Here is a 57,671-nt window from a genome sequence, read left to right as displayed (position 1 = left end):
CGCAGATCACCGAAGCGATGCGCGATGTGAAGGCCTCGCAGGAGATCCGCCTCCGCGTTGTCGAGGTCTCCGTTGCGCGCGAACGCGGTCCCGCGTGCGAGCAGCAGGTAGCTCTGCGCCCAGACGTCGTCGTTCCTGCAGACTTGAGCGTGCAATGCCCGTTCGGCCGTCGAGATCGCCGCCGTGATCGAGCCCACCCAGGTCTGGATCTCGCTGATCAACGACAGGGCGAGCAGGTTGCTGGCCAGGTCACCGGTGGCCTCGAAGCACTCATTCGCAGCGACGGCCAAGCCGAGTGCCTGGATCAGACGACCCTGCAGGGAGAGTGTCACCGCCAGCACCAACCAGACCAGGCCAAGAAGATCGTCATCCCCGTTGACCAGTGCCCACCCCTGGGCTTCCCGCAACGAAGCCGGACCGGCTGCTGCCTGTCCAGCGGTGAGTGCCGCGGCCAGCACCAGTCCCAGTGCGCGATCACTGCCTGGTTCCGGATTCTGAGCCAGCACGTAGGACAGCCAACGGCTCCCCTCCACCACCTCGCTGTGAGAACTGAGCCAGTAGAAGTGCAGCGACACGGCGAGCCGAAGCCCATTCGCCCGCTGACTCTCTTCGCTCGAACAGAACTCCAGCGCGGCGAAGATGTTCGACCGCTCATCGCGCACTCTGGCGAGGGCGCCGGCCTGGTCGCGCCCCTGACGCCATCGACGCTCCTCATGACCTGCCAGTCGTGTGAAGTACTCGCAGTGCCGCATCGCCAGACGCCTGTACTCTCCCGACGCGCGCAGGTGATGCAGTCCGTATTCGCGAGAGGTCTCTGACAACCGGTAGTACCCATCCACAACGGACACAACGGACTTCTCAACGAGCCGCGCGAGCGTTGGTGCGATCTCGGCCCGGTCGAGGCCATCGCCGCCGCACACCACCTCAGCAGCGGCGAGATCGAAGGTGCCAACGAACACGGCAAGACGCTTCCACAGCAGTTTTTCGGCCGCGACGCACAACTCGTACGTCCACGTGACGCTGGCCAACAGCGACCGCTGCCTGATCGGCGCGAACTTGTTGTTCCCTTGCAACAGCAGGGAGAACCGATCGCGCATCCGATCCACGACGTCCTCGAGGGGCAGGATTCTCAGCCAGGCGGCGGCAAGCTCGATCGCCAGCGGTGATCCGTCCAGCGCCCGGCACAGCTGGACGACCTGTTTCCAGTTGTCCGCATTAACGACGAACCCTGGCGCTGAAGCCGCGGCGCGGTCGGCGAACAGCCGAACGGCTTCCAGGTCTGCAGCAGCGAAGAAGTCCACGACGGCGGGGACCGCGAACGGCTGGAGTACGAACGACTGCTCGCCGGGTAGCCGCAGCGGCCAACGGCTGGTGGTCAGCAACCGAACAGCGGGCGCCTCTTCCAGCACCGAGGCCACGAACCGAGCGCAGTCGGGCGCTAGGTGTTCACAGGAATCGAGGAGCAACAAAAGCTTCTTGTCGCTGAGGTACCCGAGCAGAGAAGAGGCCTTCGGCAGACCGAGTGCGGCTGCGACGGTGTCTGGAACGAGCGCACCGTCAACGACGGCGTCCAGCGGGACCGGCACGACCCCGTCGGGATAGCGGTCCGACATCTCCACGGCGGCACGCAGCGCCAGTCGAGTCTTTCCGACCGCCCACTCACCGGTGATCGTGACCAGGCTCGAAGAACTCATCATGGACCGCACCGAGTCCAGTTCGGACTGACGTCCCACGAAACTGGTCAATTCAGCGGGCGGCCACCCCGGTGGCCGGAAAGGGTGCTCGGTCACGTGGTTCAAGTTCCTGTCCTCGTCGGCGGCAGGGTGCCGACACGGAGCGGTTCGCCGCAGCCTGGAGCCTACGACCGAAATACTGTCCACGCCTTCTACCTCAACAGCGACTCACCCGAACGGACCAATACCGCTCAACGATTGCCAGGATCTTGGACCAGCCAGGCCACTATCTGGACCCGCGATGTCAGGCCGAGCTTCTTCAGAATGTTGTGCACATGCGTCGCCACCGTTCGGGGAGAAATCATCAGCGTCGAGGCGACATCCTTGTTCGTCGCGCCTTCCCCGATCAGTTTCGCGATTTCCAGTTCCCGAATGGTCAGCACAGAGGGGCGCGTGCTCCCCCCGCTGGGCTTCAGACCGCTCAGGACGAAGTCCACGGCCTGGTCGACGCTGGAACTGGCACTCAGGCCGGCGGAGAAGTGACCTCGCAGGTCCGCTCTGTCGACCATGCTCCTGGTTCGAGCGGTGCACTCGTGATGTGGTTCGAGCCACGTTCTGGAACCGAACATCACCCGGCAGCCGGAGAACCGCCACATGTTCTCCGCCACCCCCAGGAGCTGGCCCGCGGAACGTCCTTCTCCGGTCGCCGCGGCGATCCAGGCCAGCAGTTCGACGCTGAGGGCAAGTCCGACGACGTCACCGAACCGGTGCATGATCTGGATGCTCTCGACAGCATGGGCGACAGCCAGCTCGTACTTCCCGACTCGCCACTCGCACAACGCCAGCGCGTACAGAGCCGCACCACGCTGCAGGTTTTCGGTTCGCACCAACGACGTGCTCGCCAACTGGATCGCTTGGTCGGCATCTCCCATGAACAGGACGGTGATCGCCAGAACCGGAGTCGCGTCGACCGTCAGGGTGCCCGCCTGGGTCAGGTGGTCGAGTGCACGAGCAGGATGGTCGGCCAGCAACATCGTGGTACCCGCGAGATTCAACACGTCGGCCAGCACATCGTCGTCTCCTGCCCTGTGGGCTAGCCACACGGCCTCCTCGGCGAACTGCGTACCGGCGTGCCCGTCGCCGGTCCTACCGGCGGCCAGGGCACAGATTCCGGACACCAGGGCGCGGTCGCCCTCCGAGATTCCGGGTACGGCGGCGGCCCTGCCGGCCCACCTCCTTCCTTCCTCGGGGAATCCGCAGTTGAGCCAGAACCGCTCCAGCAGAATCGCGAGCCTGACTCCGGTGTTCGTCCGTTTCCGGTCTGCGAAGCCATGTTCCAACGCCGCCAGCACGTTCGCACGTTCTCGCTTCACAGCGGCGATGTCCGAGATCCTGCCCTTCCCCGACCAGGCGGTCTTGAACCGCTCGGCCACGCGCAGGAAGTGGTCGTGGTGTGCATCGCGCACCTCCTCCAGAACTCCGCTGGCGACGAGTTCCTGCTCTCCCAGCGCCCGCGTCACTTCGAGCATCCGATAACGCGCGATTCTCTGGTCGGAGTCCCTGGCGACCACGGACTTGTCCACCAGGCCTGCCACAGGTCCCAGGACCGCACCATCACTGTGGAGGCCGGAGATGCGCGCGATCTCCGTGGCCGCCTCCAGTGTGAACCCGTCACGGAACACGGACAGGTACTCGGCGAGTACGCGCTCTTCCGGGGTGCACAGCTCACGGCTCCAGTTCAGCGAGGCGGCAAGTGTGCGCTGCCTCAGCGGCCTTCCCGGCCCACCACTGAGCAGAGTGGCGCCGGAGAGCAGGCTCACGATCTCCTCCGCGGGAAGCACCCGGAACCACGTCGCGACGAACTCCAGTGCCAGCGGCAAACCGTCCAGCTTGCGGCAGATCTCGAGGATCGCCGAGCTGTTCTCCTGACTGAGCTCGAAATGCGGAACAGAGGCGGACACCCGGCGCAGGAGCAGGGTGACAGCGTCCTGTCCCTCGATCGCACGGACATCGGCGATCGTTGCCGGGATCGGCAACGGTTCCACCAGCATCAGGTGTTCACCCTCGACCCCCAGCGACTGCCGGCTGGTGGCGAGCACGAACACCCCCGGCGCGGCAAGCAGGATCTCGCGGAGCAGTGCCCCACAGGCATCGACAACGTGCTCACAAGTGTCGACGACGAGCAGCACGACCTTGGCCCGAAGATGATCAAGCACGGCGTCAGCGCTGGTTGGCACCCCCATCGCGGAGGCGACCTGCTCGATGACCGTCTCCAGATCATTCGACTCACCGAGCTCGACGCCGTACACCCCGTCGGAGAAGGTGCCGGCCAGTTGGACGGCGAGCTGGTGTGCCAGCCGAGTCTTGCCGACGCCGCCTGGCCCGACCAGGGTCAGCAACCGGCAGCGTCGGAGTAGTGCCTGTGCCTGTGCGAGCTCGGCTCGCCGCCCGACGAAGCTCGTGGTCTCCGCCCGGAGGCGCGGCGTGAGATCCGAGGACTGCACCTCGTGCCTCCGGTGGTCAGTCTTCGATCGTGGGCACTTGTTGCTGGTCGTCCGTCTCGCGTTGGACGGCCCAGGACGCGATCTGCGCGCGTGAACTGAATCCGAGCTTGCTGAGGATGTTCTCAACATGGACCTGGGCGGTGCGCTGCGCGATCAACAGGCGCGCTGCGATCGCCTTGTTCGTGGCACCCGCGGCGATCAACCGCGCGACTCGCAGCTCCTGCCCGGTCAACACGGACTCCGGCACGGCCTGACCGGACTGCGACGTCTGCTCGCCGAGCACATGACTTACGGCGACGTCCAGATCGTGGGCCAGATCGAACCCCTCCTTGAAGGCATCCCGGAACCCACGTTCGCTCAGGCTCTGGACAAGCGCGTCACGGCAAGCGCGGTTGGGCACGATCCACGTGTCGGAGTCGAGCATCGCCTTGCCACCGGTGAACGTCCAGATTCGCTCGCCCACACCGAGCAGGTTCGCGGCACGGACGGAGTCGCCACATGCCGTCGCGATCCACGCCAGCAGTTGCACGGCCACCGCGAGCCCGTTGAAGTCGCCGAAACGGTGTTTGAGCCGCACCGAGCTCTTCGCGTTCGCCGCCGCCTCCGACCAGTTCCCGAGCTGCCACTCGGCCAGCGCGAGCCCGTACAAGGCGTAACTGCGATGGCACTGTTCCCCCTTCTCCTCAGCCAGTCTGATCGCTTCCCTGGCCGACGCTGCGGCCTGCACGTGATTACCGGACAAACCGGATACCATCGCGCGTCCGGCATGGGTCAACACCGTGTAGGCGCCAATCTCCGGCGCCACGTCGAAGTAAGAGACCGCCTCTGCGTAGCAGGTGTCGGCCGCGATCGGGTCACGTTCGAAAACCGCGAGGACGAAGGCCCGAACCGCGAGTGCCAGGGCGATCTTGCCGGGTTCCCCGCTGGCACGGGCCATGGCCTCCACTTGTACGGACTCGTCGACGGTTCGTCGGTGGTCCCCCAGCCCGAGTGCCGTGTAGGCACTGAGCCACAAGACGTGGAAGCGCAGGTCGGGCCCGAGGTCCTCGACCTGCAGCACGCGGTCCACCCACCACCGCGCCTCACCGAACAGCCCGCAGTTCGTCCAGTAGTAGCCCAGTGACACCACGAGCTGGGCGCCGAGCACCGCTTGCCCCGGATCTTCGAAGCATTCCTGGAGCACGGACCGGAGGTTGGCGTGGTCGACTCTCGTGAGGCCTACGATTTCGACCTGGTCCGGACCGAACCACTCCGACGCCCAGCGTCGCGTCCGACCGAGGAGATGATCGCGGTGACGCATCCGAGCCGCTCGCTCCTCCGGCGGGGTCAGCTTGGCGATGCCGAACTCACGCAAGGTCTCGAGCATGCGGTAGCGGGCCGATCCGCGTACGTTGCGATCCCTGATCAGGATCGATTTGTCGACCAGGCCAGCTATCAATCCCAGCAATTCCTCCGGCGGCAGGTCATCGACCACGCCCACCTCCCTGGCGGCGGCCAGCGTGAATCCGCCGCGGCACACCGACAGCCGGCTCCACAGCGTCTGTTCGGCAGGTGAGCAGAGTTCGTAACTCCACTCGACCGCCGCGGACAACGACCGGTGGCGTGCAGGCTGTTCCTCAACCCGGCCGGTTCCCAGCAGGGCGAACCGGTCGCTGAGACGCGTCAGGATGTCCGAGAGTGGCATCTCCCGCACACGTGCGGCACAGAGCTCGATTGCCAGCGGTATTCCGTCGAGCCGCTGACAGATCCGCGTCACCGTGGCGACGCCGTCAGGGCTGAGGCCGAATCCGGCGACCGTTTCCCCGGCCCGCTGCTGGAAGAGGGCGACGGCGTCGGCACGGGCGACTGACCCACGTCCGTCCGTCGATTTGAACGTTGGAAGGGGCCCGATCTGCAGCAGGTGCTCCGCCGCCGCCTGCAGCACGTGCCGGCTGGTGGCCAGCACTCGAACGCCAGGTGCCGCGGCGAGAACGTCGCTGACGAGGGCTCCGGAGGCTTCCGTCAAGTGCTCACAGTTGTCGAGCACGAGCAGGAGTTCTTTGTCCCGCAGGAAATCGATGATCTGCGCGGGCGCGTCCTCTCCGACGTCGCGCAAACCCAGCTCGATGGCCAGTGCTTGAGGAAGGAGACGCGGATCGCCGACGGTGTCGACCCGCAGAAACCGCACACCGTCGGTGAACAAGCGGCTCACCTGCCGCGCCAATCGCAGCGCCAGCCGAGTCTTGCCGATACCCCCTGGCCCGATCAACGTCAACAACCGGCTGGACGCCAGCAGTGCCTTCGCCTCAGCCAGTTCGGCCCGGCGGCCGACAAAAGACGTCTCCTCAAGCGGCAGACCGGTCTTCAGGTCCATCGGCGCTCCGATCTCACTGCTGACATTGAAAAATGTGCTGCCAAATTCTGCCTGGTCTGACGGCCAGCCACACATCAGGCGATACCGGATGCGAAGTGTGCCGAGAATTCACGGTGTGTTGACGTCCAACGTCCTTCAGTCACATCTCCCGGGTCAGATCGTTGATCCTGGCGACCTGTGCGAGCGCCGAAGCATAGCCGCACGAGGCCACCGAAATGCCTCGATGCGACGCCGAAGTCACCCACCTCCGCAGTCCTTGTGGCAAAGCGCCATGACAACACCGCGGTCTCTGACCGCGACCGATGCTGACCAGTGCACCAGGTGAGACACGTTCCAGCCTCCTCTGCCCGTCCTTCCACCAACATGGAGCCGCCGCGACGACGCGGCGACCTCATGAAGGGCAACAAAGTGTGTCCGCGAGTGCAGGGGAGCTGGGCACATCTGGAACTCCGTGGTCCTGCGACTCTTTGTGTACCAGTCTCATCGCGCTCGCCCGCACTGAGCCCTTGGGCCTTGTTTTGTGGCCATCGGTGCAGTTGCGGAGAAGTTGCGTGATCGACGCCTCTTTCGTTGTGCATGCTATCGGCTGGGCGCAAGAACACATCTCATTCACCTGCGTCATGGGAGTCGCGAGTGGACACTCACCTGGGCAATTGAGCACTACCGCTGTTGCGCATCAGCTGCGGGCGCAACCGCCAGCCGGTCCGACCGCCTTGACTCTTGGCCGACAACCGGCACCGACACGTTCTCTGCGATCAGGCGACGTCTCCGAATCTGGCCGCGACGTCTGAGAGACGACCCTTTTGCTCGTCGGCGCACACCAATGCCGATGAGCCTGGCAGGAGCGCGGCACGTCCGCGCTCCTGCCATCGGCCGGAACGAACCGGCTTTCGCAGCACCTATCGACAAGTCCCCAAGAACGGAGAATTTCCTTGCAGGTCACGCTGAAGAACATCAAGATCAAGCGAGTGGCGGCAGCCGTAGCAGCTGTCGCCACCATGGCCACCGCCGGTGTGCTCTCGACCGCCGCGCCCGCGTCGGCGAGTACCGGCCCGGGATGGCTGACCGTCTGCTCGTACGGCAACTACGCCTCGTACGTCAAATTCCCTGAGCGTGGTGGATATTCGACGTATCTCGTCAACAAGGGTGACTGCCGAGACTTCCAGGTCGGCGGAAACACCACGATCGAGCCCATCGAGGTTCGTGGCGTTTACAACACGTCGGGGAACACGTTCTCCGTGCAGAAGGGCAGCTTCCGCGGTAGCAAGGGCGGAGTCGTCCAGACTTACGGCACCACCGCCGCCGGCAACCACTGGGCCATGGTTCCCTCCGTCTGATCTCAGGGTCCCACGGGGGTTCCCGGGCCGAGCATCACCGCCCCGGGAACCCCCTGCCTCCCTACCCAGCAGCTGGTATGGCTCCAGCCCGGAGCCATACCGGTTCCGGGCTGGCGTCCAGCTCCTTCGCGAGCACGGTCCGCATGCAGGTTGACGGGACTGCCGCAGGCAGGAATTTACGAATCCCTCAACCTCGTGAGCAGGTGTTCACACTCTTCAGCGTGACGACGAGCGATGACCCGTGCACAACTTCCTGCTGTGCCAGCAAGTTGTTTCCGACCTCGGCAAGGACCAGTGATGCGGTTCGGTGACGTCATCCGCAGCAGGACGCACGCCGTACCACCAGGACCAGACGCAATGCCGTGTAGTTAGGCCTGGGTCTGCTGCATGGATTGGTGACATCTTGACCTGCCCCATCGGAAGGGTTCCGGTCGTTGTGGCTAACTGGCGGCGGTGGTGGTGTCGTGGTCGGAGCGTAGTTCGTACTCGATCGGGGTGAGGTAGCCGAGGGCGGAGTGCCGTCGGCGGCGGTTGTGGAAGATTTCGATGTGGTCGAAGATCGCGTTGGCCAGCTCCACGCGGGTCTTCCATCGTTGATGGTTCAGTAGCTCGATCTGCATCGATGGCCAGAAGGATTCCATCATCGCGTTGTCGAGGCCGTCGCCGATTGTTCCGAAGGGATGGCAGCAGACCGGCTGAGCGGATCTTGTCGCCGAAGACCCAGGAGGTGAACTGGGTTCCGTGATCGGCGTGGACGATGCCGCCGGGTTCGGGGCGCCGGTTGCGGATGGCCATCTCGAGTGCGTTGACGACCCCGCGGAGCTGTGTGACCCGTGCTGGACCGGGAAGTCCGTGGATGCCGGCCTGGCTCATCAGTAGCCATACGGTTCGTTCGCAGACGGTGATGCCCATGCCCAGAGTGAGTTCGGCGCGCACCCGTCGATGGCCGTAGGTGCCGCGTGAGGCGACATGCACTTCGCGGATCACGCCGGTCAGCCAGCGGCGTCGGCGAGCCTGTCGATCACCGGGTAGAACCTTGTGGGCGAGGGCGATCCGTCCCCAGGAACGTCGCTGCCTGACGCACAATCAACAACTCGGTCCCGAGCTCTCGAATCCGTTGCCGAGCAGCACGTAGTTCGACGGACTCGCTGCTCGGGATGCCTGGAATCTCGCCCCGATCGATCCGATCCTGCTTGACCCACTTCGACAACGTCACCGGATGGATACCCAGGTCCACTGCGGTCTGCTTCTGCTCTCTACCGGCCCGAACCAGCGCGACGGCACGCGCTCGGAACTCGGCGGGGTACGCACGGGGCACAGTGCACAGCCTCTCGAACAGGCCGCCAGTTAGCCACCAACTCTGGAACCCATCCAGTAGGACAGGCCACACTGTCACCTATTCGTGCAGCAGACCCCAGCCAAGCAGACCCGCGAAACAGCAAGCCCTCGTCTCGGCATTCGCACACGAAGTTCGTTGCACTCGGCCACAAAGCCACAAAACCGCGCGTGCGCCACACCAGATTCTCGCTGACTCCATCACGGCAACCACCTGACCTGGATATTTCACCCAGAATATTCACGAGCAATCCAATGCAAATATAAATACAACACGAAACTCCCTACTTCCAGTCGTGTTCACTCCGCTGACCGGTCGCCGGAATTCGACAGTTCGACCATCACGCCGCATTACACCGACCGCCTTTCGAGGCAATCACACCTAGACCCGAAGACACATCGAATCCATTACTGCGCCATTCGCGACCACCGCGAGAGTTCACAACAGCACACGAATAATGTTCCGCCGAGTGTCGCATCAACTCGACGTCGACCATAGCCATAGGGCACTGCTATCAGCGAGCGTCGCCTACGGCCAGCCATTCGACCACTACGCCCCGAACGAGCTCGCCAACGCCCATTCGTTCATTCGTTCATTCTGCACCAATCGTCGACGAACGCATGGCTACCAGGGCCCGCACTACGACACCTTTGGACATGTCATCCCTGAGTCACTTGCCTGCGAGAATCTCCTTTGGTGAACTCGCCTTCAAGAACAAAGCCCCTCACAAGGCGTTGTTCACTCGGGACGTCGCACCATCAAGATCTGAGGAGGTGTCAACTTGGCAATGTATCCTTGGCCGCCCGACTGGCGCTGGTGGATGACCGCACAGCGTTGATCGCGGTTGATTCGGCGAGTGCGCTGGCGAGGCACTCGAAGGGCGCACAGCATGCCGCCTCGCTCAGCGCCCGATGTACGACACAATCAAGGCTGGTTGGTCACCCACACACCTGGACCAACTGGCCGTCAGTGAGGGCGTTGCCCAGGTCGGTCTCGGCAACGCCCTCACGTACACCCGATCGTTCTACTGCCGACCTCAAGCAGCGCAACACGTTTGAGAGTGGTGAGAAACGCATGCCAAGGCTCCAATCCGCCCGCAACTTGGAGCCGCCTCGAAGGTGTTTCCGAACCCTCCGCAACCTGCGCCGTCACTCCACAACGCACCTGTCGTGGAGGTGATCCCTCGGTGCCCTGGCACTTGAGATGTGCGCTGAAACGGCAGAGGGCCATGGAGCGCCGAACCGCGCAGCAGCACGACCACACCTGGTAGCCCCCAACTTTCGCGCCGCAACACAGGCCAACACATTGGCGGTGCAGGTGCTGTGCGACGCGATCGCCCAGCACCATTCCGATCCGGGAGTGATCACGCACTCCGACGGAGGCTCTCTGCACACCCTGCCAGACACGCGCACGGCAGACCGCAAGCGTGCAACCTTCGGGCAGGAGCCGTCTCACCTCGCCCGGTGCCCGCTTGCTGCAGGCCACGCGAGGGATAGCCCTCAGCTCTTCGCGATGGCGGATGAAAGATTCCACACAAGCTCTTCATAAAACACGAAGAGCAGCGACGACGGCGCAAGTGAAGATCATAGGTGCAGCCATTCGTGCCCGCCAGAACAACCTTCTACTGCGGTTCGGGGTTGCGTATGGCGACCGGCTTACGCTGCGGGCGCTGCTTGGTCGAACCCACTGCCGTTCAGGGAGTTCCCGATGAACAGGTACAAGGACAAGTCCGTAATCATCACAGGAGCGGCCGGCGCCATCGGCGTCGCTGTCGCGGCACGCTTGGGCTTCGAAGGAGCGAACCTGCTGCTCGTCGGCAGCGGCCGCACTCCGCTCACGACGGCCGCCTCTGCTGTGGAGAACGCCGGCGCGAAGTTCGCGACGATTGAGGCCGACGTAACCACGGCGGACGGTGTGCAGTCATACTTGGCCGCCGCCACCAGCACTTTCGGCCGCGTCGATGTTCTGATCAACCTCGTGGGCGTAGAAGGGCAGATCGCGCCGCTCACAGAGCAAGACGACGACGCCTTCGACCACGTGCTGCTGACCAACACCCGATCCGTCTACCTGGGCATCAAGCACGCGGCGCCAGTGATGATCGGACAGGGAGGCGGGGTGATCATCAACATGTCCTCGGCCGCCGGGGTCATGGGCATGCCGTTGTTCGGCCCGTACGTGGCGAGCAAGCACGCCGTCTTGGGTCTCACCAAGAGCGCCGCGGCGGAACTCGGCGCCTACAACGTGCGAGTGGCCGCCGTGATGCCCGGGCCGATCGAGTCCCCGATGGTCGAACGACTCGAGCGCGGCGTCGCCGCGGTACTCGGATCTGTCGAGGCAGTGCGCGCCACCTACACCTCGCTGGCCGCGAACAGGCGTTACGGCACAGTGGACGAGGTCGCCTCAGCCGTTGCGTACATCGCCAGCGACGAGGCTGCTCACATGCACGGCACCTACCTGCGGGTGGACGGCGGAATGTCGGCCCTGTCGGCCTGAGCGCAGTCGGCCGGCCGCTCAGTACAACGAAACAGCTGGTACCCAGCTCCACGGCATTGGCGACGGCACTCGCTGAGCAACTCAGCAGTCGTCGAATACGACAACGCCACCGATGCGGCCCTCACGACATCGGCCGACGGCACTGCCGCCAACAGTTCATCCCAGGTGAGGCACGGAAGGCAGGGACGTCGTTGACGCAGAATCGTCTCGACAACCGACGCACCACTCGGCAGCGAAAACAGAAGCGGTGTCCCGCAAGTCCATTCAGCGATCATCACGTCCGAGAGGTTCAGGCGGAACCATCAAATGCACCTTCTTGCGTGACACTGTGTTCTGCATCGTTCCACCACAACGCCTGTCCGATATTCCTTCGCGAGTGAGACCTGCAGGGCGCCGGCTGAACCGTTCCGGGACGGCAAAAACACATTCGGCTCGTGGCCGGTGGTGACGTGGAGTGGCCATCAGGGCAGAAGGACGCGGTGGCGAAGAAGGTCGAGCCCGGCCGCCTCCTTGCACGTGTCTCATGATCCTCTTCGCGAGGGTGACGACGTCTTCGGTGCGGCCGTTGTGGTGCGGCTGACAACGGCACCGTCCACAACGGACCAGCCGATCTCGACTATTGGCGCGAGCTTCCCCTCGGCGGCTCGGAGACTTCGCGCAGGGTCTGACAAGACCTGAAGGAAGTCTTCCGCGTCAGCACCGAAGAAGTACCCGACGACTTGAGATCTTGGGCGGTCGTTGTATCGAGATCCGAATCCAGTGATCCGGCGGCTGGCCGAGCAGCGCGGGGTACATGGCTAAGCACAGCGCGACTGCATCCGGCAGGACAAGGCCGACCGCGGCGAGCGCAACGACCGGCCTACGACCAGCGAGTCGAAAGATGTGCAGGCTTCGGTGGGAGAACGCGGAACTCAAGTGTGCCAACGCGATTCTCAAGGCCGCGCGCCCTTCTGCCGCGGAACTCGACCCGGCGACGGTCGCAGGGCAGTCACAGCTTCGTGCTGCTTCGGGGTCGAGCCCCCTCTTCCGGGTACTCGGTACCGCCTCCTCCGTCTACTGTGACTGGTCCCAGCGCCGGACAATCCGCTCACCGCACCAGAACGAGGATCCGGTCGCCGAGATCGTGGACATCCGGCATCCCGTGGGCGCATGCCATCCTCCGCGGCCACCGGATCCAGTTGTCGCGCAAGCGGGCCGAGCGGTTGATGCGCGGCCACGAGCTACAGGGCGCGTTCCTGTGCAAGAAGCGGCGAAGGTGTGTTCTGACTGGCCGCAGTCCGGGACGCCTCCTCCAAGCGGATCATCGGCAGGAGACCAGCCACGCGGCTCGACCTACACCTCGATCCGCTTCGCGCAAAGTCTGGCGGACAACGAAATCCTGCCGCCGATGACTTCGGGAGGCGACTCCTACAACAACGCGCTGATCGACAACTTCTTCTCGGCGCTGAGGCTCGAGCTCGCGTACCGCAACTCAAGCCATCCGTCGTCCCTGCGTCCCAATCGAGGCAGACAATCAACCCCCGATTCTCGGGGAGGACCTCGTGTCGCCGGTCGTGAAATGCAGCTTGATCCGGGCTGCAAGGCCCAACCCAGCGCATGCCTGGACCCGCCAGCCCGAAACCGTTGTAGTTGTAGCAATCCGGTGTCACAAAGGAAACAGTCGCGGCAGTCAGGCGGATCAGTTGTGGCAGACGTTCCTACGCCGATTCGACCTGGAACACACATGCGGTTCCTCAACGGCCCCTGGGCGGGACCAGGCCTCGCGTCTGCAACCCACACGCGACGGATCGGTGGATCTCGCTGATGATCGCCGTCTACGCCCAGCCCAGGTCGGGCCGCGTGCTCGTAGGTGCCAGCGCCGCCCCTGGAAACGCCCGCTCGGTTGTTCAGGACTCGGGTCCATCGAGGACTTCGTGCCGTCTGACCGGCGATCGAGCCGCCCGCTAACGTACCAAATCCTGTCGCCCCGGTCCTGGGCGCCCGACCGGTTACGAACCTGCCTCCAGCCCAACACCACGCCCGCAAGACCGCAAAACAGACATCAAAAGTTGAAGCTCAAGCTGAGACAGGAGCATCTGTTCTGACTTGGCGGGCGTGGATGCACGCATAACCTGCGAGAATGAAGATGCTGGGAGACATCGGTTACACGGCGAGCAGCACGCGCCCGAAGGGACTTCCCTCGTTGAGGTGACGCTGAGCTTCGGCTGCTTGCTCCAGAGCGAACACTCGGTCGACAAGCGGAGTGATCTCCTTGCGAACCAACAGGTTCAGCAGGTGCGCATTCGCGGCGTTGATCTGCTCCGCGGTGAACAGGGCAAAGCGGAACCCGTGAATGTGGGCGTTCTTCCAGATGAGGTCGGTGACATCGATGGTGCTGCGTGTGCCCGCGGTGTAGCCGATGCTGATCAGGGTGCCGTCCACGGCGAGTGCGGACAAGGCGTCACCGGTCAGCGGGCCTGCGACACCGTCGAGGACGACGTCCACGCCTTTGCCGTCAGTGAGTCGTCGGACGCCGTCGCTCAGCGATTCTGTGGACAGGTCGATCACTTCGAACCCTTCCGCTCGGCCACGTTCGGCCTTCGCCGCGCTGGTGGCGGTGGTGATCGCCTTCGCTGCGCCGAGCACGCGCGCGACGCCCACTCCGCCCTGCCCGACCGAACCGCCCACGCCGGGAGCTAGCACGGTCTGTCCACTCTGGAATCCCGCGAGCTCGGTGAGTGCGAGATAGGCCGTGAGATAGCCGGCTCCGGTGGCGAGAGCGGCCACGACGGTGTCGTCCACACCGTCCGGAATCGGCACGAGGTGCTGCGGATCGACAGCGACGTACTCTGCCCACGTCCCGTCGGCGCTGACGCCGTAACGGCCGCCGCTGAGCACCACGCGACTGTTCACGGGCAACGAACTCGCGCCGGGATCGACGAGGACGCCCACGCCCTGTCCGCCAGGCCTGATTGGTAGAGGCTTGACAGCTGCGGCGGGGAGCTTGCCCTGTCGGACCGTGTCGTCGAGCGGGGTCACTCCAGCCAGGGTGACACGGACGAGCGCATGGCCGGGTTCGGGCGTCGGGACTGGTACGTCAGCCGGCGTCAGCACGTCGTAACCGCCGAATCGGTCGTACTTGATCGCACGCATAGGAGTACCTCGCTTCAGGCGAAAGATCATCAATATTGCTTGCCGGCTCCACTGGACAGGCGACAACTCACACCTAGGACGGCTGCGCCGCCAGGATGCACCTGAACGAGCCTTGCGACATAAGTAAAACACTATGGATCATTTCACGCAAGGCGGCCCGTCCGTGGCGGCCGCCACAGGCGCACCTTGAAAACTGAACCCTCGACGTGCACAGGTGACGTTTAAAGGCGTGTGCTTCATGAAGCATGACAGAGTCAAGTGATGTACAGTCATGTCGTATGGGTGCAGTGATGCACCGTTCAGCACGACCCGATGGCCTCGGCGTGCAGAGCCGCTAGAGGAGACCAACGATGAGTGAGAGCGCAAGCATCGAGTTCGAAGCCGGCACGGTCGAAGTTCCCGCCGAAGGCGGTCAGACGCTCAGCGGCACGTTGTACCGGCCGTCATGTCCGGGACCACACCCGGCGATCACGCTGTCACCGGGATACGGCGGAGTGAAGGAGCACGCTGTATTGAACTTCGCCGCGGTTTTTGCTCGCGCCGGCTTTGTCACGTTGACCCATGACCACCGGGGATTCGGCGCCAGCGAAGGGGAGCCTCGGCACGACATTGACCCGTGGCGGCAGATCGAGGACTGGCGGAGGGTCATCTCGTACCTGGAGGCCCGCCCGGAGGTCGACCCCGCGCGGATCGGGATCTGGGGCACCAGCTACTCCGGCGGTCACGCCATTGTGCTGGGCGCTACCGACCGCCGGCTGCGGACAGTGGTGGCGCAGGTTCCGACCATCAGCGGCTACGCCGCGGCTCTTCGTCGCGTGCCACCGCAGAACATCGCGGCGCTCGAGGCAGTCCTCGAAGAGGACGAGCGTGCTCAGTTTCGTGGTGAGGGCCCCGGCTACCAAGCGCTGGTCAGCGCTGACCCGGCGGTGCCCGCCACGTTCCGAGATCCGGCCGCGATCGCGATGTACGAGCAGCTGATGCCCGACGGAGTTGTCTGGGAGAACAAGGTCACTGTCCGCTCCAGTCGCAACTCCAAGATGTACGAACCAGGCAGCTGGATCACCCGCGTGTCGCCGACCCCACTGCTGATGATCGTGAGCACCCACGACACCATTGCCTTGACTGATGCAGAGCTCGCGGCCTACGAGCGAGCGTTGGAACCGAAGCGGCTGGCGCTGTTGCCCGGTGGGCATTTCGATCCTTACGCTGGCCAATTCGAGCGCGCCAGCCGCGCCGCGCTCGACTGGTTCGAACAGCATCTGTCCAATCACAACAGGAGCACATCGGAATGACGTGGACGGCAACGGAACGCTACGAGCTGCAGCCAGCGCCGGATACTTTGGGCTTCGTGCACAACCTGCTCAACACTCGTTCTGCCGGGCGGCCTCGCAAACCTGACCTGCTCGCTGAATTGCAGCTAGCGCAGGAATGGCTTGATGATGCTCTGGAGGCGTGGTCGGCCCACACTGGCATGCGCCTTCCCCAGGTACAGCTCGACGAAACCGACCTAGAACCACTGCGCAACTTCCGCACGGATATCCACGTTGCGGTCATGCGCCACGCCGACGATGATGACACCGAGCCCGAGCAGACACCGTCAAACACCGCAGTCGTGCCATTGATTCACAGCTTCGCAGTTGCCGCCCAGTTGGACACAGACGGCAATGTGTCTCTAGCGCCCCGCGGAACCGGATGGCGGCAGATCGCGGCGCTCACTCTCATCGCGATCGAACACGGTCAAGGTGCCGGCACCTGGCACCGCCTCAAGGTGTGCCGAAATCCCCGCTGCCAAGGCGCGTTCTACGACCGTTCCCGCAACAACAGCGGGGTTTGGGACTCTGTCAAGCTGTGCGGCAACCAAGCCAACCTGCGGGCCTATCGCGCACGCAAACGTGCCGGCGACAGCAAATAAGTCAATTTGGAGATCACATGAACGCAATTCACAATGAACTGTCGTATGAGGTCTTCGTGTCTCCGGGCGTACCTCGGAGGACGGAATTGAGGCTTCCCGACGGCAGTGGGATCGTCTCGTCGCCGGTATCATCCACCCTGATCCGGGGCCGACACGACTCCGTGCTGGTTGACCCTTCGTGGACTGCTGAACAGACCAGACGGCTGGCAGACCGGATCGCCGCCTCAGGAACACGACTCACGGCGATTTATGTCACGCACGGCCATGGTGACCACTGGTTCGGCACGGCACAACTGCTCGAGCGTTTTCCGGGCGCGGCCGTCTATGCCACCGAGGGCACCATTCGACTCATGCACGCGCAAGTGAAGAACCGGCACGACACATGGGACAAACTCTTCCCTGGCCTGATCGATGATGTTCCCGTTCTCGCTCAACCCGCGCCGACATCGGGCATCGACCTCGAGGGTCACAAGTTGCTACCGATCGAAGTTGGTCACAGCGACACAGACGACACTACGGTCCTCCACGTCCCCAAGCTTGATCTGGTCGTAGCCGGAGACGTCGCTTACAACGGCGTTCACCAGATGCTGCTGGAAATCGGCAACACCGGGCTGCAGGAGTGGCTCGATGCGCTGGACGTCGTCGCCGGACTTGCCCCTAAAGCGGTCGTGGCCGGGCACAAGAACGTCGATCTACCTGATGATCCAGCTGTTGTGGAGCAAACCCGCCGCTACCTGCTCGACGTGCGCGAGCTGCTGGCTGCCAAACCCAGCCCACGCGTGTTCTTCGATGAAATGATTTCGCGGCACCCGGATCGCATCAATCCCGGTCCGCTCTGGTACAGCGCCGTCGCCTTGCTCGACTGAGCAGTCGTCCGAAACGCTTATCCGCAATATTCTCGGAGTCATTTCAGCGATGCGGTGACATCAAACGAGTCATCATCAGTCGCAGCTTCGCCGACAGCAAGGCAATCAGTTGGCCCTCGGCTGTCTGAAAGGTACCGGTCCTGTGCGGTTACGCCCTGGCTGCGAGCCCCAGCTGCTCAGGCGTTCGGGGTTGTCGCCGAGGGTGACGAGGAACGGCCCGGCGATACCCTCGCAGATATGAGCAGCGAGATCGGCGCGGCGCGGTTGTGACGACCTGCCAGCCATGCGATCGTGGTTCGTCAAAGACGCGGCCTGACTGGACAGTCCGTGGTGGACAAGACGTTCGTTCCCCAGCGCTGACGTCAGCCGCAGGATCTATCCACCATCTGACACATGATCACCAACGATGTCGACGACCACAACCTCGCCCCGCCGACCTCCGCGGGTCTGTCAAACACACGAACGGCTCTGGCTCGTAGTCGGTGGTGACGTGGAGTGGCTGTCAGGGTAGAAGGATGCGGTGGCGGAGAAGGTTGAATCCGGCGCGTCCGTGCATCTGTCTCATGATCCTCTTGGTGCGGGTGTTGGCGCCTTCGGTGCGGCCGTTGTGGTAGGGCAAGGTGACAGCACTGTCCACAGCGGACCGGTCGATCTCGAGACCGTTGGTGAGACTGCGTAGATGCGGCAGATCAGCGGTGCGGGCCTGCGCGATCCATTCGGTGAGCTTCACGTCGTTGCCCGCGGCCGGTTTCAGCAGGGCGGCGAAGCCGGATACCAGATTGGCGAGTGCGGTCATCTCCGGGCAGGACGCAGCGATCTTCTCCAGCAGAGCCGTGTCCTTTGGACGCAGGTTCTCAGGGTTAGTGAGCATGAGATGGCTTGCGTGACGGGCGGTCGTGACAGGGCGGTCCCCTTCGGCGCGGCCCTGGTTGAGGTAGCGGATCAACAGGTTGGCGCTGCCGGTGTAGCCCAGATCCCGGATTTCCGCGAGTAAGTGAGTAGCGGGAACTGCGGGATCGGCGGCGCGGCGGGCGCGCAGATGGTCGCGGTAAGGGTCGACCAGGGTCGTGCGGTAGGTCGGAGTGATGCGCAGAGCCTGGGGCTCGGGCATGCGGGCGTAGCGTTTGACCGTGCTCAAAGCCACGCCGAGGCGGCGGGAGCAGTCGAGCAGACCGACCCCGTGACCGAGTAGATCGTGGACCTTGTTCCAGCGTTCGCGGATGGTCTGCTCGTGAACGCCGCCTGGGCGGGGCGGGTTGACGGTGGCCCAGCATCCGGCGTGCGCGCGGACCTCGAGCAAAACCTTGTCACAGAGATTGCGCCACAGGTGCCATCGATCGCTGACCTGCACCGCGCCGGGCAGGGCCCGGCGGACAGCTTCGGCGTAAGTGGCCGAGCCGTCCCTGCACACGACCTCGACATCGGGGTGCTCGCGCAGCCACGACTCCAGGGTGGCCGCGTCGCGACCGGGCAGGACCGCGACACGTCGCCCGGTCTCGGCGTCGATGATGATCGTGGCGTAGCGCTGGCGGCGACGCAGGGCGAAGTCGTCCACGCCGATCACCCGCGGAATCGTCAACCGGGGCAGCGGCAGGCGCCGCAGACGGCGCAACGCGGTGCTGCGGGACATGGGCACAGCGAGCAAGCCGGCCAGGCGTGCCGCCGCCCGGCCACATAACTCTCGCGCCACATGGGAAATCAGTCGGACAAGCCGCACCGTGCGGCGCTGATGGCGTTCCAGCAGGCCGGGAATCTGTTCCCGGAACGTCTGCCGCGGGCAGTCCCGAGCCAGGCAGACCAGCCGCCGTACGCGCAGGCGGACGACGACCTGGCGGCCATCGACCGGCACGTCCTTCACCGTCCGCTGGTGATACCCATGCACCTTCGCCGTCGCAATCCCGCAGACCGGACACGGCACGGCCACATCCCGAGTGCGGGCCGCGAGCACCACCATGCCACTGCCCTCCGTCACGTCCTCGATGACCAACGCAGACAGTCCGGAGAACACAGTCCCCACAAGGGAATCGACAGACACCACAAGATCATGATCGCGAACAGCTACTTGCCGTCACCACCGACTACGAGCCAGAGCCGTTCGTGTGTTTGACAGACCCAGGCCGCTCGTGTTTGCCGTCCAGTGTGCCTGGATGGGCACTTCTTGTGACTCGGCGGTGCACTGTGTGGTGGGGCGGCTTGCCTGCCGCTATCCACTGCTCCAGTTTGTTGGGGGTGGTCGTCGCTTCGTCGAGGGCATCGGCGTGTGCCGGGTGGCGGGGTGTGGTTCGCGGCGCTGGTGAGCGTGTTGCGGGACGTGGGTGCCGGTCGGTGGTTTGTCCTGGTCGGTTTCTCGTTGTGTGACAGGGGGTGAGCGGTGGCTGTTCATGGCAACATGACGGTTCCTCCTGAGCTCAACTGGATTTTCATCATTCTTGCGGGTGGTGATTGGCCGCCGGGCATGGAGGGTGATGCCTGGCAGATTTATGAGGCGTTGCTCGAGATCGCGGATGATCTTGATGGTTCGGTCGGCAATCTCGCGGTGGCGTTGCGGGATGTAATGGGTCATGTCGATTCGACGGTGGGTCGTGCGTTCTGGCGTTATGGGGAGAAGCTGGCGCAGCTGCCGGCGGACTATGCGCTGGGTGCGCGTGAGCTGGCGGGGATGGCGAGGGATTTCTCGCTGAACGTCCAGGGCGCGAAGATCTCGACCATCATCATGATGATCTATACGGCGTTCGAGCTTTTGATGTTGTTGTACAACCCTTTCACGGCTCCGGCTGCTCCGGCTTTTGTCAAGGCGATGCAGGACTTCGTGTCGACGATTCTGAAGCATCTGCGGGCCTGGATGAAGCAGGCGGGCGACGTGATCGCGTCCGCCGCGGCAAGGCTTGCGGGCCGCAAGCTTGATGATGTCGTTGTGCCGAAGCTGGCCGATGATGTCGTGCATCAGGTGGGCGGCAAGACCGTGTCCGCCGTGGCCAAGTCTGCTGGTCTCGATCTTGATCGGCTTGCGAGGCTGACGCCCGCCGACGTTGTCGGTTCCATCGTTTATCACATGGGCAAGGAGGCGTTGGACGAGGGGTTCGAGGAGGTCGTGCAGGACGGGATCGTCCAGGTCTGGCAGAACATCGAGAGTGACAAGGCCTGGAACTGGCAGAGCACGGTCGATTCGTTCAAGTACGGGGCGGCGGCGGGTGCGTTCGCGGGTCTGCTGCGTGGTGGCGTGATGGTGTTCAGGCCGGGCTGGGCTGGTCACTGGGTGACCGCGGGCGGTATCGGGGGCGCCACGGAGGTGTTCGTCGGTGCGATCACGATTCCGGCTGGCGGCGATCCCGGCGATATCTGGAAGGGGATGGTCAACGGTGTCGTGACCGGCGCCGGTATGGCCGCGCTGCACAGCTGGAAGAACGACCCCAGGCTCGGGCAGGACGGGCCGGGCAAGCCCGGCCGGATCACTGTCGACACCGGTACCGGCAGCGGCAGCGCGGGCGGAGCCCCACCCGGATACGACGACAAACCCGGATACGGCGGTATGGCTGGAGATGGTGGCGGGGAGTTCGACGAGTGGCTGCCCGCCTATGCGGCGGGGAATGCCGGGCAGGGCACACCACCGCCGGCCTACACCGCGACGACCGGGCCCGCGGCTACCGGGGTTACCGGGCCTGCCGCGGTTATCGGGGGTGTGGGGGGCGGCACGCGGGCATTTCAGGGCCCGTCCTCGGCGAGCACCCCGGTCACGTCTGGTGCCCAGGCGCACAGTTCTTCGGGCACGCCGGGCAGTTCTTCGGGCATGCCGGGCACGCAGGGTTCGGCAGGTGAGCGTGACGAGCGCGCGGGGGTGTCTTCTTCCTCCTTCTCCTCCTCCGTTGTGGAGCCGGTGGTGTCTGCGCCTGTCGTGCCTGCGCCGGTGGTGTCTGCGTCTGGGCCGGTGGTGAGTGTGGCGGGGCCGTCGCTGCAGGGGCGGGACGTGTCGGCGGGTCTGGCCGGGGTGTCGCCGGTGTCGTCGGGTGTCGTTGCGGCTGGTCCGGTGAGCACTTCCGTGGCGGGTGCTCCGAGCACGGGTGGCGTGACCGGGTCGGGTCGGGTGTCATCTGGTCCGGTGTCGAGGGGGGATGTGGAGGCGGCTGGCGTGGTGCCGGTCGACAGGGTTGGTGTGGTGGGGCCTGGTGCTGGGCTGGCCGGTGGGTCCGGTGGGTCCGGTGGGTCCGGTGTGGGTGTGCTGGGTGGGAGTGCCGGTGGTCTGGAAGTGGCGTTCGAACGGGGGTCCGTCACCTCGGGCGGTGATGTCGCGGCCGGCGACGGTGCCGCCGGGTCCAGGGCCGCGGGCGTGGATGCGGGTGTTCTCGCGGATGGCGGGGACACGGATGTGACCGTGAAGCCGGGTGCTGGTTCGGGGCATGGTTTGCCGCCTGGCGCGCGGTCTGGTCGTCTTACCGGGCCGGTACGTGGTTCGTCTTCCCGGCGGGTGGGGCCGCTGTCGCCCGCCGAATTCCGTTACACGAAGTTGCGTGACAGGTCCGGCGCTCTGGTCGGTGTCAGTTTCCTCGCCGGTGATGAGTTTGATCGTGTCACGCAGTGGGTTTCTGCTTCTGAACGTACTCACTCCGTCTCGGTGGATATCGATTATCAGAAATACGCTGGGTTGCCGCCGGAAAAGCGTGTGTCGCACAGGCGGGAGAGCGTGGCGCCGTGGGAGTGGGGGCGCGACGGAAAATCGAAGACCTTCTTTGTCGACGCGCACGGTGACGGTTCGAGTGTCACCGTCACGAAGACTGACGGTTCTGCCGTTCGCTTGAGCGGCGGCGAGCTGGCGAGATTCGTGGTTTCCACGTTCAGGTTGACCGAAGATTTCTCGGTCACACTGATTTCGTGCAGTGCCGGAGCTCAGTCGGCCGGGGACGCGCTGGTGCGGGACTTCCTCCATGGCGCCGACCCGGTGAATGTGGTGCACGCTCCGACCGCGCCGGTCGTCCCGGTCGGCGATGCCTACGGCGACCTCCCGGAGCTGGCGGGAAAGATGACGATCTTCGAGGGAGGTTCCTGGGTCACCGCCAGTGCTCATAAGGAGGTGGTCGACGCGGTCCTCGCCGCGGTCGTCCCGGCCATGTCCGGAGATCGACGCAGAGAGTTCCCCGGTAGGTTCAGCGAGAAACGGAAAGATCACCTGCAGTCGAATGTGTTGAAAGTGGTCGCGCACCTGCAGGCGGGCATCCGGAGAGACGGGACGCTCGATCTGTCGAGTCTCGACAGAATTGAGCTCGATTCCCTTTCCGTTGCCGATGTGCGCGCGTACGTTGTGCCGGCCGCGCTGCGGATTCTGGCGAGTGGCCCGCCCGCCTCATCTGTCAGGCACGTCAAAACACGGATTTCGAGGAACACGGCGGGGACGGTGCTGGACCTGACCCCGCAATCTCGCCTCAGCTATAACGCATACGGGCAGGCTGAGGTCGAACAGTTCCAAGGGCGCGAATACACTTGGCGCGCGCATATGGTGCCCGGCGAAGGCGATCGCGACTCTCTGATCAAGAACATCGCGGTCTTGGCCGCACATGTCCGTCCTGACGGGAGGCGGCCATCCCGCGACTTCTCCGGGCTGTCGCACGACGAGTGGCTCGAAGGATTGGCATGGTCGACGAAACAGGCCGTCGATTTCCTGCTGGAGCGCATCGCCGTGAACGGCGGGGCGATCGATCTGATGGGCCTGAGCCGGATGATCGATACCCGCTTCCTGGGCGTCGAGGCTGATGTGCGCGAGTATGTCGTGCCGGCCGCGCTGCACTCCCTCGCCCTAACCACCGACAATGAATACGTCAATACGGTCGTCGATATTTACAAAGACGCCCAGTCCGGCAAGTGGAAGAGGGTCGAGCTGGACCGGAGAGCACGCGCCAGGTACGGCGTGACCGGAAACGGCAGATGGGACGACGAAGCAGGCGTGGTGCGCCGGCCCATGCGCCTGATACGAGTCGGCGAGTTCGAATCCAACCGATTCAGCAACGCCGACGCGGACTCGCAGGCGTTCCGGGTCACTATCGACCCCAAAATTTATGCACGTGATCACATTCCTTTCAGTGAAGAGAGCGAAAAACTCGATGAAGTGACCCTCGCCGTGGTTCGCATCGCGCTGGAACATCACTTCGACGACGTGTCGCTCCCGGTTTTCCAGGTGACCAGCTCCGCTCACGAAGCGATCGATAGATATCGCAGTTCCTGGCGGACAAAAAAATTCGTAGAAAACGGTCCTTTGAAGCGCGCGGTCGCCGCGGCCGAGGAGCTTCGCGCAAGATTTTGGTTCCCTGCCAGGAGAATTGCCGGGGAAGAAATAGGCGAGAAGCTGGACGGGAAATCCATCATTCTGGTTCCCCGTGAGGGCGGACAGCTGCCCGGTGACAGAGGGAAGCCGTACGTACGGATCGAGAAGCTGCCGGATCCGCTGATTCCGTCGTATCGCCCGTACCGCGGATTTGTCGGCCAGGCACCCGGTGCACGCGCTACGGCAGACGAGGTTCTCGAGCGGTATGGCGTGGCCGCGCTGCTGGCGGCGACCCCGATGGACGACACGTCCCGCGAGATGTATCTCACGCAGCTGCGGGCGGACTTCGAGCACACCCGGGACGCACACGGAGAAGACGCGGCCGAATCGATGGTCCAGAACGCCGCGAACCAGGTGAGACAGTCCTCGCAGACCCTCGGGACCGAGGCCACCGGCAATGAGCAGGCCTTCGCCGCTCACGGCCTGTCACGTTCCTCCGGTCACGAGTCGATGACCACCCCTTCCACTGGCGATGGCAGGACTGCCTACCCGGCCCGCGCGACAGCCGCAACTACGGCCTCCGCCACAACGGCGGGCAAACGCTCCGGCAGCGGCGAGAACCAAGGACCAGGCGGGTCCCGCTCAGGACAGAACAACACAGACACCGGACAACAGAACCCTGCCCGGAACCGAAAGCGGCCCAACCCCACCGACAACCCTGCCCAGCCACCCGCAAAAAAATCCCACACCTCCACCAGAATAACCGACGCCGAGTGGGCGAAAGTCTTGGAAAAAGCCAAAGAAAGGAACGAGCTACCCAACCTCATTAATGACAAGAGAGGCCTACCTCCTACTGGTTACACAGTCCTGGTGGGTGGTCGAAATGTCGCACTCGGATCGCGTCTAGGCAGGCTCAATCGCGGGGCGTTGAAGAACGTAGGTGGCAACGAGAGGCAGGCGCTGATCGATGCCGGGTATGGGTATCTGATCCCAGTTGAGCCTGGATTCTCTGGGGTGACGTTGTGGCAGGAGAGGGGGTTGGTGCGTGCGGGGTTGCGGTGGGTGGATGTTGCCGCTGATGGTGATTGTTTTATGCATGCTGTGATCCGTACCGCGGGTCTGGTCGACGAGCAGGGGCGTGCCTTGTCGGCGTCGTCGTTGCGGAGGCGGCTGGCGGATGCGTTGCGGGCGGATGCGTTGCGGGCGGATCTGCTGTTGCCGGCGGGGCACAGGCGGATCTGGGGTGAGGTTCTGGACAGTGATGTGGCGCAATTGGAGGTCGCGGGCCCGGCTGGTTCGGGGGGTGCCGGGTCTGGGGATGTGGACATGGCCGGTCTCGAGGACGCTGGTGCGGGTCCCACGGCGGCGCAGCGTGAGCGGTTCATTGCTCTGGTGCAGTCGGACGGTTTCTATGCCCACGACCTGGGTGATCACATTCCCTATATCGCAGCCCGGGCGCTCGGTGTGGTCATTCGTGTGCACAACCACGATGGCAGTGTCACCGAGCCGGTGCCGGCGGCCGAGGCCTCCAGCGCGGGCGTGATCGATCTGGTGTATCTCGGTGGTGCCAGGGGTGAGGGTGTGGATCACTGGCTGGCCACCGAGCCCGTGGGCGCGTCCGGCGGGCCGGACGGTCTCCTGCGTCGTGATGGGATGCGCCACGATGAGCACCCTGTTTATCTGCCGGAGCCGGTCGAGGTGAGCGGGAATGGGCTGTCGTCGGAGCAGGTTTTCCGGCTGAAGACGGTCGTGGGCCGACTGGTGGAGGGCCTGGATTTCGAGCGGGCCGGTCTCGAGCGGGCCGACTCCAGTGGGGAGGCCGACGCCTCCGGGGAGATCATCTCTGTTGACAACCGTTTGCTGGTGCGGGTCTCGGGCACCGAGTTCGGGGTGGGGGGCCAGGCACGTATCGTGCGTGACTGGCTCGTCGACGAACTCGCCAGACAGCTCCGTCCGCGTGCCGGTGCCCGGTCTGAGTGGATCGCGCAGGCCCTGGTCGGCGTCGAGATCGTCCATCATCCTGGTCAGGACGGTGGCGGGATCGAGGTGCTGGAACTGCTGACATCCTACTGGTTCAGCCGGACGTCGATGTCGGCTGATGTCGAGGTCGTGGCCGTGCCGGGTACGACCCGGAGCTGGGACGTGCTGCTGCCTGTAAACCAGGACTGGCACGACAGTGTCCTGACACCATGGCGGTCGCGGTTCACCGACATGATCGATACCGTGGCCACCCTGCTGACTCGGAAGGACAAACGAAAGGACCGGACAGTCACGGTGGAGGGCGCGGCGAGCACCCCGCACGCAGCGATCGTGGCCGCCGAACTCACCGAGTGGGCGAGAGAACAGGCGGATCAGCCGAAGCGCCTTCTGAATGTCCGTGTGGGCCCCCTTCCGGCACACACCCGGCCGGACAATGTCAGCGATCTGCAGTGGCGCCTGTACCGGGTACGGATCACCATCTCCACGCCCGCCACCAGCGGGCCCGCTGGTGCTCCCGTCCCGCGCCCTCATACCGGCGATGAAACCGACACGGCACCCACACCGGCAGTGACCAGCCGTCATGGCGAACACACACCACACCCCCCGCCGGGACCCATATTCGCCCATTCCCACACCGGACCACAGCTGACGTTCAACCACCAACCAGACCCCACCACCGACGACGAACACGAACACCAGCGCTGGCCCTCCCCACTGCCCGGCCAGGGCCCCGCCGAACCCAACCCGAACTCCACCGCCCCGAATACGCTGTGGCAGAACCACACCGGCCTCGACCACACCGGGCAGCACTTCACCGGCATGGACCTCACCGACATGGACCTGGCCTCTGGCTTCTTCCTGGATCCGGCGGTTATCTCTGGTGCGGGCCCTCACCCCCACGCTGTGCCTGTCGACCCACCCGTCCAGGACCTCGCCGCGTTCGCCTCCTCCCAGCACTACCCCCTCCAGGCTCTCGGTGACGACCTGACCAGAGGCGACCTGACCAGCGGCGGTAACGTCGATGGGGTCGAGACCGTCGTCGCGGATGCGGCCGCCGACGGGTTTACACCGACAACCCTGGCGCCAATGCTGGTGGATCTGCGGCGAGCACCGGGCGATCGGGTAGTCGATACCGGCGACATGCCACATCGTGTGGACGTTCAGGCCGTGCTGCTGGACCCGAACGGCACTGTCGCGGTCGACGCCCTGCCGATGACCCCGGAGCCCGCCTCGGAACTGGCCGGCGTCGCCCAGCCGAGCGGGTTCCGTTCGGACGGTGAGTGGCCGACTTCTGTCGCCCGGTCCGCTCCACCCGGCGCGCGCAGTTCGAGTGATCCACCGCCCGCCTACGGAGACACGGCGTCGACGAACGTGTCCCTTGTCCCGACCGGCGACCGCAGGGGATCCGCACAGGGACCCACCTACAGCCGTGAGCCGGAGCCCAACTACCGGCCGCTGCTCGACCGGCGCGGCGTGGTCATCGGCGTCAGCTTCATGACAGGCCAGGAACTGGCGCGCGCCCAGCAATGGGCGCGGTCCGAGGTCGCAGACCGGAACACCTCGCTGCTGGTCGATACCGACTACGGCTCGTTCGCCGCGATGTCACCGGCGGAACGCCAACGGCACATACGCGAAGTGAAGGGGCCATGGACCGGGGACACAGGTCGCCGGAAGACGTTCTTCGTGGACGTGCACGGTGACGGCTCCTTGGCCAGCGTCACCTACTCGGACGGATCCGTTCGGCGGCTGACCGGTAGGCAACTCGCGCGGCTGATACGCGACTTGAGGGTGTTCCGTGAATCGTGGACCTACAGCTCGGTCACGCTGATCTCCTGCGCGGTCAGCTCCACACCGGGCGACAACGCGCTGGCATTGGGCTTCTACGAGGGAATACTCAGCAGTGTCAGTCTGGTCGTGCACGCGCCCACAGGACCGATCGTCCCGGTCGGCAACACTTACACGATCGACGGGATGGGTCACAGAACTGCGATCTTCGACCGCGGCGTCTGGACGACCGTGGGCAACGCCCAGGTGCGGCTCGGCAAAGTCATGCGCCAGATGGGCGTCGACTCGTCTAGGCCGCTCTCGCATGATTTAGAGTTCGGCGGCGACGAGTGGATCGCCAGCGTAGCGTCGCATGCGGACAGGTGGGTCAAGTTCCTGGCGGATGGCGTCGAACGCGACGGCACTCTAGATCTGGTGGGCGTCACCAGCGCACTGCCCTTCAGTCCGAACGCGGCAGACTTTGTCTGGTTGGCTGCGTTGTACTCGCTGGCGGACAGCCCACTCGCCGCTCGCGTCACCAGAGTCATCGACGCCGAGCGGCGCAGAGGGGCCTGGTATGGCTTGAACCCGCCCAAAGACGCGCGTTCGCGATATGTCGTGACTGGCAAGGCGGAATGGGACCAGACTGCTGGGGTGCTGGTCAGACCCGCGCGCTTGGTGCCGGTAGCCGCGTACGAGCACCCCCGGACGTCAGGTACCGAAGTGGTGTCGGACCTGGTCCTGTTCGAGCACAAGAAGGGCGAGATCGACCTGAACTCGACGAGCCTCGAACCGTTCCGGCAGTTGGCCCGCAAGGTGGCCGAACTGGCGTTCGAGCACCACATCGACAACGTCAGTCTCCCGGTTCTCGACGTCGTGGGATACGGCCGGGGCAAGCTGCTCATGGCGGGCGCAGGCCGGGAGAAGGGGCTGGAGCGGGGCACGTTCGCTGCCAACTTCCTGCGGGATCAAGTGACCGCCCATCTACACCAGATCGGCGGGCAGAACCTGCTCAACGAGATTGAAGTGGGGCGCATTGTGCCGGTCCCGGCTGCGGGGGGGCACTTGACGGGACCGAAGAGCCACCCGTTCGTGCGGGCGACCCTCCGGCCGGACGGGAGAAAACTGAGCTCCGCGCCCACCCTCGCACAGGTGTCTTACCAGCCACCTCCTGGTGCGCGTTACAGCTCACGGGACCTGCTCGACCTGCACGGGGTAACCCAGTTGCTCGCAACCGTCGTCCCGAACCACGAGATGCGCAACAGGTATACCGAGAACCTGTTGACAGAGGTTCACCTCGAACAGCAGAAACCGGTCCCAGAACTGGCTGTGGAGCTGGTACGGCAGACCGGCGATGCACTGGAACTCCTCACGGCCCACGACCTGCCGCAGTCGCTGACCAGCCAGGAGCTGACCGATCTCGTCAGGGCAGTCCGCGACTTCCTCCGCCGCGGTCAGCCGGAGCAGGCGCACGAGCACGTTCGGGGTGTGGCCGCCACACACGCGCCGATATCGCGACGGCGATGAGGAAAGCGCCGCCAGCTGCTTGCGGATCGCCTCTGATGTCGCTCTGCGAGAAAGGGCCAGCGGCGCTCCGCGAACTGCCCCAGCCGGGATGTGCACCGTAGCTGCTGTTAGCAGCCGAAGAGGATCACTCCGTCAGGTGCTGCGATCGGCATCTGTGGTCGTGCTGCTTCGGGGGGTGAGCAGTGCGACGATGGTGACCGGTCCGCCGCGGTAGGGACATTCGCAGTGCGCGGCTGGCTGTGGCAGGGGTTCAGTGCGGACCGGCGCGGGCGGTGGTGGGGGACTGGTGAGGACTGGTGAAGCTGCGTGTGGGGTGCCAAAACACGGCCCGATAGGTCTGACCTGCGCATCAAGCAGCTGCAGGTTCGTACTCGTTGATCAAGCCGCCGCGTACTCGCCGACGACGAACGGACCGACAGTCTGGCTCTGCGATCGAGCGATCGGGTCGCGGTGGAGTGTGGCGCCTCGCCCGGTGCGGTCGTCGGTGGTTGTAGCGGGACACATAGCGGTTCAGCACTGACTTCAGGTGATGCTCGTTGACGATGAGCAGCCTGTCTGTGAGCTCTCGTCTGACGGTGCCGACGAACCGTTCCGCGTAGCAGTTGGCCCGCGGACAACGCGGCGGGATCTTCACGACGTCGATACCCGCGTCGGCGAGTACGGAATCGAACGACGCCGCGAATTGACCGGCCCTGTCACGAACCATGAATCGGAAGTCGTTGACCCGATCGTCCAGACTCAAAAGGAGGTTACGGGCTTGCTGGGTGCTCCAGCGGCCGTCAGGGTTCGTGGTAGTGCCAAGGATGCGGACATAGCGGGTGCCGACCTCCATCACGAAGAACACTGACCTGCCCTACTGGATGGGTTCCAGAGTTGGTGGCTAACCCGGATCTTTCGTGCGGGTGACGGCCCGGCTTGAGAGCGGGTCCGGTGGCTGTTAGGCGTCCTCCTTTCGGTGTTCGGGGTCGTCACAGTGGCCCGTTGTCGGCTGGGTGCCGTCGGGTTCCACGGCCCGATGGAGGTGGGTGCTTGTTCGCAGGGACAGGTTCTAGCTGGTCAGGCCAGTTGTGGCAGGTTGTGCAGGCGTCGGCAGGCGGTCTGGATCAGTTCGGCCCAGGGTGCGTGGCTGGCCAGTCGGAGGTGGACTTGCCGGGCGTGGCGAGCGATGCGTCCGGAGACGGAGAACAGGCGTAGCCGCACGCGTTTGGGTTCCCAGCGGCGGGCTTCGTGGCCGTTCAAGGCGAGCATCTGAGTCCAGGCGGTCAGATCAAGGGCGAGGGCGACGATGGCGACCCAGATCTGGTTGTGGGCGTAGCCGTGCAGGGGCAGGTTGGTCAGCCCGGTGGCCTTGGCGGCGCGGATGCGGTCCTCGGCGCGGGCCCGGCGGCGGTGGCGTAGTTCCAGATCGGCGAGCGGCCCGCGGGGCGTGTTGGTGGCGAACGCGGTCAGGCGCAGCCCGTCGGCGTCGGTGAATCGCAACTGCGCGCCAGGATGCGGGCGTTCCTTGCGCACGATCACCCGCATGCCTGTGGGCCACCCGGACATCTCCAGCACGCCGGTGGCCTCGGCGACCCACGCCCCGTCACGCGGGATGCGTTCGTCGTCATAGGCCGGGGTCCACGCCTGCGCGGGGATGCGGGCCAGGCGTTCGACAGCGTCATCGGGCAGATTGAACCCTAGCGAGTAGCCCAGTTTCCTTGCGTGCAGCCATTCCACGAATTCATGAGTGCCGCCGGCGGCGTCGGTGCGGACGAGTACCTTGCGGCCGACCCGTCCGCCCTTGGCAGTGAATGGCAACTGCCGCAACGCGTTGCGGGTCACCGCGATGTGATCGGCGGCGGTGTTCGACCCGGCGTTACCCGGCCGCAGCATGATGGACAGGGGTTCGCCGGTGCCCTGCGCGCCGTGGTCGGCGAACGAGCACAACGGATGGAAACCGAAGCCACGCTTGAACGTTGGCGCCGCGTTCTGCTTCTCGGAGTGCGCGGTGATCAGGGTGGCGTCCAGATCGATGATCAACAGTTTGTCCGCGTCGATGGCATGGTCCGGGGAGCGTTCGCCGGCCAGTGCCCATGCCGCAGCCCGTGCTCGCGCGCGGGCTGCGTTCAGAACGGCCACTGCCTTGTCCGCGTCCTTGGCAGGATGTCGATTAGCCGTGACACCGTCGGATCTGAGGCGACGAGCCCGAACAAGCCCGGTTCGGACCTCACGGTCGCGATATCGGCAAGGCAGTCACCGCCCAGAGCGACCGCGATCGCGAGGTCGCACAGGATCTTTCCTGGGTCGTGGATCGCGGTCGGCGCCCGCCAGCGCCCCAACGCTGACGATAACGCCTGGTCCAGCCCGACTTTCCCGCTGTCGTGACCAGCAACGCCGCACCCGTCTGCGACACCACTCCTGTTCCCGCGGTGTCGACGGTCAACGACGGATAGAACCCGGTAGGCTTGCTCACCAGAAAGGTGCTCCCGAACTCGCACGGACAAGGCCCTAGACAAGCCATATCCTTGCAGCTCAGAGCACCTTTCTCCATGAAGCAGCCACCCGCACGCCAATTCCCCGTGAAAGCAGCGGGCTAGCAGTCTTTCGTCGTGGCATCACAACCGAGGAAGTAGCGCGCGATGCGCGCCAGTACGACGAGGCTCTCAGTCGCCAAGGTGGAACGCTCTACTACAACGCGGACGCGGATGCTCCTGGACTGATAGAACTGACCGAGGAACAGGTAACGGCCGCCAGAGCGAGCCTGACAGCGGCACAGTCTCTGATCACCAGACTGCGGCGTGAGCCCATACAGCCCAACGTGGATCACAAGCGCCTTCGACTCAACGTTCATGCCTCAGTGGTGCAGCTTAGCGTGAGCAAGAGAATTGCAGTATGGTGCGACGATTCCGCTGCCCGCGTGGCAATACGCACCCTCGGCGTGCCCACGTTCTCAACCTTGGCAGTTCTTGAACATCTTCTAACGGAAGGCATTCTCAGCACAACCGACTTCAATACTGCACTCGATACCTTTATTCAGGAACGTATCGGCAACCCGAATCTGGAATTTTCGCAGATCGTCAAGATTGCTCGCCAGGAAGACTTGCAGGCAGCCAACGTCGCGTCGAGCCTAATGCAGCCCCAAGCCTGGGTTGACATCATCGACACAACGGCACTCACCAGCAACGTCCTGCGTACTTACCATCGAGAGAAGCCTGATCAGGTCGCTGCTTGGCTATATGCGGCAGCATTCGGCTCAGTGATGCACTGTCCCAATACTCGTGCCGCTATCGAGATTGGATCCTTGCTCCTCGCGGGAAACCTTCTGTCGCTCTGCGCCCGCGGCCGATCCGCTCGCGACATGGTCTCTGCAACACGGGCAGCCGTCAGAGCGGCTCTGCCGGTCGATAATCCAGCCAACATTTCCACTGATCCTCTTCCTGCGACGGCAAGGCACATGCGGACGTTGCTTCTCCGTGACGCCAATGTCAGTGCCGAGCGTGTTTTCCCGAGCATCCTCGATTGTTTCAGCGAGCTTGACGACCAAGATCTACGAACTGTGGCGGAAGCGCTCCTCGCCAAAGATGACTGATCCGCGACCGGCGGTCCGCCACGAACGTCCGCTCCGCGCCAGCCGTCGAGCCACCACCAGACGCTGAGCCACTGGATGGGCGCTCGGCCTGCAGAGCACGCTTCTAACGCCCTCGAAACTCGGCGGACCAGCCGTCGCTGTCCAGTGGTTGGCCAGGAAGACAAGAGCAGACCCAGGTTGCGCGTGGCGGCTCGGCTACAGACACCCCGTTCGCTGTCCGACCACGCCCTGCCCTTGACCGCGACATGCCAACGGATTGATCATGCTGCCAGGTCCGCATCGTTGCCCCGAGCTGACTTCTGAGGGCCTACAGACTCGGAGACACTGTTCTTCTGAAATTCTGCGCGAACGATCTTCACAAGTCGCCGCGCAGACGCGGACCCGATTCCCAGCTTCCCACGCAGTATCTCTGCGGAGATGGGCCTCTGATGAGCTGCTCGGTGAGCCGCATCCTCGTGTCGTGCGAGAACAAGAAGCTCTTCCTGCGAGCTATCACGACTGGCCGCCCGAGCAGGCGCCGCGGAGTTCACCAACTCCCCAAGTCGGCATGAATCAGATCCACGCTCGTCTGTCTCGTTGACCTCGCGATCACCAACGACCACCACAGGCGACGCGGTAGCACCGATCGCTTGCAAAAGGCCAGGACCGACCTCTGCCCAACCGATCAGGAGCAGCGGACCGACCGCGTCGAACGCGGCCTTGCCGTATTCGCCGGCGACGACTGGGTCCGCCACGTTCAGCGCCAACGTGACCGCACTCGCGAACATCAACAACCGACGCGCCGGGCGTAGCACTTCGAGCGAAGCCCCGTTGAGCGCGAGGTGTCGAATGCTCAGCAGGAGACCGAGGATCGAGAGATCCACCGCAGGCGCCACAAGCGGCGCTACCCAGACCGGCACTCCCAACCGAAGGCCCAGACTCAGCACGTTGCCGAACCCAAACAAGAAGGTCAGCCCCACGACCGAGGCCATGATCACCGTGACAGCGCGAACGACGAGGTCTCCTGCACCACGTTCCGCCTGGCCGTTCATCTGCCACCCCGCGGTTTGTCCACGATGATGCTGGTCTCAAGCACCAACTTGCCGGTCAGACGTCTGGGCAAAGAGGTGAGCAGGTCCGCGTGATGCCTTGCCAAGGAACCGAACCTGCGCACTGCTCGCGAACGCTCCCCGACGACTGGGAACGACGTCCGAAGCACCGAGGCTTCGAGACGGGCATGGCAAGCCACCTGAACCTCAGACATTTTCACCGATCCCCATGCGCAACTGGGTCTCTTGGGCCCGCTCAGCAGCGGCGCTTTCGCCGTAGTGACGTGGCATGTCCTCGGAAGTCCACCCGAGCAGCAGCATCAGGTCACCGGTGTCGCCACCCGCCCGCTTCCACTCGTGGGCGAAGTTGTGCCGCCACCGGTGCGCGTGCACGCCGGTCAGCCCTGCGGACAGACCTCGACGCTTGATCATGATCTTGATGCCGTTGGGCTTCAGCGGCCGGATGCCGCGATCGGCGAGCCACAGGTCAGGCAACTCGGCGCCCTTGTGCTTCGCGCGGGCACGGAGATACCGGCTGATCGCCCGTGCCGTCTTGGGACCGTACCGGACACGGCGGTCCTTGTTGCCCTTGCCGTGGTAGTGCACCGAGTCGGTGTCCTGGTTGAGGTCGTCGAGGCTGAGGTTGCCGACTTCGGACAGGCGGGCGCCGGTGTTGTAGTAGAGCCGGATGATCGCTTCGTCGCGGAGCTGGACGAAGTCCTTGCCCTTGCAGGTTCCGAGGACCTTCTTGGTGTCGTCGTCGCGGATGACGGCGATCAGCTTCTTCTGCGGTTTGGGCTGCTTCACTCGCTCCATCGGTGAGCGGTCGATGTCCTCGGCGTCCTCCATCAGCCACTTGAAGAACTGCTGGAGGCCCTTGTGCTTGTTCAGCGCTGTAGCACCCGACCGGGTCTCGATCATCCAAGCCTGGAAGAACTCGACGTGTGCCTTGGTCACCTCGCACGGGTCGTCCGCCGCGTCGTCGGCGTCCGGGTCGGGCGAGTACTCGGCGAGGTAGCGCGCGAGCTGCGCGGCGGCCAGGAGGTAGTTGTAGCGAGTGGTCTCTGGATGACTGGCGGAACGCAGGGTCCGGTCCCAATCACGCAGATAGCCCGTCCAGGTCTTGGAGAGACCGTTTGAGAGCTTGTTCAGGTCCAGAAGAGGCATTGTGAAAGCCCTCCGAGTAAAGGGGTCGATGAGCGGCGTGCTCGACCCGGCAGAACTCGGCAAGATCACAAAAAGAGGGTTCTCGCAGTATCTGACCTGCGAGAACCCTCTCGGCCGTCGGGACGACAGGATTTGAACCTGCGACCCCTTGACCCCCAGTCAAGTGCGCTACCAAACTGCGCCACGTCCCGGCCACACTCCCGGTTTCCCGGCGTGCATGACAAATCCTACAACACCGCGGACAGAGATCAAAAACGACCCCCGCAACAGGCCGCGAGCTGCGGAAATACGGCGGGGACCCGAAGTTCGGGTCCCCGCGTCCCTCGGTCCGACCGATCCCCCGATCCTCGACCGACATCCCGATCATGCGGTGGCGGCGTCTCGGGCGCCACCTCCTAAAGTCGAGTCTTGTCCGTCAACCTTCGGCTTACCGGGCGGTAGGACCGCGCTGACGCTGAAGCCGCCGTCTGCTCGGTATGAGGTGGTTAGGGTGCCGCCTGCCAGGCGGACTCGTTCGGACAGGCCGTGCAGGCCCGCGCCTCCGCCGTCGCCCAGGGGCGGTAGGTCGCCTGGGCCGTTGACCACTGAGACGCGGACTGGTGTGGCTCGGTCCACCGTTACCGTGACTGTGGCGCCGGGGGCGTGTTTTGTCACGTTGGTCAGGGATTCCTGGACTACTCGGAACAGGGCCCTGGAGACGGCTGGGGACAGTGGGGTGTCGCCTGTTTCCGACAGGGTGACTGAGACGCCGGCTACTCGGGCTCGCTCTATCAGTTCCTGCAGGGACGGGTAGGTGGTGTCCGAGTTCAGGAGGCCCAGGGCTGCTCGCATTTCGGACAGGGATTCCTTTGCCAGGGCTCGTAAGCGGAGGGCTGTTTCGCGTACGGCCGGGTCTGGGGCGGTGGCGGCCAGGGCGGCTGACTCGACGGCTATCAGGGTGGCGTGGTGGCCTACCGCGTCGTGGATCTCGCGGGCTATTCGGGCCCGTTCCGCGGCACGGGCTGAGGTCTCTTGGGCCTCTAGTTCGGCGGCGCGCGCTCTGCGGGTTTCGTAGAGCGACTGGGTTAGTTCCTTGCGGGTGGTGATCAGTGCGCCCAGGGCTGTGGGGGCTGCTGCCAGGCCGAAGGCGAACGCGGTGGCCAGCAGCAGGGGGCCTATGGGGATTGTCTGGGTCATCAGGACTGGGGCGATGGAGGCCACGGTCATGAGCAGGACCCAGAAGACCTGGACCGGGATCGACTTCTCCTTGCGGCCCAGGCGGTATTGGGCCACCAGTGCCGGGGCCCAGCCCAGGCCGCCTGCTACTGCTGGGACGCACAGGAGAGACGCGAGCCACGGCCAGCGCAGGCGCAGTGGCAGCAGCAGAGAGGCTGCCACAGCGGTCCACAGGGACCATTCGAACGGGCGGTCCTGGGTCATGAGGACCACTCCCGCGGTGACGGCCACCGTCAAAACTTCACGCAGGACCGGCTTCACCACACACCGACCTGGTGCGCGACGAGAGCCGCCTGCACCCGGTTCTCCACGCCCAGTTTCGTCAGGACGGTGGAGACGTAGCTCTTCACCGTCGCTTCGGACAGGCAGAGTTCCTCGGCGATCGAGTGGTTCGAACGGCCTGCCGCCACCAGTTCGAGGACCTGGCGTTCGCGGGCCGAGAGCGAGTCGAGCTGGCGGTTGGCTCGGAAGCCTCGCAGGCGCGGTAGCAGGCGGGCGGTGATGCGCGGGTCCAGGACTGCTCCGCCGGCCGCGAGGTCGACCACGGCTCGGACCAGGGCTTCCGGTTCGGCGTCCTTCAGCAGGAAGCCCTGGGCGCCGAGGTCCAGGGCGGTCGCCACGTAGTCGTCGAGGTCGAACGTGGTCAGCACGGCTATCGCGGGCGGGGTGGCCCAGGTGCGCAGGCGGCGGACCGCCTCCAGGCCGTCCACGCCCGGCATCTGGACGTCCACCAGCACCACGTCCGGCAGGTGCGCCAGGACGGCCTCCACCAGGGAAGCGCCGTCGGCTGCCTCGCCGACCACCTCGACCCGTCCGTCGGCCTCGAGGAGGACTTTCAGGCCCCGCCGCAGCAGGGCCTCGTCGTCGGCTAGGACTACGCGTACGGCCACAGACCCAACCAACCGCACCCCATGACAAAGGGCAACCAGATCGGCCGGGTCGTCACCCGGAGAAACTACTTCTTGGCGGCGCCGGCCTTCTTCTTCTCGCGCACGCGCACGGAGATGCGGACCGGGCTGCCCTCGAAGCCGAACTCCTCGCGGAGGCGGCGCTCGATGAACCGGCGGTACGACGCCTCCAGGAAGCCCGTCGTGAACAGCACGAACGTCGGCGGGCGGGTCGAGGCCTGCGTCGCGAACAGCACCTTGGGCTGCTTGCCGCTGCGCACGGGCGGCGGGGTGGCGGCGATCAGCTCGGTCAGCCACTGGTTCAGGCGGCCGGTCGGAACGCGGGTGTCCCACGAGTTCAACGCGGTGCGCAGCGCGGGGGCGAGCTTGTGCACGGCGCGGCCGGTCAGGGCCGAGATGTTGACCTTGTCCGCCCACGGCACGCGCACGAGACCGCGTTCGAGCTCGCGGACCATCTCGGTGCGGCGGTCCTCGTCGACGAGGTCCCACTTGTTGAACGCCAGCACGCACGCGCGGCCCGACTCGACGACCATCGTCAGAACACGCAGGTCCTGCTCCGCCAACGGCTCGTGCGCGTCCAGCAGCACGACCGCGACCTCGGCGGTCTCGATCGCGGACTTGGTGCGCAGCGAGGCGTAGTACTCGGCACCACCGGAGAACTTGACCCGCTTGCGCAGGCCGGCGGTGTCGACGAAACGCCAGATCTCGCCGTCGAGCTCGACCAGCGAGTCGACCGGGTCGACGGTGGTGCCCGCGACCGAGTCGACGACCGAGCGGTTCTCGCCCGTCAGGCGGTTGAGCAGGGACGACTTGCCGACGTTCGGCTTGCCGACCAGCGCCACGCGGCGGGGTCCGCCGTTGCCGGCGCCGAAGTCGTCGCGCGGGGTCTCCGGCAGCTTCGAGAGGATCACGTCGAGCATGTCGCCGGAACCGCGGCCGTGCAGGCCGGACACCGCGATGGGCTCGCCCAGGCCCAGCGACCACAGCGACGCGACGTCGGCCATCAGCCGGTCGTCGTCCACCTTGGACGCGCAGAGGATCACGGGCTTCTTGGACCGGCGCAGGACCTTCGCGACGGCCTCCTCGGTCTGCGTCGCGCCCACCGACGCGTCCACGACCAGCAGGATCACGTCCGCGGTCGCCATCGCGAGCTCGGCCTGCGCGGCCACGGAGGCCTGCAGCCCGACCGCGTCCGGCTCCCAGCCGCCCGTGTCGACCACGGTGAACTTGCGGCCGTTCCACAGCGCGTCGTACGCCACCCGGTCACGCGTCACGCCCGGCACGTCCTGCACCACGGCCTCTCGGCGGCCGATGATGCGGTTGACCAGTGTGGACTTGCCGACGTTCGGCCGTCCGACCACCGCGAGCACCGGCTGTGGCGGCGCGGCTTCCTCACCGTCAGAGCCGTCGAGGTCGCCGAAGGCTGACCAGTCGGCCTCGTCCTCCCAGGTGCCGTCCAGGTCCGTCATCGTCTTCCCTCACTCGTGCGAAGTCCATCAAGTTCGGCGACCAGTGTCGCCAGGCGATCACGCACCTGCTCGGTGGCAACGCCCAATGCAGCCCGTCCCTTCCCCTCGGGAAGGTGGAACGGCTCACCGATCAGCACGTCGACCTCGGGGCGCCAGCCCTTGGCCTGGTAGGTCCCGCGGCAGGCGATCGGCAGCACCATCGCGCCGGACGTCTTGGCCAGCCACGCGGCGCCGTTCTGCGCACTCGCCACGTCGCCCTCGCCGCGCGTGCCCTCGGGGAAGATCCCGATCACGCCGCCGGCCTTGAGCACGGACTGCGCGGTGACCAGTGCCGTGCGATCGGCCTCGCCCCGCTTGACGGGGATCTGACCGATCTTGCGCAACAGGTTGCCGACGACGCCCTTGAACATCTCCTGCTTGATCAGGAACGTCACGCGCCGGGGCAGCGCCCCGAACAGGATCGGCCCGTCAGACATCGAGCTGTGGTTGGCGACGACGACCACGCCGCCGCTCAAGGGTACGCGGTCGCGGCCGTGCACCCGAATCCGGAACTGCCAGGCGTAGGGAACCCGCCCGATCCAGCGTCCGAGGTCGAACAGCCAGGGCACCGTCCCCGCGGGAACGCTCACCCGGTCACCCGCAGCCCGCGGCGCTCCACGAGCTCCAGCAACGCCCGGATGGTGCCCGCGAGGTCGAGGTCGGTGTTGTCGAGCTCCACCGCGTCGCCGGCCGCCTTCAACGGCGACACGGCGCGCGACGAGTCGTACTTGTCGCGCCGCTGCACGTCGGCGAGCGCGGCGTCCACAGTGGACTGACGTCCGGCCGCGGTGTCCTGTTTGGTCCTGCGCGCGGCCCGCGCGTCCGCCGACGCCGTCAGGTAGACCTTCAACGGGGCGTCGGGCGACACGACCGTGCCGATGTCGCGCCCCTCGACGACGATCCCGCCGACGTGGTCGACGGCGTCCGCGATGATCGCGCGCTGCTGGGCCACGAGCAGTTCCCGCACGTGCCTGGTCGCGGAGACGGGTGACACCGCCAGCGACACCTCCGGCCCGCGGATCTCGGCCGACACGTCGTCGCCGTCGAGCGTGATGCCGGGTTTCTGGGGGTCCGTGCCGACGACGAGCACCGCGCCGTCCACGACCGCCGCGACCTTGACCTCGTCCGCCGGGTCGACGCCCGCGCGCAGCACCGCCAGCGCGATCGCCCGGTACATCGAGCCGGTGTCGAGGTAGCGCGCGTCCAGCGCCATCGCGACGCGCTTGGCCACGGTGGACTTGCCGGTGCCGGCCGGTCCGTCGAGAGCGACCACACCGCGCAACTGACCCTGGCCCACAGCAGCTCCCTCCGAGACACCCACGGCCCACATTGTGCCTGGTGCGGACGCTCACACCGGCACCGGGACGGTCCAGGTGCCGATCATCCGGAATCATGCCCCGGTGAACTTGCGCAGGTGGCGGCTCGCCGTCGTGGCGTTCGCCGTGTCGGTCATCGGTGTCCTGATCTGGCTGACCACTCGGGACGTGGGCGGCGAACTCGTTGGCGGGACAGGGGTGGTGCTCGCGATCGCGGGCCTGGTGGCCGGCTTGCTGAGCCTGCGGGCCACCACCGCGCGTGACCCGGACCAGGCTCTGGAGGACCTCGCCCGGCTCGTCGCCGCGCGGTGGGAACGGCCGCGCCAGGACCCGCTGGAGGCGCGCTGGGCGACGACCGGACGGCCGGTCGCCCCGAGTCCCGCGGAGATCATCGGCACGGGCGTGGTCGCGGGCAGGCCGATCCGGCTGAAGCTGCACGGCGGGGCGGACGACCTGGCGAAGGCTCTGCGCGAACTCCCGGCACACCAGCTCGTGGTGCTGGGCGAGCCGGGTTCCGGCAAGACGAGCGCCGCGATCCTGCTCACGCTCCGGATGCTCGCCCAGCGTGAACCCGGCGACCTGGTGCCGGTGCTGTTCCCGCTGGCGTCGTGGAATCCCCGCAGGCAGGACCTGAACGCGTGGATGGCGCGACGGATCTCGGCCGACCACCCGGTGTTCCGCCGGCGCGGGAAGCGCGTCGCACGGGAACTCGTCGACCGCGGCCTGGTCCTGCCCGTGCTGGACGGCCTGGACGAGGTCCTGCTGAAGGTCGACGCCGTGCGGAACATCGCGCGCGTGGCCAGGCCGATGGTGCTCACGTGCCGCGCCGACGACTACGAGGAGATCATCCGGGAGAGCGGCGTCCTGGTCGGCCGCGCCGCCGTGGTCGAACTGCTCTCAACCGGCGGGGTGAAGCTCCAAAGCCGACGCCATCAGCCTGAGCCGGCCGGCACGAGCCTCGGCGAGAGCGTGCGGCCCGATCCGGAACGTGGGCATGCGGACGTGCTCGCCGGTGGGCCGGTGGTGCCGCACCAGGTCGTTGGAGGTGAACCGGAACAAGATCCGCCACACCGACCGGACGAACTCCTCCACGCCGGGCTCGATCACCACCCCCAGTGAGCCCGCCGCCAGGGTGCCGTCCGCCAGCCTGCAGCGGCTCCACTGCACCGCTTTACCCGTCTCGACGCCCCACACCGCGCCGTCGCTGCGCACCTCGGTCGGCAGCTCGGGGTGCACCGCGACAGGCCACAGGAAGCCGGTGAACCGCACCTCGGTGATCGAACCGAGCACCGGCGGCGTGGCGGCGTCCGCCCACGGGCCGGAGTCGAGGACGCGGACGTCCGGGTGCGCGGCCGTGATCGCGGCCTGCAAAGCCGTCTCGTCCTCCGGCAGCAGCAACACCGGGGAGAGCTTCTTCTTCGCCACCGTCACCTCCGCGGAAACAGCGTTGGGGGCGCCGGGAACGGCGCCCCCAACAGCTGAGATCACTTTATCTTCGGGACGTTCATGACAGGCCCCTTGCCCCACAGCAGGAGGTCGATCCCGTTGCCCATCTCGCGCGGATTCGCCGTCACGCCGTCAGCGAGCGTGTCCACGGTCTGCACGAAGAACGGTGAGCCGTCCTCGAGTTCGAACTCCAGGTCCGCGTAGCGCACCTCGCCGTTCGGACCGGGAACGGCCCGCTCGGGCAGGCTGCCGCCCGCGACGTGCTTCCAGCCGGGGTTGACCTCCAGCATCTCGTCGCGGATGTCGTCGAGCTGCCCCTGCGTGGCCGGGCTTCCCTTGCGGCCGTGCGGGTTGCGCACGACCCGCGGGTCCTTGCCGCTCGCGCATTCGCACTTGGAGGAGTGCTTGGCGACGGACCCACCGCAGTTGTGCACCAGCAACGGGGTCGCGCCGGCCAGCGCGTAGTAGGTGTTGGTGCCGTTGACGGTCAGGTCGAACGTGCTTTGCGAGGCCGTGTAGGCACGCACGGCCGTGATCTGCACGAACGTTCCCGCGGCCGTCCTGAGCAGGTCGCCGGTGCGCAGTTCGCCGGCGTCCACCCAGCGTCCGGCCGTCACCGACCAGAACGGGTGGTTGTCCGTCGCCGTGATCGTGGCCGGCGAGCCGTCCTCCGCCTTCACCGTGACGTCCAGATAGGACTTGTCGTGGTCCGTGCGGATGGTGAAGAACACCTGCTGCGAAACGGACTTGCCGGACCGCGGCTCCGTGGCGACGACGGTGTCGCCCGGCTGGACCTCCTCGATCGGCTTGGTCGTGCCGTCGGCGAGCAGCACCCGCGTACCGGCCGGGAAGCTGTGCTTGGTCCCCGTCGCGCACGCCTCGGGTTTCTTCTTCGTCGCCGCTTTCGCTTTCGTCGCAGCGGCTTTGGCACGTTCCGCGGCTTGGGCGGCCGCCTTGCGCGCGGCCTCCTCCGCCGCGGCACGGGCGCGCGCCGCCTTCTCCGCGGCGGCCTTCGCGGCCGCGGCTGCCGCCGCCCGAGCCGCCTCGGCCGCCTTCTCCGCGCCCTGGATGATGGCGCGCGCCCACTTCAGCTCCTGGAAGAAGGTGACGACGGCCTTGCCCGCCTTGAAGATCGCCCCGATGATCTTCGGTGCCTTGAAGATCTTTCCCCACGGCAGCGCGCCGACGACCATCGACACGCACGCGCCCAGGTCGCCCTTGAGGCAGTTCATGATGTCGTTGATCCCCAGGAACTCCATGAGGATCTGGCCACCGGCCTCGAGGATGACGTCGAGCACGCTCTTGCTCTGCAGCTGCTGCGCCTTCGCGACGTCCTCGGGGCTCGGGCCGGTCGGCTCGGTGGCGCCGCTCTCCTGCGTCGAGCCGCCGCCACCGCCCGCGTCGACCACCGCGCCGGTCGGGTCGGTGAACGCCATCGGGTTGTTCTCGGCGTAGGCGTACGCCGAGATCGCGGGCCCCGGCTGCGGCATCGGGTCGGTCGAGGTGAACCGGCCGGTGTCCGGGTTGTAGTTGCGCGCCCGCAGGTAGTAGTTGCCCTCACCGGAGCTGGAGTCCTGGTACTGCCCGGTGTAGCGCAACGGGTTGGCGGGTGCGGCCTCGCCCGGCGTCAGGGTCGGGCCCTGACGCGGGTTGCCGAACGGGTCGTAGTCGTAGCCCGTGAGCGGTTTGCCGTCCGGCGACAGCATGTTCGCGGTGCCGCCGAGCCAGTCGTGGGTGTACGGGTGCACGCCCGCCGCGGGATCGAGCAACGCCAACGGCTCGTCGTCCGGTCCATAGGTGAACGCCCGCTTCTCCAGCTGGGCACCGGCCGCGTTCGTGGTGGTGTCCACCGCGATCTGCGGCAGGGTGCCGTTGACGTCCCACGACCAGCGCTTGGTCGTGTCGCCGCTGCTGCCGGCCAGCCGCAGACCCGTTGCGTCGTAGGAGAACGACGTCGTGGCGCCGGCCGCGTTGGTGGCCGTCGCGAGCGAGTTGTCCAGGTGGTAGGTGGCCTTCTCGCGCCCGGCCTTGGTCTGGTTGCCGTTGAGGTCGTAGTCGTAGTCGGTGAGGGTGGGGGAACCGCGGTCCGGCTGCACGACCTTCTTGGTGAGCTGGTTCGCGGAGTCGTAGTCGTAGTGCGTGACGTCGTCGCCCGCGGTGCCGGTCCGCTTCTGCCTGGTGCGGTTGCCGACCAGGTCGTACTCGTAGTCGATCCGGCCCGCCGCGGCGGTGTTCTTGCCGCAGTCGGCCGCCGCGTAGCAGGCGGACTTCACGCGGTCCACGTCGTCGTAGGCGTACGCGACCGACTCGGACACGCCACCGCGGGTGGTGACGACCTTGGTGGGGTTGCCGACCGGGTCGAGGTCGATCTGGTACTTCGACACCGGGTCCTGCACGTCGGGCCGCGGCGGGCTGCCGGGCACGCGTTCGGTGCCGACACCGGTGAGCCGTCCCGCGTCGTCGTAGACGCGGTTCTCCACCAGCCCGGTGGCGCCGGGCAGGGTCGTGCTGGTGCGCCTGCCGGCCACGTCGTAGCCGAACCGCCAGGTCGCGCCCGCCGCGGTCTGCTCGGTGATCCGGCTGTCCGCGTCGTACCCGGTGGTGACCCGCGTGCCGTCCGGGTACTCGCGGGAGGTGATGTTGCCGCGGGCGTCGTAGTCGTAGTTGAACGTCTCGGTGCGGTCGCCGGCCTCACGACGGACGACGCGTTTGATCTGGTCCTCGTCGTCGTAGGTGACCTCACGCACGCCGAGCGGGTCGCCGTAGGACGTGATGCGGTCCTTGGCGTCGTAGCCCCACGTGTAGACGGGGCCGCCGTTGCCCAACGCCCTGCGCTCACGCCGGCTGACGATGTCGTAGGTGTTGACGATCGTGCGCTTGGCGCGTTCCTCGGGTGAGAGGTGCTCGTGCGGCGACCGGGTCAGCATCGTGAGGAGGTTGGCCTCGGTGTCGTAGGTCGCCTCGACCCTGCGCCCCAACGGGTCCACGGTGCCGACCGGCCGCCCGGCGCGGTCGTACTCGAGCTTCGTCGTGCGGAAGTACGGATCCCGCACGGACTTCAGCAGGCCGTCCTCGTAGTAGTCGTAGACGGTGGCGTTGATGTCCGGTGCGTGCGGGAGGTACCTCGCGTCCGCCTGGTGGACGCTGTGGACCTGGTTGTCCTCCCGGTAGCGGTACCGGGTGACGTGGCCGTTCGCGTCGGTGACCGAGGTCGGCCGGTTGTTCGCGTCGAAACTCGTCGTGGTGGCCTGGTCGAGCGCGTTGATCACCTTGGCGCGGTTGCCCACCAGGTCGTGCTCGACGTGGGAGGTGAACCGCTCCTTGTCCGCGCCCGGCACGTTGCCGCGCGGTTCGGTGCTGGCCACGAGCAGGCCGTCGTCGCTGTACTCCCACGACGTCTTGCCGCCGGCAGCGTCGGTGCGGCTGGTCTTGTTGCCTGCCTCGTCGTAGGTGTACTTGACGGAGTTGCCGCCCGCGTCGGACTGCGAGGTCTGCCGTCCGTTGCGGTCGTAGGTCATCGTCGTGCCGCGGCCCAGCGTGTCCGTGGTGGACGACACCTGACCGGTGTTGGACCGCTGGAACGACGCCGTCTTGCCGAACTCGTCCACTGTGGACGTCGTGCGGTCGAGCGGGTCGACCTTGATGTCCTTGTGCACGACCTGGCCGCCCGGATACGGCCGGGACATGCGGACCAGGTTGTCGTTCGCGTCGTAGCGGTACGTGGTGGTGAAGTCGGCGGGGTTGGCCCCCGGCACGTTGCCGCGCGGCGACGTGGTCGACTGCATCAAACCCTTGGCGTTGTACTGGTACGACGTGACGAGATCTGGTCCGTCGCCGCCCATCTCGGTCCGCACGGCCGCGCGCCTGCCCGCGTTGGTGTAGACGACCCTGGTCGTCCTGCGGGGATCGATCACGGCGTCGAGGCGCCCGTTGTCGAGGTAGCGGTTCCTGACCTCCAGCCCCTCGGGGTTGATCGTCGACCGCACCCGGCCGACCTCGTCGTAGAACGTGCGCGACGAGTGGTCCTTGCCCGGCTCCTGGACCTCCGCGGTCCGGTCCTGCTCGTCGTAGCCGAACTTCGTGGTGAACTGCCAGCGGTTCGCGCCGGCGACCGTGCCGCGCGGATCGGTCTCCGTGACGCGGCGGCCGGTCTTGTCGTAGCCGAGTTCGGAACGCCTGCCCTCCGGCGAGACGACGGCCGCGAGCAGGCCCGCGTTCGGTTGCCCGTTCGCGACGTACTCGTACCGCGTCACCTTGCCGCGCTGGTCGGTCTGGCTGACGCGCAGGCCGCGCTCGTCATAGGCGTAGTTGATCGAGTGGTTCTCCGCGTCCGTGCTGCGGGTCAGCTCGTCGAACTCGTTGTAGGTGTTCTTCCAGACGTTGCCGTTGGCGTCGGTGAACTCGATCGGGTTGTTGCGCGCGTCGTACTTGGTCTTCTCGTCGAACTTCATCTCCGCCGGCGCGCGCCGGGTCACCGGGTTGCCGTTGAGGTCGTACAACGACTCGTGCTGGTTGTGGTTGCCGCTGACGATCAACGCGCGGTTGAGCGACTTGTCGTAGCGGTGGTTGTCGGTGTCACCGGCGCCGCGGCGGGTGTAGAGCAGCACGTTTCCGCGATAGCCGTCACGGACGATCACGCCGTCCGCGTCCGTGGTGGTGGCTTCCTGGGTCTCGCCGTTCCACGCGAACGTCGTGGCGTTGCCCAGCGCGTCGGACTGCTTGGTGACCCGGCCGTCGCCGCCGTACTCGTTGCGGATCAGCACGATCCGCTTGTGGTCCTGCGGACTCTGCACCTCGGTCAGGCGGTTGTCGGTGCCGTAGCGGTACTTCCACTTGAAGCCGCGCGCGTCCTTGTAGACGGCCAGGCGGCCGGCGTCGTCGTACTCGTAGGACACCTTGCGGTGATCGGGAAGCGTGATCGAGCGGATGCGCTCGTTCTCCACCCGCACCTTGACCACGCGGCCCGACGGGTCAGTGATCTCGACGCCCTCACCGGTGTACGCGAGCCGCGTCGCGACGCCGCGCGCCGTGCGGACGGCGACCAGCTTGCCCTGGCCGTCGAACTCGTAGGTGAGCTGCCCCAGCGTCACGAGCTCCCAGCCCGACGCCGTCCTGCGCAACGACGACCGCACACCCGGCGGGCGTTGGAAACCACCGCCGTCGGCGTTGCGGAAGAGCACCTGCGCGCCGTCGTCGGCGAGCACCACGGCGCCCTGATCCGTTGGCGTGACGCGCATGCCGTACGACCAGGCCCACCCGGTGCCGAACAGACCGGGCACGGTCAGGCTCGACGAGTACACCCGGCTCGACGAGAACGGAACGCCGAACGACGACATCGACAGATCGGTCTCGATCCGCGTGTACGCGCCGATCGCCGTGCTGACGCCGTCACCGCGGAACGCGGGCCGTGCCCCGGTGTTGCTCAGCGCCGTGCCGCACCCGCACCCGGACACCTGCTCGACCGGCAGCGGATCCGGCAGCTCGGTCGTGCGCGGCCGGCTGGCCGGGCTCGGTGCCGACACCAGCTCCTCACCGGAGTCCAGCACGGCCGCGATCGTGACGAAGTAGTCCTTCTCGCGGTCGAGCACCCAGCCGTCAGCGGCGCCGAACGACCGGCAGAACTGCCGCACCGCTCCACACCGGACGGTCAGCTCGGAGCGCGGCAACGTGGTCGAGGCCTGCTCGGTCGCACTCCCGGTCTCAAAAACCCTGACCCGCCAGGACTGCCACGGCCGCGGGTCGTCCTCGACGTCGAAGTAGGCCACCAGCGAGGTGTCGCCGAGCGCGAAACCCGACCGCAGCTCGACGTTCGCGAACACCTCGTCGGCCTCGGCCCTGACCTGCGCGAGCCGCTGTTCGTCCACTGTGGACGGCTGTCCACCGGCTTTGACGCCCAGCGGCACGACCGGTGGCCACTTGTCCGGCGGCACGGCCTCGTCGGGCCGCGCCTCCGCGGGTACCGGCCGGTCCACCGGCCCCGCACCCGCCGTGACCCCCGGCGCGGCTCCTGCCGCCTGCGCGTACGTCACCGCCTGCAGCAGGCTCGCGCCCAGCACGACGACGCAGCTCAAAGCGATCAAACGCGGGCGTCTGCCCGCGACAAGACTCCCCACAGCTCCCCCTGCCCCCAAGGTGTCCACTGGTTCGCCTCAACGCGGTCACGTAGTCCCCAGGTGACCCAGAACAATGCGCGAGACGAACAGTTGCGTGGTTTCGCCACCATTCCTAGCGGTCCTCAAACCCAGGCACCACAGCCATTCGGGCGAGTTGCACAATTCTAGGTTGCATGGGATTTCCGGCGTGCCAAGAAATCACAAAAGGCTTGCCACCGAGGTATCGATCGGTGGAATCCGCAACAGGCGCGAGCTTCCGTGACCGATCTCGTGTGCGCACAACCGATCACATGGAGGGCTCAGTGACCACCCTGGAACAGCACAGCGCCGTCGAGGCGTTGCTGCACCGCACGCTCGCCACGCACAAGTCGATGTTCCTCGCCACGGCGGGTTCCGACGGCTCGTGGGTGAGCGGCGTCTACTTCGCCGAGGACGGGCCGCACACGCTCGTGCTCGTGCTGGAGGAGCGCGGCCGGACGCTCAAGGCGATCAAGGAGAACCCCGAGGTCGCGCTGGTCGTGTCGACCGGGTCGCCGATGGAGCCGTTCCTGCAGGCCCGCGGCACCGCCGTGGTGGTCGACGGCGCCGAGGACGAGGCCGTGCGGCAGCGGCTCGTGACGAAGGTGCCCGAGGTGGCGCCGTTCCTGGCCACGCCGATCCGCACGGTCAAGGTGTCCGTGCCGTCGTGGCGCGTGACGGACATCCCCAACGGGTGGCTGCCCGGCAAGGACTTCAGCGCCTGACGTCGCCCGCGCCCCGCTCGTCCGGGCGGGGCGCCGCGAGCCGCTCGAACTCCTCCTCGGAGATCGGCAGCGTGCGCGACCAGGGCGACCCGTTGACCGGTTGCCAGCCGTCCGGGGTCCACCGCTCGTACTCCAGTTCGTACGGGTTCGGCAGCCGCCTGACCAGAACGGGGACGTCGCCGAAGTGGTAGACGTCGGCGCTTTCGCGGAGGACCGCCTGGTAGTCGTGAGGCCGGCCGCGGAACCTGCGCGACCTCTCCAGCAGCACGGCGGCGTAGCGGCTCCCGCGGAACTGGCTCCGGCTGAACTCCGCCACCCACCAGGACGGCTCCAGCCGCCCGAGCACGTCGGTGGGCCGCCAGCCGAGGTCGTCGGTGGTCTCGTCGACCGATCCGGTGCGGCGCACGAGCTCACGACGGTAGAACCCGTCCTCCACGGTGAATCCGAACCAGACGTCGAAGTACCTCGCCTCAGCTGTCTCCCTCGCCACGCTGATGCGTTCGACGTCCTCGCGGCCCACCGGCAGCACGTGCTTGCCCCGCGGCTCCTCCCCCGGCACCCACTTCCCCTCGTGCAGGAACATCTCCCACTTCCCGCTACCACTGGCGGGACACCGGATCAGGGCGTGCGCGCGGTCGACGTCCACGACGTCGCCCAGGCTCTCGAACTCCGCGAAGTAGTAGTGGCCGTTCACCGGTTCGGCTCGCCGCCGAGCCGCCAGAAGTTCGGAGACGCCGCTCCACTCGAAGGACGCCGGCGACGGCTTCCCGGGCTCGGCGTCAATGCGGCGCGTGAGGTGCTCCACCTCGGCAGCGGTCGCCTCGCGGTAGTCGTCGTAGGAGTCCCGGTCCTTCGCCCTGGACAGACCGCTGCTCGACTCCCACCTGCCGTTGCCCAGGTACCGCTCCTCGACGTGGGCGCTGATGGTGCGGTAGAGCCCTTTGGCGTTGCCAGCATCGGACATTCCGCGCCCGTCCTCGAACAACGCGTAGTAGCGGTACTCGGCAAGATAAGGCTGGAACACGCGATCACCCCCCAGTGATCATTTGATGATACCGGGCAAGAACGCCGTCCGAGTTGCACACTGGGCCCTCCGGCCTGGAGGCGCCCGATGACGCAGCTGCCCCAGCTCGACGCCCCGCTGTTCCTCACCGACGGCGGCGCCGAGACCACCCTGATCTTCGACGACGGCATCGACCTGCCCGACTTCGCCGCGTTCCCGTTGCTCGACGACGCGGACGGCCACGCGGCGCTCACCCGCTACTTCGAGCGCTACGCCGGCATCGCCGAACGCGACGGCGCGGGCATCGTCCTGGAGACCGCCACGTGGCGCGCCAATCCCGACTGGGCCGCACGACTCGGCTACGACGACGAACAGCTCGCGACGGTCAACCGCAAGGCCGTGGACCTGCTTCTCGACGTGCGGCAGCGGTTCGCGATCCCGGTCGTCATCAGCGGCTGCGTCGGGCCGCGTGGCGACGCCTACCGGCCTGAGTCGATCATGACCAGGGAGGAGGCGCGCGACTACCACTCGCCCCAGATCAGGACGTTCGCCGGCACGCCTGCCGACCTCGTCACCGCCATGACGCTGACGAACGTCCCCGAGGCCACCGGAATCGTCGACGCCGCACGGGAAGCGAACGTGCCCGTGGTCATCTCGTTCACCGTCGAAACGGACGGCAGGCTGCCCAGCGGGGACGCGCTGGGCGACGCGATCGAGGCCGTCGACCGCGACACGAACGGCTACCCGGCCTACTACATGGTCAACTGCGCGCATCCCACGCACATCGCGCCCGCGCTCGACCCCGGTGCGGAATGGACGAAACGCCTGAGAGGCATCAGGGCCAACGCGTCGAAGCAAAGCCACGCCGAACTCGACGAGGCGGAAGTCCTCGACCGGGGCGATCCCGAAGAACTCGCGGACGACTACCGGAAACTCAGAGCGCTCTTCCCCGGGCTGACCGTGCTGGGCGGCTGCTGCGGCACCGACCACCGGCACATCGACGCGATCAGCAGAAAGCTCAGTGGTTGAGGTCGGTCCGCAACGCCGCCGCCCCGCGCAGGTAGACGTGTTTGACCGACGACCGCGGCAGATCGGTCTCGACGTGCGCCAGCAACCGGATCACGCGAGGCATCGAACCGGGCACCGCGATCTCCGTCGCGGACAGCAGTGGTACGTCCGAGAGCCCCGCCAGGCGCGCGGCGTAGGCGGGGAACTCCGACACGAGATCCGGAGTGGCGGTCAGCACCACGCTGATCAGGTCGTCGGCCGTCAACGCGTTGCACGACAACACCTCCCGCACCAGCTCGGCCGTCGCCTCCAGCAGCAGGTCGCGCGAGTCCGCGTCGATCTGCGTGGCTCCCCTGATCGCTCGTACCGCCATGCGACCGACCCTACAGCGTCCTCAGTGGACGTCAGTGGTCCAGGACGATGTTGGGGAATCGCAGGGTCAGGCCGAGCAGGTTCACGACGTAGGCGCCCCATCCACCGCCGAGCAGCACCAGCCGCCGCTGCCCGAGCAGGCCCGCGGTCTCGATCAGCACGTGCAGGCCGCTCGACCCGATGAACGTCAGGCCGCTGAAGTCGATCACGACGTCTCCTGCGCCGTCCCCGAACGAGCAGGCGAGAGCCAACTCGGAGCGCAGCAGGTCGCTCGTGTTCAGATCGACCTCGCCGGTGAGCGTCACCACCGCGCCGTGGCGACGTACCTCCAACAGGGCTGAGTCGGGTTCCATCGTGGGTGCCTCACGGATCAGGAGACAGCAGATCGCGCACCGCCGCGAGCACACGCAGCGGGTGCGTTGGTTTCGGCAAATAAGCATCGGCGACGTGAGCGGCCGGCTCGATCGCCGAAACGGCCACCACCGGCACACCGGACGTTCGTGCCGCCGCCGCGAACCTGGTCCCCTCCCCATGAGACGTCAGCAGGTCCACGATCGCCAGTGCCGGTGGACTCTGAAGAGCCTCCCGCGCGGCAGGGACTGTCGTCACGAGCGTGACGTCGTACCCCTCCGCGTGCAGGAACGCGGCGAGCGACTGACCGGAGAACCGGTCGCCGTCCAGAAGCAGCACGCGCGGGTGTCCCGGAGGCGCGGGCAGGTCCGGGACACCCGCACGCGACCAGACCCGCACGAGCGCTCGCACGACCGTGCCGGGCCAGGTCGGTTTGCCGGGCCGCACCTGCACCTCGTCGGCGATGCCGAACAGCAGGCGCAGACCCAGCGGCCGGGCGGCGGTGCCGGCCTCGAGGTCGAACACGCCGTCGTCCTCGATGGTCAGCAGCACGGCGTGATCGCGCGGCTCCCACGTCACCCCGACGACGGACGCCCCCGCGCGCCGCACCGCGTTGTCCGCCGCCTCGGCCACCGCGAGCAGCACGTCCCGCGCGTCGTCGCCGTGCAGCCCGGACTCACCGGCAAGACCCCGCACGAAGGCCCGGATCTCCGGCAACGACCCTGGTGTCGCCGGAAACCAGCGGGTCCGCGCGCTCATCACGCGGCGTGCGACGGGACCGCCAGCAACGGCGTGATCAGCTCCCGCAACGTGGTCGCACGGCGTCTGCCCGCTTCGGCGTGCAACGGATCGAGCTTCTTGCGCGTGCGGGCGGACATCATGTCCCCGGTCTGCACCACGGCCAGCGCCGCCGTCACCGCCGCCTCGTCCGCGTCCCCTTCCAGGAGGTGGTTGAGCGACAACGCGATCAGCGCGAACGTGCGGCTGCGCGCCATGTCGTCCCGATACCCCGTCACGGCCTGCCGCAACGACTTGATGGCCGGCCGCGCGAACCCGCGGTCGACGGTGCTCGCGAGAGACGTGTAGACGGCACCGGTGATGCCCGCGAGGTCGTGCACGTCGAAGAACGCCGCCCACGGCGCGGCACGGTCCACGTCCGCCCGCGCGAACTCGTCGTGCGCACGCCCCAGCAACGCCAGCGCGGCCACCCGATCTCCCATCTCGGCGTGGCACCAGGCCTGGTTCGCGGCCAGGATCGCGTTCGTGTGGTGGTTGTTCGCGACGATCCCCGCGAGCCGGAACATGCCGAGCGCTTCGGCGGGTCCACCGTGGTGCAGGTGGACCCGCCCCATCCGATAGCGGATGTTCGCCACCAGGTCCTCGTCCTGGGCGAAGTCGAGGGCGAGGAGGAAGTGGCGGTGCGCGGACCCTCCCAGTCCGGCGTCGAAGGCGGTCCACCCGGCGAGCGCGTGCAGTTCCGCGATGGCGCTGCGGAAGTCCCGGCGAACGGCGGCACTGGCCGAGTGCGCGAAAGCCTTGTCACACCAGGACAACATCGCCTGCACCTGCGTACGGCACGCCCCACCCCCGTAGCGGTAGTCGACCGCGCGCAACGCCGACGTCATCGCCCTCAGATGCCTGACGTGCACGTGCCCGATCTTGGCGTGGGGCGGCGGCAACGAGGGTTCGGCGTCGTCATGCATTGGACGATTTTCAACGCGTGTTTGATCGGGGACCAGGGTCGAACGAACCCGCCGGGCAGGGCCCTACGGTGACAGGTCGGCCAGCAGAAGTCCGCTCCGCGGCTTCGGGGTGAAATAGGTGCTCTTGCGCGGCATCTTGGTGCCCGCCAGCACCTCCCGCAACGGCACGGGCGCGATCAGCAGCACCGCCTCGGCCTCCACGGACGGATCCACGACGGCCCGCACGCACGGACTCTCCGGATCGAGCCCGAGCGCCTCGCCCAGCAGCACCGACTCGACGACCGCGTGGTCGATCCCTCGCCCCGCGGGCAGTTCGACCCGCAGCACCTCGTCCGCGCACCGCACCACGACGACACCCGGTTCCGGAGCGACGACGTACGGCAACGACGTCACCGTCAGCCCGACCCGTTCCCACGCCGTCACGAGATCGGCCGTGCCGAACCCGGTGCCGACGATCGCGCGGTGGATCGGCCCGACCCGCAGCCCCGGCCCGGACGTGACGAGCGCCAGCAACCCGGCCAGCCCCGCCTCCCGCGCCGCCGCGACCCGGTGGTTGCCGTCCGCGACGAGCAACGGATGCGCGCCCGCCGCCTCGAGGAACCGCTCCTGCAACTCCCCCGGCCCGACCAGCCACACCCAGTGCCGCCGCCCGCCCGAGTCCACGAGCGACACGGCCGGATCGCCGGTCATGCCGAGCACCAGGTCCGTCAGTCCGTCGTGCGGGGTGATCGGGATGAGCATGGCCGCGCTCGTCGCGATGCCCAGCGACGCCAGCACCTGAGCGCGTTCGGCGACCACGTTCGGATAGACGTCCTCGGTGTGCGCGATCCCGTCCGGGTCGACCAGGCACAGCAGACCGCACGCCGTCCCGTCCGGTCCGTCCACCCGGTACGGCGCGACGACGTCGGTGACCTCGGTGTACGCCCGCCGGATCAGCGCCGCGAGCTCGGCGCGGGCGTGCGGCAGGGCGTCGAGCAGCCCGGTGCCCGACGCCAGGGCGGCCGGCGTGCGATGGGGGTGCTGGACGGCCAGCAACGTGCCGTGCGGGGCTCTCGCGAGCGCCCCGATCACCTGGCCGGGTTCGGCGAACTCGTCGACGTCGGGACCGGGCACGCGCTCACGCACCACCCAGCCGCGACGCACGGGACGTACACGCAGCGTCATCCTCACCTCCTGGGACATCGACGTATCATGATCTGTGTGAACGTAGAGATCACGCCCCTGCCGGGCATCGGGACGCGCCAGGACTTCATGATCCGCGCCGGACGCCGAGTCGGCGTGATCACCTACCGGGACGGCCGGTTCGAGCTGATCCTGTCCAAGGCGTCGGATCCCGACTCCTGCGCCGCCTCGATACCCCTTTCGCCGGAAGAGGCGAACACGCTCGCGGGCCTGCTCGGCGCGCCGCAGCTCGTCGCCCACCTGCGCGAGGAGACCCGCGACATCGCGGGCATCACGACCCGTCAGCTGCCGGTGACCGCCTTCGCGAACCGCTCGCTGGGCGAGACCGCTCTGCGCACGAGGACCGGTGCGTCCATCGTGGCCGTCGTGCGCTCGGGCAACGCGCATCCGTCGCCCGGCCCCGACTTCCTCTTCGAAAACGGTGACCTCGCGGTCGTCGTCGGCACCGCGGAGGGCCTCGACGCCGCCGCTGAGATCCTCCACGGCGGTTAAGCACAGTGCCCGAGACAACAATGGCCATGATCCAGCTCGGCGCGGTGTTCTTCGGCCTCGGTCTGCTGGGTCGGGTCGCGCGGCGTGCCGGAATCTCCCCCATCCCGCTGTACCTGATCGGCGGGCTCGCGTTCGGCCAGGGCGGGTTCGTCCCGTTACACGGCATCGAGGAGTTCACGCACATCGCCAGCGAGATCGGCGTGGTGCTGCTGCTCCTGCTGCTCGGCCTGGAGTACTCGGCGTCCGAGCTCACCACCGGGCTGAAGAAGTCCTGGATGGCCGGCGTGCTCGACCTGGTGCTGAACTCGGCGCCGGGCGCGATCGCGGCGATCCTGCTCGGCTGGGGCACGGTCGGGGCGCTGGCGATGGCGGGCGTCACGTACATCTCGTCGTCGGGCATCGTCGCGAAGGTGCTCGGCGACCTCGGCCGGTTGGGCAACCGCGAGACACCGGTCGTGCTGTCCGTGCTCGTGTTCGAGGACCTCGCGATGGCCGTGTACCTGCCGGTGCTCACCGCCGTGCTGGCGGGCGTGAGCTTCCTCGGCGGACTCACCTCGGTCGGCATCTCGCTGTTCGCGATCACCGTGGTCCTGGTGGTGGCGTTGAAGTACGGCCGGTTCATCTCGGCCATTGTGGACAGTCCGGACCACGAGGTGTTCCTGCTCAAGCTGCTCGGCTCGGCCCTGCTCGTCGCGGGCATCGCCTCGCAGCTGCAGGTCTCCGCGGCGGTCGGCGCGTTCCTGCTCGGCATCGCGATCTCGGGGTCGACCGCCGAGAACGCGACGCGCCTGCTGGAGCCGCTGCGCGACCTGTTCGCCGCGATGTTCTTCGTCGTGTTCGGACTGAACACCGACCCGCGCTCGATTCCCCCCGTTCTGGGCATCGCCATCGCTCTCGCCGCCGTCACGACCGCGACGAAGGTGTTCACCGGCTGGTGGGCGGCGCGCAGGCAGGGCATCGGCAAGATGGGCCGCATGCGTGCGGGCGTGGCACTGGTGGCGCGCGGCGAGTTCTCCATCGTCATCGCCGGGCTGGCCGTGGCCTCGGGCCAGGTCGCCGACGAGCTGGCAGCCCTGGCCACCGCGTACGTGCTGCTGATGGCCATCCTCGGGCCCATCGCGGCGAAGTACGTTGAGCCAATCGGTGAATTCTTTCAGCGCAGACGGCAAATGGCCTGAAACAACTGCCCCGATGTGACGACTCTCTAGTGAGGGCTAGACGGAGAGTAGGGGCGAATCGTCATGACCGAACCCGCGGAAGTGGAGACCACCGGCCGGTTCCTGGTGCTGTTGCAGGAAGACGCCGTCGAAGAAGGCCTGGCCGAGCTCGGCGAGTTCGCCGGGTTCAACCCGAACACCGGTGAGATCGGCTCGGACACGCTGCAGGTGTTCCCGGAGCTCGGCGTCGCCGTGGTGTCCGGTGACCCGAACCTGCTGGGCCAGCTGAACGGGGCCGTCGACGGTCCGGGCGCGGTGCTGGTCGTCGAACCGGAGCGCGTCGTGCACGCGTTCGCCGCACCGGCGGAGGAAGAGCCGGAGGCCGCGGCCGACGAGTCAGTGCTGACCTGGGGGCTGCAGGCGGTCGGCGCGGACGTCAGCACGGCCACCGGCAAGGGCGTCAAGATCGCCGTCCTGGACACCGGCTTCGAGCAGAACCACCCGGACTTCGCGGGCCGCACCATCACCACGAAGTCGTTCATCACCGGCGAGGACGTGCAGGACGGCCACGGCCACGGCACGCACTGCATCGGCACGTCCTCGGGCCCGCGCAAGCCGGCCACCCTGCCCGGCTACGGCATCGCCTACGAGGCGGAGATCTTCGCGGGCAAGGTCCTGTCGAACGCCGGCTCCGGCAGCGACGGCGGCATCCTCGCGGGCATCGACTGGGCGATCACGAACGGCTGCGCCGTCATCTCGATGTCCCTGGGCGCCGACGTCCCGGCGGGCACGCCGTACTCGCAGATCTACGAGACCGTGGCCCAGCGCGCGATGGCCAAGGGCACGCTGATCATCGCCGCGGCGGGCAACGCCTCGACCCGCCCGGCCCGCATCGCGCCGGTGGGCCACCCCGCACGCTGCCCCAGCATCATCGCCGTGGCCGCGATCGACGTGAACCGGGCGATCGCGTCGTTCTCGTCAGGCTCGGCGGACAGGATCGGCCAGATCGACGTCTGCGCCCCCGGCGTGGACGTCTACTCGTCGTTCAAGCTCCCGCAGAAGTACTCCCGCCTGCGCGGCACCTCGATGGCGACCCCGCACGTGGCAGGCGTGGCAGTCCTGATCGCGGAACGAACCGGCGCCCGAGGCTTCGAACTGTGGGCCCGCCTGGCCGGCACCGCACTACGCCTCCCCCTGCCGTCCACCGACATCGGCACCGGACTCGTCCAGGCGCCATGACCGCTTCGGTGGACCAGGTGATGGTCTCCGTGAAGGACGGCAGCCTCCCGCAGGTCCTCGACGACCTGCGGGAGGCGGGCCTGGTGGTCGACACGGTCCTGGAAGCCCTGGGCGTGGTCACCGGCACCGCCGAGGTCAGAGCCATCCCAGCGCTGCAGGCGGTACCGGGAGTCATCGACGTAGAACGACAGTGGCGCGTGCAGCTCCCGCCGTACTGACTAGGCTCTGCACCGACCCCACACACGACTGATCGAACAAGTGTTCTATGCTGTGCGCGGGGTCACGTCGTTGCGCAGAGAGGAAACCTGATCGTGTCGGACACGCTCACCGAGGTGCAGGCAGTCGAGGAGACCGTCGTGGAGGAGACTCCGGCGCCGGCGGCCCCCGCGGCCGAGAAGGCCGAGGCTCCGAAGCCCGTGGAGGCTCCGAAGACCGAGGCTCCGAAGCCCGTGGAGGCTCCGAAGACCGAGGCTCCCAAGGCAGAGGCCCCCAAGGCCGAGAAGCCGAAGGCAGGCCGCCCGAAGAGCACGGCGAAGAAGACCCGGACCGTAGAGCTCACGCTCACGGTGACGGGCACCGCCGAGGGCGAATGGCAGGCAGACCTGGTCCACGGCACGCAGCGCGTCGTGTCGGGCCTGGTGATCCCGGCCATCTCCGTCGCGAAGGCGGCCAAGGAACTGCACGAGGACATCGCAGAAGGCATCGAGTCGGTGCTGGAAGCGGCCCGCGACCAGCACCGCACCCGCATGGAGGAGCTGGAAGCCGAACTGGCCAGGGTGAAGGCCCAGCTGGCGGAGCTCTCCGACTAGTTCCAGCAAGACACGAAAGGGCGGCCCGCACAACGCGAGCCGCCCTTTCGCATACACACAGACGACACAACACATGACCAAACGCGAAGCCGAAGGCGAGCCGTCCTTACCAAGCGGGCTGGGCGGTGGGGTCCCGTCACGAGTCGCGCCATAGCTCTTGCTGCATCAGAGAGGTCAGGTCAAGTCGACACGCTTTTCGTCGACTTGACCTGACCT

The 57,671-nt window shown here is 66.6% G+C and carries 35 protein-coding genes, 1 tRNA gene and 2 pseudogenes (1 of these 38 only partly in view); 15 read left to right on the top strand and 23 right to left on the bottom strand.

Annotated features, from left to right (window positions below; all coding sequences use genetic code 11):
• The 3 genes from ACH413_RS33120 to ACH413_RS33110 all read right to left on the bottom strand — a co-directional run.
• Positions 1-1,301, bottom strand: the 5' portion of a protein-coding gene (locus ACH413_RS33120; protein WP_360047433.1) for a LuxR C-terminal-related transcriptional regulator. It extends 499 nt beyond the left edge of the window; the window shows 1,301 of its 1,800 coding nt (coding positions 1-1,301); its start codon is at positions 1,299-1,301; its stop codon lies off the left edge, out of view.
• Between the two features lie 623 nt (positions 1,302-1,924).
• Complete coding sequence (locus tag ACH413_RS33115) at positions 1,925-4,177, bottom strand: LuxR C-terminal-related transcriptional regulator (RefSeq protein WP_360047434.1); 2,253 nt, start codon at positions 4,175-4,177, stop codon at positions 1,925-1,927.
• Between the two features lie 16 nt (positions 4,178-4,193).
• Entirely contained in the window at positions 4,194-6,605 is a 2,412-nt protein-coding gene (locus tag ACH413_RS33110; RefSeq protein ID WP_360047435.1) for a LuxR C-terminal-related transcriptional regulator, read from the bottom strand.
• A gap of 857 nt (positions 6,606-7,462) precedes the next feature.
• On the opposite strand from ACH413_RS33110, the gene ACH413_RS33105 reads away from it, so the two are divergent.
• On the top strand, positions 7,463-7,867 hold the full coding sequence (locus ACH413_RS33105; RefSeq protein ID WP_360047436.1) for a hypothetical protein: 405 nt from the start codon (positions 7,463-7,465) through the stop codon (positions 7,865-7,867).
• 440 nt (positions 7,868-8,307) lie between these two features.
• Here the strand turns inward: ACH413_RS33105 and ACH413_RS33100 are convergent.
• Positions 8,308-9,185: pseudogene (locus ACH413_RS33100) on the bottom strand (IS3 family transposase).
• A gap of 1,725 nt (positions 9,186-10,910) precedes the next feature.
• On the opposite strand from ACH413_RS33100, the gene ACH413_RS33095 reads away from it, so the two are divergent.
• Entirely contained in the window at positions 10,911-11,696 is a 786-nt protein-coding gene (locus ACH413_RS33095) for an SDR family NAD(P)-dependent oxidoreductase (RefSeq protein ID WP_360047437.1), read from the top strand.
• A gap of 2,142 nt (positions 11,697-13,838) precedes the next feature.
• On the opposite strand, the gene ACH413_RS33090 is transcribed toward ACH413_RS33095, so the two are convergent.
• A complete protein-coding gene (locus tag ACH413_RS33090; protein WP_396425393.1) occupies positions 13,839-14,828 on the bottom strand; it encodes a zinc-binding alcohol dehydrogenase family protein in 990 nt (329 codons plus the stop codon).
• A 350-nt stretch (positions 14,829-15,178) separates the two neighbouring features.
• Between ACH413_RS33090 and ACH413_RS33085 the strand changes: the two genes are divergently transcribed.
• Genes ACH413_RS33085 through ACH413_RS33075 form a run of 3 tightly spaced genes read left to right on the top strand, consistent with a single transcriptional unit; the run spans position 15,179 to position 17,606 of the window.
• Complete coding sequence (locus tag ACH413_RS33085; protein ID WP_360047439.1) at positions 15,179-16,120, top strand: alpha/beta hydrolase; 942 nt, start codon at positions 15,179-15,181, stop codon at positions 16,118-16,120.
• The gene (locus tag ACH413_RS33080; protein ID WP_360047440.1) at positions 16,117-16,740 is read left to right on the top strand and encodes a CGNR zinc finger domain-containing protein; all 624 of its coding nucleotides are present in this window, start codon (positions 16,117-16,119) and stop codon (positions 16,738-16,740) included. The genes ACH413_RS33085 and ACH413_RS33080 overlap by 4 nt, the downstream gene beginning before the upstream one ends.
• Before the next feature lie 17 nt (positions 16,741-16,757).
• Positions 16,758-17,606 carry an MBL fold metallo-hydrolase gene (locus ACH413_RS33075; protein ID WP_360047441.1) on the top strand — a complete coding sequence of 283 codons (849 nt, stop codon included), beginning with the start codon at positions 16,758-16,760 and terminating at the stop codon, positions 17,604-17,606.
• 502 nt (positions 17,607-18,108) lie between these two features.
• Here the strand turns inward: ACH413_RS33075 and ACH413_RS33070 are convergent.
• Positions 18,109-19,614 (bottom strand): ISL3 family transposase, encoded by a 1,506-nt coding sequence (locus ACH413_RS33070; RefSeq protein ID WP_360047466.1) that lies wholly within the window; start codon positions 19,612-19,614, stop codon positions 18,109-18,111.
• A gap of 363 nt (positions 19,615-19,977) precedes the next feature.
• On the opposite strand from ACH413_RS33070, the gene ACH413_RS33065 reads away from it, so the two are divergent.
• Positions 19,978-29,127 (top strand): hypothetical protein, encoded by a 9,150-nt coding sequence (locus tag ACH413_RS33065; RefSeq protein ID WP_360047442.1) that lies wholly within the window; start codon positions 19,978-19,980, stop codon positions 29,125-29,127.
• Positions 29,128-29,476: 349 nt separating this feature from the next.
• On the opposite strand, the gene ACH413_RS33060 is transcribed toward ACH413_RS33065, so the two are convergent.
• Positions 29,477-29,971 (bottom strand): integrase core domain-containing protein, encoded by a 495-nt coding sequence (locus ACH413_RS33060; protein ID WP_360047443.1) that lies wholly within the window; start codon positions 29,969-29,971, stop codon positions 29,477-29,479.
• 212 nt (positions 29,972-30,183) lie between these two features.
• Positions 30,184-31,579, bottom strand: a pseudogene (locus ACH413_RS33055) (IS1380 family transposase).
• Between the two features lie 399 nt (positions 31,580-31,978).
• Between ACH413_RS33055 and ACH413_RS33050 the strand changes: the two are divergent.
• Entirely contained in the window at positions 31,979-32,695 is a 717-nt protein-coding gene (locus ACH413_RS33050) for a hypothetical protein (protein ID WP_360047444.1), read from the top strand.
• Between the two features lie 260 nt (positions 32,696-32,955).
• Here ACH413_RS33050 and ACH413_RS33045 read toward each other — a convergent pair whose 3' ends face one another.
• The 8 genes from ACH413_RS33045 to cmk form a co-directional block, all read right to left on the bottom strand.
• On the bottom strand, positions 32,956-33,726 hold the full coding sequence (locus ACH413_RS33045) for a hypothetical protein (protein ID WP_360047445.1): 771 nt from the start codon (positions 33,724-33,726) through the stop codon (positions 32,956-32,958).
• 204 nt (positions 33,727-33,930) lie between these two features.
• The gene (locus ACH413_RS33040) at positions 33,931-34,890 is read right to left on the bottom strand and encodes a tyrosine-type recombinase/integrase (protein WP_360047446.1); all 960 of its coding nucleotides are present in this window, start codon (positions 34,888-34,890) and stop codon (positions 33,931-33,933) included.
• Positions 34,891-35,007: 117 nt separating this feature from the next.
• Positions 35,008-35,081, bottom strand: a tRNA-Pro gene (locus ACH413_RS33035).
• Positions 35,082-35,253: 172 nt separating this feature from the next.
• Entirely contained in the window at positions 35,254-36,366 is a 1,113-nt protein-coding gene (locus ACH413_RS33030; RefSeq protein ID WP_396425392.1) for a sensor histidine kinase, read from the bottom strand.
• Positions 36,363-36,995, bottom strand: coding sequence for a response regulator transcription factor (locus ACH413_RS33025; RefSeq protein ID WP_360047448.1), 633 nt, complete (start codon positions 36,993-36,995; stop codon positions 36,363-36,365). The genes ACH413_RS33030 and ACH413_RS33025 overlap by 4 nt, the downstream gene beginning before the upstream one ends.
• 65 nt (positions 36,996-37,060) lie before the next feature.
• Positions 37,061-38,482, bottom strand: coding sequence for a ribosome biogenesis GTPase Der (gene der / locus ACH413_RS33020; protein WP_360047449.1), 1,422 nt, complete (start codon positions 38,480-38,482; stop codon positions 37,061-37,063).
• Positions 38,479-39,111 (bottom strand): lysophospholipid acyltransferase family protein, encoded by a 633-nt coding sequence (locus ACH413_RS33015; protein ID WP_360047450.1) that lies wholly within the window; start codon positions 39,109-39,111, stop codon positions 38,479-38,481. The genes der and ACH413_RS33015 overlap by 4 nt, the downstream gene beginning before the upstream one ends.
• A complete protein-coding gene (gene cmk, locus ACH413_RS33010; RefSeq protein WP_360047467.1) occupies positions 39,108-39,794 on the bottom strand; it encodes a (d)CMP kinase in 687 nt (228 codons plus the stop codon). The genes ACH413_RS33015 and cmk overlap by 4 nt, the downstream gene beginning before the upstream one ends.
• A gap of 127 nt (positions 39,795-39,921) precedes the next feature.
• On the opposite strand from cmk, the gene ACH413_RS33005 reads away from it, so the two are divergent.
• Positions 39,922-40,956, top strand: coding sequence for a hypothetical protein (locus tag ACH413_RS33005; protein ID WP_360047451.1), 1,035 nt, complete (start codon positions 39,922-39,924; stop codon positions 40,954-40,956).
• 365 nt (positions 40,957-41,321) lie between these two features.
• Here ACH413_RS33005 and ACH413_RS33000 read toward each other — a convergent pair whose 3' ends face one another.
• On the bottom strand, positions 41,322-47,396 hold the full coding sequence (locus tag ACH413_RS33000) for an RHS repeat-associated core domain-containing protein (RefSeq protein ID WP_360047452.1): 6,075 nt from the start codon (positions 47,394-47,396) through the stop codon (positions 41,322-41,324).
• Positions 47,397-47,698: 302 nt separating this feature from the next.
• On the opposite strand from ACH413_RS33000, the gene ACH413_RS32995 reads away from it, so the two are divergent.
• Positions 47,699-48,139: a pyridoxamine 5'-phosphate oxidase family protein gene (locus ACH413_RS32995; RefSeq protein ID WP_360047453.1), complete on the top strand. Its 441-nt coding sequence runs from the start codon at positions 47,699-47,701 to the stop codon at positions 48,137-48,139.
• Here the strand turns inward: ACH413_RS32995 and ACH413_RS32990 are convergent.
• The gene (locus ACH413_RS32990) at positions 48,129-49,163 is read right to left on the bottom strand and encodes a hypothetical protein (protein ID WP_360047454.1); all 1,035 of its coding nucleotides are present in this window, start codon (positions 49,161-49,163) and stop codon (positions 48,129-48,131) included. The two genes, ACH413_RS32995 and ACH413_RS32990, sit on opposite strands and share 11 nt — an antisense overlap.
• Positions 49,164-49,250: 87 nt before the next feature.
• Here ACH413_RS32990 and ACH413_RS32985 point away from each other — a divergent pair, with 87 nt between their 5' ends.
• The gene (locus ACH413_RS32985) at positions 49,251-50,171 is read left to right on the top strand and encodes a homocysteine S-methyltransferase family protein (RefSeq protein WP_360047455.1); all 921 of its coding nucleotides are present in this window, start codon (positions 49,251-49,253) and stop codon (positions 50,169-50,171) included.
• Here the strand turns inward: ACH413_RS32985 and aroH are convergent.
• The 5 genes from aroH to ACH413_RS32960 all read right to left on the bottom strand — a co-directional run bounded on the left by aroH (position 50,161) and on the right by ACH413_RS32960 (position 53,740).
• A complete protein-coding gene (gene aroH / locus ACH413_RS32980) occupies positions 50,161-50,523 on the bottom strand; it encodes a chorismate mutase (RefSeq protein WP_360047456.1) in 363 nt (120 codons plus the stop codon). The genes ACH413_RS32985 and aroH overlap by 11 nt on opposite strands.
• A gap of 31 nt (positions 50,524-50,554) precedes the next feature.
• The gene (locus ACH413_RS32975) at positions 50,555-50,875 is read right to left on the bottom strand and encodes an STAS domain-containing protein (protein ID WP_360047457.1); all 321 of its coding nucleotides are present in this window, start codon (positions 50,873-50,875) and stop codon (positions 50,555-50,557) included.
• A 10-nt stretch (positions 50,876-50,885) separates the two neighbouring features.
• Positions 50,886-51,632 (bottom strand): ATP-binding protein, encoded by a 747-nt coding sequence (locus ACH413_RS32970; protein ID WP_360047458.1) that lies wholly within the window; start codon positions 51,630-51,632, stop codon positions 50,886-50,888.
• Entirely contained in the window at positions 51,632-52,576 is a 945-nt protein-coding gene (locus ACH413_RS32965) for a hypothetical protein (protein ID WP_360047459.1), read from the bottom strand. The genes ACH413_RS32970 and ACH413_RS32965 overlap by 1 nt, the downstream gene beginning before the upstream one ends.
• Before the next feature lie 63 nt (positions 52,577-52,639).
• Complete coding sequence (locus tag ACH413_RS32960; RefSeq protein WP_360047460.1) at positions 52,640-53,740, bottom strand: DUF1015 family protein; 1,101 nt, start codon at positions 53,738-53,740, stop codon at positions 52,640-52,642.
• 36 nt (positions 53,741-53,776) lie between these two features.
• On the opposite strand from ACH413_RS32960, the gene ACH413_RS32955 reads away from it, so the two are divergent.
• The 5 genes from ACH413_RS32955 (at position 53,777) to ACH413_RS32935 (ending at position 57,455) form a co-directional block, all read left to right on the top strand.
• On the top strand, positions 53,777-54,250 hold the full coding sequence (locus tag ACH413_RS32955; RefSeq protein WP_360047461.1) for a TrkA C-terminal domain-containing protein: 474 nt from the start codon (positions 53,777-53,779) through the stop codon (positions 54,248-54,250).
• Between the two features lie 20 nt (positions 54,251-54,270).
• Positions 54,271-55,428: a cation:proton antiporter gene (locus tag ACH413_RS32950; protein ID WP_396425396.1), complete on the top strand. Its 1,158-nt coding sequence runs from the start codon at positions 54,271-54,273 to the stop codon at positions 55,426-55,428.
• Positions 55,429-55,491: 63 nt separating this feature from the next.
• Entirely contained in the window at positions 55,492-56,646 is a 1,155-nt protein-coding gene (locus tag ACH413_RS32945; protein ID WP_360047463.1) for a S8 family serine peptidase, read from the top strand.
• Positions 56,643-56,864, top strand: a complete 222-nt coding sequence (locus ACH413_RS32940; RefSeq protein WP_360047464.1) for a hypothetical protein — start codon at positions 56,643-56,645, stop codon at positions 56,862-56,864. The genes ACH413_RS32945 and ACH413_RS32940 overlap by 4 nt, the downstream gene beginning before the upstream one ends.
• 93 nt (positions 56,865-56,957) lie before the next feature.
• Positions 56,958-57,455, top strand: coding sequence for a DUF6319 family protein (locus ACH413_RS32935; protein WP_360047465.1), 498 nt, complete (start codon positions 56,958-56,960; stop codon positions 57,453-57,455).
• The last annotated feature ends 216 nt before the right edge of the window (positions 57,456-57,671 follow it).

It is taken from the genome of Lentzea sp. NPDC020367 (assembly GCF_044387305.1).
In the GTDB taxonomy this organism is placed as follows: domain Bacteria; phylum Actinomycetota; class Actinomycetes; order Mycobacteriales; family Pseudonocardiaceae; genus Lentzea.
Note: the sequence above shows the minus strand (reverse complement) of the source record. Positions and strands in the feature narration are given on the sequence as shown.

Bases quoted from the DNA above. Each gene is read 5' to 3' on its own strand.
- ACH413_RS33045 (WP_360047445.1), bottom strand. From the start codon at position 33,726: ATGAACGGCCAGGCGGAACGTGGTGCAGGAGACCTCGTCGTTCGCGCT.
- ACH413_RS32965 (WP_360047459.1), bottom strand. From the start codon at position 52,576: ATGCATGACGACGCCGAACCCTCGTTGCCGCCGCCCCACGCCAAGATC.
- ACH413_RS32940 (WP_360047464.1), top strand. From the start codon at position 56,643: ATGACCGCTTCGGTGGACCAGGTGATGGTCTCCGTGAAGGACGGCAGC.
- aroH (WP_360047456.1), bottom strand. From the start codon at position 50,523: ATGGCGGTACGAGCGATCAGGGGAGCCACGCAGATCGACGCGGACTCG.
- der (WP_360047449.1), bottom strand. From the start codon at position 38,482: ATGACGGACCTGGACGGCACCTGGGAGGACGAGGCCGACTGGTCAGCC.
- ACH413_RS33110 (WP_360047435.1), bottom strand. From the start codon at position 6,605: ATGTGTGGCTGGCCGTCAGACCAGGCAGAATTTGGCAGCACATTTTTC.
- ACH413_RS32985 (WP_360047455.1), top strand. From the start codon at position 49,251: ATGACGCAGCTGCCCCAGCTCGACGCCCCGCTGTTCCTCACCGACGGC.
- ACH413_RS32950 (WP_396425396.1), top strand. From the start codon at position 54,271: ATGGCCATGATCCAGCTCGGCGCGGTGTTCTTCGGCCTCGGTCTGCTG.
- ACH413_RS32945 (WP_360047463.1), top strand. From the start codon at position 55,492: ATGACCGAACCCGCGGAAGTGGAGACCACCGGCCGGTTCCTGGTGCTG.
- ACH413_RS32960 (WP_360047460.1), bottom strand. From the start codon at position 53,740: ATGACGCTGCGTGTACGTCCCGTGCGTCGCGGCTGGGTGGTGCGTGAG.
- ACH413_RS32970 (WP_360047458.1), bottom strand. From the start codon at position 51,632: ATGAGCGCGCGGACCCGCTGGTTTCCGGCGACACCAGGGTCGTTGCCG.
- ACH413_RS33085 (WP_360047439.1), top strand. From the start codon at position 15,179: ATGAGTGAGAGCGCAAGCATCGAGTTCGAAGCCGGCACGGTCGAAGTT.
- ACH413_RS33090 (WP_396425393.1), bottom strand. From the start codon at position 14,828: ATGCGTGCGATCAAGTACGACCGATTCGGCGGTTACGACGTGCTGACG.
- ACH413_RS32975 (WP_360047457.1), bottom strand. From the start codon at position 50,875: ATGGAACCCGACTCAGCCCTGTTGGAGGTACGTCGCCACGGCGCGGTG.
- ACH413_RS33075 (WP_360047441.1), top strand. From the start codon at position 16,758: ATGAACGCAATTCACAATGAACTGTCGTATGAGGTCTTCGTGTCTCCG.
- ACH413_RS33040 (WP_360047446.1), bottom strand. From the start codon at position 34,890: ATGCCTCTTCTGGACCTGAACAAGCTCTCAAACGGTCTCTCCAAGACC.
- ACH413_RS33080 (WP_360047440.1), top strand. From the start codon at position 16,117: ATGACGTGGACGGCAACGGAACGCTACGAGCTGCAGCCAGCGCCGGAT.
- ACH413_RS33095 (WP_360047437.1), top strand. From the start codon at position 10,911: ATGAACAGGTACAAGGACAAGTCCGTAATCATCACAGGAGCGGCCGGC.